A 53,815-nucleotide genomic window follows, 5' to 3' on the forward strand; every position below is an offset into this window, starting at 1 on the left:
CGATCACAAGAAACGCGAGCAAACGCCTAACGAGAACAAGATCAGCGACACGTAGGGAACGGCACTGGTCGTGCGTAAGCACGAACTGTGACGAGCCCGGAGTGTTCGCTGCAGCGCTTGGTTAGGCGTTTCGTTCATGAGGGAGCGGTGTCAAGGAACTGGGCTGAAAACAATCCGTAGCCGAAAAGGATGGAGCGCACGTTTCGGTTCGATGATTGCGAATTCAGCGTTGTGCTGGGATGATAGGGCTTCAACTTGTGGCTCAAACGTTCGATGGGCTTCGTCGTTGAGCTTGATCATGAGTCCCGTATAGCCATGCCGACGTGCTGAACTGATGAGCGCCGCTAAGTTCTGAGAATGCGAGGTGCCAATCTGAAGGTCTGGGTCCCAATACCCGTCAACTACGACCGACGCATTGAGTCGAGCTCCGAAGGCAGCGAACGTGCTGATTGGCGGTGGATTGTTGTAGCGTCCTCGGAGGGCGCTTTCATAATTGATATCCAGTATTCCGCCTGTATGTCTGAATTCGATTGGCATAGACTAAGAAGCATACGCTACAAGGTGCGCGGAATCGCCTAACGAGTAAAAGCTCAGCGACGCTTTGGGAGTGGCGCGAGGGCTGCGCAAGCAGAACTCGTGACGCGCCCGAAGTGTTCGCTGCAGCGCTTGGTTAGGCCATTGTGAGTTATGGAGCATTTCGTTCTTTCCAGTGCGAATGTACGCTCTCGAGGAAGAGGCGCACAATCTCACAGTTGCTTCGGTTGGCTTGGTCAGGAAGGGAGGGAGGATCGAAACGTTCGTCACCAACAAAAGACATCGCCGCGATGTCGCCACGCTCAGAGGAGAGGAGAACCCGAATTTCGTGTAGAACGAGTTCGGCAGACCAGCCCATCGGAATATCTGCAAAAGAGCGAATCACCCAGAGCTCCGATAGGTCCGCAAGGGCTTGGGTGAGCCCGGCGCGTCCGTAGATGTGCTCGTAAAGTCGATGATCGGGACGTTCTTCGTTCACAGAAAGCGCGTGGAATGGCCTAACGTATCAAGCTCAGCGACACGGAGAGGAATGGCGCGTCGGGTGCGAAAGCAGCCGATGTGCCGAGCCCGGAGTGTTCGCTGCAGCGCTTGGTTAGGCGGGAGGGTGAGCATGGAAAGCAGTTATTCGACACGCATTGATAACGCAAAAACTGTGAAAAAGGAGATTATAGCCGAAAGAATGAAGCCTGTGCGTGCGAGTCTAGGATTAAGTCGATTGAGCATGAATGAGCAAAGAATCATGACGGGAATGCCTGCAGCGAATAGCTTAAATAGCATGAAAAACGTTGAATCTCGAAGTGAAAAATGGCGAAAGGATTGACCTGCGATACACAGGAAAATGAACGAAATCCAATAGCCGCAGATAATGTAAAATATGGCTTTAAGCACAAAGAAAGAGCAGTGCAGAAACGCCTAACGAGTATTAGACGGCAACATGCCGTCTTTAATTACGGCATGTTGCCGTCTATTTCTGCTGGTCGTCATGGTAGTGCCTGTTTAAAGACTGCAGGATTCGGAACTGAACCTTGTTAGAGTTTCAACTTCGCCAACTCCCCGTGCTGGCCTCTTAACGCTCCGCGCATCACCCCTTTGAGTTCTTTCATCCAGGCGCGCAGTTGGTGTAGGCCCCGTCGCGGTCTTTGGTGGTGGTGACGGCTCCGCCGCTGGCGGCGTTGCGTTTGGCTTCGTCGCTGGTGAGGCCTTTGACTTGGGCCAGCAAGGTGGCGAGGCGGGCGGGGGCGTAGTTGCGGAGGGTCATCTTCGCGGTGTAGGGCGCGAGGCCGGAATTCGTATAGCTGGTGGTGGCCAGGGTAACGAAACGGTCCACGTCTTCGGGCACGTCGCCGGTGAGGCCGAGGCTGGTGCGGTCGGCCTGGTCGGGGAAGGAGGCGCGGGCGATGAGACGGTAGGCGGCGTAATCGGCGCGGACGGTTTTCTCGGTGACGACGAGGGTATCCTGATCGTCTTCCTTCTGGCCCATGCCCAATTGGCGGCCCTGCACTTTGCCGCCGAGCGCGGTAACGTAGCCGCTGCCGAGGGTGAGTGCCGCATCGTCGTAGCCGTGGCCCACGGCGACGGCCTTCAGCGTGGCGTCATTGAGCAGGGTATCGAGGAAGGTGGCGGCCTCATTGGCGTAGTTGGTGATTTTCTTGTCCTGCTCCGCGTTGTGGCGTTTTTCGGGCTGGGAGCCGCTGTTGGCGGATGTGGGGTCGATGGGATCAGACATAAGTTGGGAATATTGGCTGCGTGAATGGATGTTTTAGCCGGAAGAAAGACCACCGGGGCCGTTCGGCTGATTCGCGGAGGATGGGCAAATCCGTGGAACGAAGCAATCTTTTTGGTCTCGCAGCAAGAAAAAAGCAGGTCGGCAGATGTTTGGAGCGCTCCGTCAGGTGTTTTGAAGCACTCCGTCAGGTGTTTGAAGCGCTCCGTCAGGTGTTTGAAGCACTCCGTCAGGTGTTTGAAGTGCTCCGGCAGGTGTTTGAAGCGCTCCGGCGGCCATTGCAACTCCGCCCGCAGCCCGGCAGCGGATCAGTCGCGGAAGTTTTTAAAGGCGAGCGACACCTCGAAGTCCTTGCTCCGCAAAAACGCAATCACGCCCTGCAAATCGTCGCGGCTTTTGCCCGTTACCCGGATCTGCCGCTCTTGCAATGTGCTCTGGACCTTGGGCTGATTCGCCTTGATCGCCTTGGAAATTTCCTTGGCCTTCTCGCCGTCGAGCCCCTGTTTCACCACCAAGTCCTGCTTCGCGTGCCCGAGCGGAGAAATGACCGGGTCCTGGCGGTCGATGTTGCGCAGATCGACGTTTCGTTTGGCCAGTTTGCCGACCACGATGTCGTGCAACCCTTTCAGCCGCGACCCGTCCTCCGCCGAAAGCTCGATGACGTTTTCCTTGGTGAAATCGATCTTCGCCGAACTGCCCTTGAAGTCGAAGCGCGTGGCCAGTTCCTTGCGCGCCTGGTCGAGGGCGTTGAGAATTTCCTGTTTATCGACCTCGGAGACCACGTCAAAAGTAGGCATGTCGCCAGTGTGGAAAATTTCCCTGCCGAGAGCAAGCTGCTAGCGCCGCTCCACGCTCACCATGCAAACGTCGTCCTCGAAGCCGACCTCCGCATTCGTGATCACGTCGTCCAGCACGGCATCCATCAGGCTGGCAGTCTCCAATCCGACCTTGGAACTGACCGTTTCCAGCAATCTTTGCGGGCCGTATTCCTCTCCGTCGCCGCAGGAAACCTCAAACACGCCATCGGTGAAAAGCAGGATCGCGTCGCCCGACTCCAAGTGGAATCGACACGTCGGATAACGCGCGCTTTCCAGCAGCCCCAAGATGGGACCGTGACTCGGATCGTAGCTGGTCAAGAGCGCTGCCCGTCCGTTTGCCCGGTCGATATGAATGGGACTCGGATGGCCCGCGCTACAGAACTCCACGGCTCCCGTTTCCGAGTCCACCGTGAGGTAAAATCCCGTGCAGAGCATGGGGTCCTCCACCCGCTGGAGGAGTCTTTTCAGACCCGTATTGAGCCCGCCCAAAAACTCGCTCGGGCTGTGCGACACCTGCCGCAAATCCTCGCAAAGCGTGCGCACGATCGCCGTCACCAGCGCCGCGCTCGGGCCGTGGCCCATCACATCGCAAATCAGCACGCCCGCCTTGGTCGGGGAAACGGTGAAGATCGTAAAGAAATCGCCGCCGACCGCCTGCTCGGGAATGTAGCGGTGATCGAAGTGCAGCAGGCTGGTTTCCGCCGTCGCCTGCGGGGGAAATTTCGGATATTGCCGGGGCAGCAAGGCGAGTTGGATTTCTCTCGCGAGAGCCAGATTGGAGGCCATCTGCATCTCCTTTTTCATCAGCTCCGCCGTGGTGATTTTCAGGTGATTGCGCTCGGCTTCCAGCGCCTGCTCCATTTCCTGAAGCTTGGTAATGTCGTGGGAAATGCCAAACGTCCCGACGATGCGTCCGTTGCGGGAGCGAAGCGGCATTTTCGTGGTCAACACCCAGGCGACGCGACCGTCGGCGAAGGTTTCGCGCTCGGTTTTTTGAATGGCCGGGAGCTGTTTGCTGATGAGCATTTGCTCGTCGTCGAAGGCTGGCTGGGCGTGTTCCCAGGTGAAAAAATGGAAGTCGGTCTTGCCGATGATGTCCTTCGGATCTTTCAACTGGAAACTCTCCGCCATGGAGCGATTGACGCGGATGAACCGGCTTTTGCGGTCCTTGAAATAGATGTGCTCGGGGATGTTTTCCAGCAGGTTGTCGAAGAGATCGACGTGCTGGCGGGCCTCATTGCGCCGGCCATGATGCACGATGGCGCAGCGGATGGATTTCTCCAGCAATTCGGTGGTCAGCGCGTCCTCGGTCAGATAATCCTGTGCGCCCTGCTCGACGGCGGTGAACCCAAACTGCGCCACGCTTTTTTCCAGCGTAATGATCGGCACTTCGGGTGTCTGCGTGTGCAATTCGTCGAAGGCGCTCAGTCCGACGCGATCCTCCAAGTCCAAGCTGAGGAGCACGACGTCGATTTGCTTGTTGGCCGCCGCGTCGATCACCTCGTCGAGCGTGGCGAAACGGGTGGTGTGAAAGGCGACATCGCGGCTGGAGAACGCCAGCAACTCGCGCACGCGCCGGGCAAATGTAGGAAACGGATGAGCAATGCCGACGGAAATCGAGACAGGGGTATCTTTTTTAGACGACATTCTGGAAAGAGATTGGCCCTCGGTATGAACCAGTGGGGGAACTAACATAGTCCATTTAGGTCAACAAACGAGGCTGGGTTGAAAGAAAAAAATCACAAAAAAAGGCGCGTCCCTTGCAGAACGCGCCCTGTTTTTGAGTTGAGTCTGACTTAGACGCCTGCGGTCTCGGCCACGACTGCGCCGGCGGCTTCGTTGCGATCTTTCATCGCAGCTTTGCGGCTGAGTTTGATGCGGCCCTTGTCATCGATGCCGATGCATTTCACCCAAATGACGTCGCCCATGTTGACCACGTCGGTGACGAGGTTCACGCGGAAGTCGGCCAGCTCGGAAACGTGGCAGAGGCCGTCTTTACCAGGGAGAACTTCGACGAAAGCGCCGAATTCCTTGATCGAAACGACGCGGCCCTGGTAGGTCTCGCCGATCTCGATTTCCTTGGTCATGCCGTTGATGATCTGCTTGGCGCGAGCCAGGCTGTCGCCGTTGTTCGAGTAAATGTGGACGGTGCCGTCGTCATCGATGTTAATCTCAGCGCCGGTCTCAGCGACGATGCCCTTAATGGTTTTGCCACCAGGCCCGATGAGGAGGCCGATCTTGTCGGGAGCGATCTTGATCGTCTCGATGCGAGGAGCGTATTTGCTGAGTTCCTTGCGAGGACCGGCAATGGCGGAAGCCATCACATCGAGGATCTGGCCGCGGCCAGCTTTCGCCTCGTGGATCGCCTGGAAGAGGATGCTGTGAGGCAGGCCGGGGAGCTTCAAGTCGAGTTGGAATCCAGTCACACCTTCGCTGGTGCCACAGAGTTTGAAATCCATGTCGCCGAAGTGATCCTCGGAGCCGATGATATCCATCAAAGTCGAATAGCGGCTCATGGTTTCGCCTTCAAACTCGGTGACGAGTCCGACGGAAATACCCGCCACGGGACGAATCAACGGAACGCCAGCGTCGAGCAACGCCATCACGCCGGAGCAGACGGACGCCATCGAAGTGGAGCCATTGGATTCCATGACTTCGCTGCTTACGCGGAGGGCGTAAGGGAAGACATCGACCGCTGGAATGACCGGGCGAATGGAGCGCTCGGCAAGTGCGCCGTGTCCGATTTCGCGGCGGCTAGTGGAGCCAGTGCGGCCAGTTTCGCCGACCGAAAACGGCGGGAAGTTGTAATGCAGGATGAAACGCTTGGTCGTCTCGCCGCCAGTGTAGCCGTCGAGGTTTTGCGCCTCGTCGGTTGGGGCCAAAGTCGCGAGCGCGAGGGCCTGGGTTTCACCGCGCTGGAAGAGAGCGGAACCGTGCGAACGCGGGAGCAAACCAACTTCGGCACTAAGCGTGCGGATGGAAACGAGGTCGCGTCCGTCGCAGCGAGTTTTGCGCTCGAGGATGGATTTGCGGAATGCCTTCTTTTGAAGGTAATCGAAGGCCTGGCCGATCTCGAATTTGCCCGCTTCGGGATATTTCTCGAGGATGGCGGCGGTGACTTCGGTTTTCAAAGCGCCAACGGCCACGCCACGAGCGACTTTGCTCGGAGTGTAAAGGGCGGCTTCGATGCGATCACCAGCGACGCTATAGGCGATTTCGAGCAGATCGTCTTTCACTTCGAGCAGCTTGACCGCACGTTTCGGCTTGCCAGCAATGCGGGCGAGTTCGATTTGAGCCTGGCAGAGCTTGGCGGCTTCGATATGGGCGAATTCGAGGGCCTTGATGAAGTCGTCTTCCGGCATTTCGCTGGCCGCGCCTTCAATCATGATGACGTCATTGAGCGTGCCGACATAAACGAGGTCGAGGTCGCTCTCGAGCATCTCGCCATTGGTTGGGTTGACGACAAATTCGCCACCGACGCGACCGACGCGCACGGCACCAATCGGGCCGGCGAACGGAATATCGGACACCATCAGGGCCGCCGAAGCGCCGTTGATGCTGAGCATATCGGGATCCACTTCACCGTCCGCGCTGAGGAGGATGGTGATGATCTGGGTGTCGTAGAAATAATTTTTCGGGAACAACGGACGCAACGGGCGATCCGTCATGCGGGCGGTGAGGATTTCCTTCTCGGAAGGACGGCCCTCGCGCTTAAAGTAACCACCGGGGAATTTGCCGACGGCAGCCGCTTTTTCACGGTAATCGACGGTCAGCGGGAAGAAGTCCTGGCCTTCTTTAATGGAAGTGGCGGAAACGGCGGAAACCATGACGATGGTTTCGCCGCTGCGGACGATGACGGCACCGTCGGCGAGCTTGGCAATTTTGCCAGTTTCGATGGTGATGGGATTGGCTCCAACGAGAGCCGTTACTTGATGGGGTGCTTGTGACATGAGTGTCTTTCTATTTGGAAATGGCCCACCCGCCTGCTGTGTCTGGCCGACTCTGACTCACAGGTTTTAATCTCGAAAAAAAGGCCAGATGCGCTGGCGGTTTCGGGACTAAAACCTAGGACTCAGATCGGAAATCCAGACGGCGAGGGTGCCGGGGTTGTTGTTTGTTTTACGTTATTGCGAAACCGGGCCGAACTTCAGTTAAAACCAAAGAGCGGCCCGGGAATCGGCAATAAAAATGGTCCGTTACTTACGGAGGTTGAGCTTCTCGATGAGGTTCTTGTAACGCTCAGCCGAGGTGCGCTTCAGATAATCGAGCAAGCTGCGGCGCTGGGCGACGAGTTTGAGCAGACCGTAGCGGGAATGGTGATCCTTGGTGTGCGTTTTGAGGTGCTCAGTCAGGTAAGTGATGCGGGAGGTGATGAGCGCGACTTGAACGTCGGCGCTGCCAGTGTCGCCTTCGTGCAATTGGAAAGGCTTGAGGTCGGTGGGTGTAGCGGTGTTTGCCATAATTTCGAGAGCCTTCGATTATGAATGATTTAAGATGGAATGCAAATGGAAGTTCGGAAAATGAATCGAATGGAAGTCGAACCTATTTTTGCGCAGCAGAAACTGCCGGAGCCGGGTGCTCGAAAACGATTTTTCGGCGGCCGAAAATATCGCCGACATCGAAAAAGCTGACGTAGGCCAGAAAACCCATGATCACGTAGGCGCAGGCGGTCTGCAGGCCGACGAGCACTTTCGTATTCACCGGGCGACGACGCGCGGCCTCGACCAGCGCCAAAGTGATGTGACCCCCATCCAAAACCGGTATCGGCAGCATGTTCATAATCGCCAAGTTGACGTTCAAAACGACGCTAAACCAGAGCGCCATCTGCCAGCCGTATTCGTTTTGAAAGAGCCGGTAATAAACATTCATGATGCCCACCGGACCCGACAAATGCTGGAGGCCCACGTCCGATCCTTTGGTGAAAAGCGCGTTCACCGTGTTGACCAAAGTCATCCCCGCTGCCTTCAACTGCGTGATCGGACCATCATGCACCATCTGGACTCGGCCCATGCCGTCCCAAGTGATTCCCGCGAGCGAATCCTGAGCCCAGCCGACGCCAATCATGGGGTTTTTGATCGTTTTTGGGCGATCCGGGAGCGCTGGTTTGACTTTGACCTGACTCACCGCGCCATTGCGCTTTAACTCGAGTGTGAGCACCTGATCCTTCGCTGCCTGGACGGCATTGAGCACGGCATAAGAACTGAAAACCGGCTTGCCATCGACCGCCATCACGCGATCTCCGGGCTGCACTCCGGCGACTTGGCCGGGGCTGTTGGTCATCACGGTTTCGACCTGCGGACCTTCGACTTGGATTGGGATCGGGAGCCTTTTCCCATCGCGCTCTACATCGAAAGTCACCGACGCCAGCGGGTTCGCGCTCAGCCATTGGTCGAGTCCTTCCGGACTGTAAACTTTCTGGCCGTTGATGCCGACGATGTAATCTTTTACCTGCAAACCAGCCTTCGCGGCGGCAGAGTTAGCGGCGATTTTGGCGATGCGCGGCGTCTCGGCGGGACCGACGCCGACGGTGCGGAACCCGGCGCGCTGCCAGATTTCGTGGTCCTGTTTTTCAAATTTCGAGGTCTTCTTGGTCTGAGTTCCATTGCGCTCAACGACGAAATCAATCGTGCTGCCCTGGCTCTTGATCACGTTCCAACTGATGCTTTCGCTCATGCCGCCGAAGCGTTTGACGCGTTCGCCATCGACTGTGAGCACTTTGTCACCCGGCAGCAGTCCGGCTTTTTCCGCAGAAGAATCCGGCGCGACAAATCCAATCGTCGTGCCGACTTCGCCCTCGTTTTGCGGACGGCCAATCGTGTAAACGATGAGTGCAAAAACACAGGCCAGCAGCACGCTGAAAAGCGGCCCGGCAAAGGCGACGATGATCTTGTCGAGCGCGGAAATCGGCGGCAATTGCTCGCGCGGCGTTTCCACTTTTCCCTCCATCACTTCCATTGGAGCCATCTGCGGCAGGGCGACAAATCCGCCTGCGGGAATCGTGCCCAGGCTGTATTCGACGCCGCCGATGGTGCGTTTCCAAAGGGGTTTGCCAAACCAGATGCCAAACTTTTCCACCACGAGTCCGCGCCAGCGAGCCGCCAGAAAGTGGCCGAGCTCATGGACGATGATCATGAGGTTAAAAATGAGGACGACTTCAAGCAGGATGAAGACGAATTTCAGGATTTCAGGGATGGACATTTAGAGAGTTTGGGCAGCGGCGCGGGCTTCGGCGTCGGCGTTTAGGATAGTGGGAAGGTCGGGGTTTGCAACGGGTCGGTGCGCCTGCATGACGCTGGCGACGATCCGCCAGATGTCGGGGAATGAGACAGCGCCGGAGAGGAAACGTTCGACTGCGACTTCGTTGGCGGCGTTGAAGACGGCAGGCAGCGTTCCCCCGGTTTCCCCGGCGGCGCGGGCGAGATCGAGCGCGGGAAAATCGGCCGTGCGCGGCGCTTCAAACGTGAGCTGGCCGAGAGCGGCAAAGTCGAGCGGACGCAGGTTATTCGCGAGTCGGTCGGGGTAAGTCACGGCGTATTGGATCGGGAATCCCATGTCGCTGTGGCTCATCTGCGCGAGAACGGAGCCGTCCACAAATTCGACCATCGAATGGATGATGCTTTGCGGATGAACGACGACATCGACCTTCGACATCGGGGTGTCGAAAAGCCAGCGGGCCTCGATCATTTCGAGGCCTTTATTAAAGAGCGTGGCGGAGTCGATGGTGATCTTGCGGCCCATGTCCCAGGTCGGATGTTTGAGAGCTTGCTCGATGGTAACTCGAGCTAGATCGCACTGCGGCGTCTGGCGAAATGGACCGCCGGATGCGGTGAGAATGAGTCGCCGAACTGTCGCAGGATCGCGGTTTTCGAGACATTGAAAAATGGCATTGTGCTCGCTATCGACTGGCAGCACGCGAACGCCTTTTTCGCGCGCCTTCCGCATGACGATTTCACCGGCCATGACGAGGATTTCCTTGCTGGCGACGGCAATGTCCTTGCCCGCTTCGATGGCGGCCAGAGCGGGCGCGAGGCCGCCGGTGCCGACGATGGCGATGAGGACCATGTCGGCCTCAGGCAGCGTGGCGAGTGCGATCAAACCCGACTCACCGAAAAATGTCTGCGTTCCATTCGGCAGCGAGAGTTCGCCGCGTTTCGTTTCATCCACCAGACAAACCGCAGTCGGATGGAACTCGGCTGCGTTTTCGGAGAGTCGAGTTCCATTCACATGGGCCGACATTCCGACAATCCGCATCCGATCCGGAATCTGGCGCGCAATCCGCATCGCGCTCTGCCCAATCGAGCCGGTCGCGCCCAAAACGACGACGCGCTTCATAGCGGCAGGATGACCAGCCGGAGGTAGAAATAAAGCAGCGGCGCGGTGAAAAGCAGGCTGTCGATCAGGTCCAGCGAACCACCGATTCCCGGGAGAAAACTGCCGGAATCCTTCACGTTGGCGCTGCGTTTGATGAGCGATTCGCCGAGGTCACCGATGATCGCCGCGAAACCGAGCGAGAGCCCGAGCACGATGCAGTGCTCCAAGTTTAGCAACGACAATTTCTGCGGCAGCAGCTTCCACAAGCCGACACTGGCAATCAGCGAAAAGCCCAGCGCACCGAAGAAACCCTCCCACGTTTTCGCCGGGCTAATGTGCGGCACGAGCTTGTGTTTTCCGATCAGGCTGCCCGTGATGTAGGCGCCCATGTCGCTAAATTTCGTCACGACCAGCAGGTAGAGCAGGTAGAATTGACCTCCAATCGAATGGTCGGCATTGCGCGGGACGATATAGACGACCTTGATGATGAAACTGAAGAGCCAGACGACGTAGAGCAGCCCGAAAATCGTGTAAGCCATCGTCTCAATCGGCGACGGGTCGCGCGTTTTCTGAAACATCTGCCGCGCAAACACGCCGAGCATGAAGCACATCAGGATCGCCAGCTCGAAATCGTAGGCACTCGGCGGGCCGTTTCTTTGGCTCCAATAGTAACCTCCCGTGAGCATGGCCAGGCCGCAGATCATGCCGAAGATCTTGAAATTGGGCCGCTGCGACGCGTCGAGCATCGTAAAAAATTCCCAGAGTGCGATCAGACCCAGCCCGGAAATGATCAGATAAATCCCCGGCTCCCAGCCCATCAGGATCGTCCCGAGGATCACCACCCAGAGAGTGAGCGTGCTGGCCAGCCGGCGGAAAAAAATGGATTTCTTGGAGCTGGTCATGGATCGGAAAACGCGGGGGACGGGATTTCATAGGCAAGCCCGGCGCATCTTGCAAATGAATAGTCCCCACGCCCGCGTCGGTTGACACATCCCGGACTCGCCATTCTATTTCGCCTCATGCCCGAAGAACTCGTTCTCTACGTCAAAAAAACCTGCCCCTGGTGCATCGCGGCGGAGAGCTGGCTCGATCAAAAAGGCTACGCCTATCGCGAGATCGATGTGAATCAGAGCCAGGCGAGTTACAGTGAAATGCAGAAAATTTCCGGTCAGCGCTTCGTTCCCACATTGGTCGTCGGCGACAAACACCTTGCCGATTTCGACACCGCCCAGCTTGAGCAATTTCTAAAAACGGAAGACATCCGGCCCGCGAAGTAATAGCCATGATGCCCCTCTCTTCAGCCCTGGCGTTGCTCGTCGGCGTCGGCGTGCTCGGCCTGGCCTTCCGCACGGTGGCGCATCCCATCGCGCAAAAACTGGCGGTGCTCTGTCTTTTCGGCGTCTCCTTTCTCATCGGCTGGCTGCCCGGCGGCAGCGTCTGGATGGGATTTGTCTGCCTCAGCATCTGGCTCCTGCTTCCGTGGCTGGAAATTCTCACCCGCGTGCGCCGTCTGCGCCTGCCGATGGACAAGACGTTGGAAAGCAAACGTCCGCCCTCGCGCGAGTTGTTTCCCGATCTCGATGAGCTGACCGAGGAGATCGAGTCGAATCATTTCGCGCATGTCGAGGACACGGGCTGGGACTGGGAAAACCAGGCGCAGTTTTTCCGGCTCTTCTATCGCGAGAAGGAAAAAATGCAGGCCGCGATCTGCTCGATCGACCAGGATCAGGTGGCGTTTTTCTATCTGTCGCTCTCGACGCGCACGACCGACGGCAAGCTCTGGACGACTTGGAATTATCCATTCTCCACGGCGCTGAAACCGTCGCCAAACTTGCAGCTCAACCGCGTCGCGCCGATGTCGGATTTCGTCACGATGATCAGCCAGCACGAGTCGTTTCTGGCAAAGAACCACGTCAACGCCGAGAGCACGATGGAACTCAACGCCGAGACGATGCTCGAAGGCATGCAGACCGATTTGCGGCAGCAGATCGACCACAACTTGCGCGCCGGCGTGCTCCTGCCATCGGAGGAAGGCAAGGTCCGCTACTCCTGGCGCGGGCTGTTTTTCATCTGGTGCCAGTTCATCTGGGACTTCGTGCGGCTGTAAAAAACTTGCCGTTGGCGCGGGAAAACGTCATACCACTTCGAGTCATATCTAACTCGCATGGACACGCCTCCCCCACCCCCGCTCGCCACCGGCAGCGATGATAAAATCTGGATCATCCTCTGCCATCTTTCGCTCATCATCGGAGTCGGATTTATCCTGCCGCTGATCGTTTATTTCGTAAAGAAACAGGACTCGCCACTCACCGCCGAACACGCCCGGGAAGCGCTGAATTTCCACATTAGCGTCTATCTTTACGCCTTCGTCTCATTCCTGCTCTGCTTCATCTTCATCGGAGTTCCGTTGTTATTCATCCTCGGCATCGGCTCTGTGATCTGCAGCATCGTCGCCTGCATTAAAGCCTCCGACGGCCAGTTCTATCGCTACCCGCTAACTCTTAGATTCGTCTAACATTCCGATGTTTGTCAAACGCTAGGACTTCCGGCTGCGGCGGATCATTTTTTTTCGGCGCTGCCTTTTTCACAGGCAGCGGATTTTCTAAAAACCGATACGATTTAGGTTGTAATCCTAACTTGCGATAGGAACGCAGCGCCGCGCGATTTTCCTTCTCCACGTAGAGCCGGATGCCTGCCACGTTTCCCTGCCGCTCGGCCATTTCCTGAATGTAGCCGTGGATTTTGCTGAAGACGCCCTGCCGACGCATCGCGGGATCGACATAGACGCTCTGCAACCACCACCACTGACGGTTTAGCCAGTCGCTCCATTCAAAAGTGATCATGGCCATGCCCACGATTTTTTTCCCGTTGTCGGCGACGATGTAGAAGCCGTGTTTCGGTTCTCCTAACAATGTGCGCACCCCCACGCCGACGAGCCGGCGATTGAGCGTGCGCTGCTCGGTTTCACGCGCCAAAGCCACATTGAAGCTCGCGATTTTCGACGCGTCTTCCGGAGTGGCGGGGCGAATGACCAGATTCACAGTTTAGAGAAGCTCGGCGACGAGCGCTTTTTCTTCCTTCAATTCGTTGATGGTCAGATCAATTTTGCCTTGGCTGAACTCACTGACCGGCACTCCTTGGACGATTTCCCAAGTCGAGCCGTTCGAGCGAATCGGGAAGGAAGTCATCAAACCCGACTCCACGCCATAGCTGCCATCGGAGCAGATCGCGACCGAAAACCAGTCGCCCGCAGGAGTCGGAGTCGTGAGCGAACGCACGGTATCGACGACCGCATTCGCCGCCGAAGCCGCCGACGACGAGCCCCGCGCGGCGATGATGGCGGCCCCGCGTTTCTGCACGGTGGAAATGAAGTCGCCCTCCAGCCAGGCGCGATCCGAAATGACTTCCGTGGCTGGTTTGCCGCCGATTTTGGCGTTGGTAAAATCGGGATATTGCGTGGCCGAATGGTTGCCCCAGATCGCAACGTTAGTCACCTCCGTAACATCGACGCCCGCCTTCTGCGCAAGCTGCGATTTGGCGCGGTTTTCATCGAGCCGGGTCATGGCAAACCAGCGATCCTTTGGGATGGACGGAGCGTTGTTCATCGCGATCAGGCAATTCGTATTGCACGGATTTCCCACGACGAGAATGCGCACGTCGGACGCCGCATTGGCCGCGATGGCTTTTCCCTGACCGGTGAAAATCCCGCCGTTGATCGAGAGCAAATCCTTGCGCTCCATCCCCGCTTTGCGCGGAACGCTGCCGACGAGCAACGCCCAATTCACCCCGGCAAAACCCTCCGCGAGATCGGCTGTGGCGGTGATTTTTTTCAAGAGCGGAAACGCGCAATCGTCGAGTTCCATCACGACGCCGCTGAGGGGTCCGAGGCCGGGGGCGATTTCGATCAAACTCAACTCCACCGGCTGGTCGAGGCCGAACATGGAGCCCGATGCGATGCGAAAAAGAAGGGAGTAGCCGATCTGGCCGGCTGCGCCAGTGACGGCGACTTTGATGGGAGTTTTCATAGGATGGATGGGAAAGTAAAAGGGTCTAACGGGCTGAGCGCGGAGTGTCAATTCCAGGCTGCTCGGGAGGTGTCTCGCGCAAGGAGGAAGATTTCGACTCCGTGGATATGCGGTAGCGTTTGATGACGCGATACATTTCGTAAAGGTCGCCGAGTTCTTTCAAAGTTCGCTCAATTTTGGTCATTTTTTAGGTGCTCGATGTCCGCTTGGTCCAGGGCGGAGTTGCGGAAGGATTTCATCCAGATCAAATCCTTTTTGGAAGCAATGCTAACAACGCCATCAGCGGACTCTGCGGCGACGGCGTTTTTCAGTATGCTTCGATAACGTTCATCGTCACCGATCATCACGTCAACGATCATAAATTCCTCGCCTTCAAACTTGGTAAAGCGATGCAGTCGGATCCCAGAATCACTGAAGTTCCAAGGCAAGGATTTATCGGTGTAACCTGCCGCGTTTAGTATTTCTTTGATGCCTGCGTAGCTCTCGGAAGTTATGAGAATATCGATGTCTTTAGTGAAACGAATAAAGTCGTGAAAAGCCATCGCCACACCGCCAACCAAGGCATACTTAAATGGCGCGTCCTTTAGTTGCCTGAGAATCTTGGAAAACTCAAAAAAGACGTTCATAACAACCTAACTCCGCTGTGTTTCCTGGAGCATGTTAGACAGCACTTTGGTTTGCGGTCCCAGCACCGGATCGGACTTCCATTTTTCCACGGGGATCTCAATTCGATTGCTCCAATTCGAGGCAGAGATCGCGCCGGGGACGTTGAAGCGGGTGGTAAATCCAAACAGATCGGTGACCATGCAGATCGCCTGCCACGAGTTGGAGCGAAAGAGCGCTTCTAACATCGCGTTGTGGATCTCCGGGGAATATTCCGGCCAGCCGTGATCGGTGCCGAGGTTGCAATAACGCATCATGCGATGCATTTCCTGGCGGCTGTTTTCTGCGTCCGCATTATTCTCGCGAATGTTAGCACTCCAGCTTTCCCAGAGGGAGCGAATCGGCTCGTGGTCGTGCGTCGCGTAAGTGGCGACAGAGACGCGCTCGTAGTGTTCGCCCCGGGTAAATTCGCCATGCCAGTCGTGCTCCCATTGGGGAATTTTGAAGCCGGCGATGTTGAGCGATTGCAGGTTGGGACGAACGTAGTCGGGCACCGAGCCGAGATCCTCGCCAATCAAACGGAACTCGCCGGTTTCTTCTAACAACACGCGCAGCAACGCATCGCCCTCCTCACGGTTGGCGCGCTTGTTGTCATCGTTGTTGTCATCTCGCGGTTTGAAACCGGGAAGTCTTCCCCCGGTGCGACCCGCGGCCTCTTCATTCGACAGCGACAGAAACTCCGAATTTTCCACAGGGCGCCAGGGGAAAGCATAGATGCGATAACAACCTAACACGTGATCGATCCGGAACAGATCTAACAATTCTCTAACCATGCGCACGCGCTGCCGCCACCAGCGGAAATTATTCCCGCGCATCACGTCCCAGTTATAGAGCGGGATGCCCCAGTTCTGGCCCCACTTGGCGGTAAATGGATCGTCCTTGAAAAACGGCTCCGGCGGCGCGCCGCCCGACCAGTCGAGGTGAAACGACTCGCGGTCGGCCCAGACGTCGGCGCTGTAATAGCTAACACCGAAAGGCACATCGCCCATCAATGTGATGTCTTTCGACTCGCAGTAGGCGTGCAGCACTTTCCATTGGGAAAACGCGATCCATTGCACGTATTGGTAATAGCGGAGGCGCAGAAAAAAATCCTTCTGAGTGCGAGCTGTCAGGGTCTGCACCCAATCTTTGGCGGCGACGAGCGTGGTATGTTCCTGCGGCCAGGTGTTCCAGCGTTCGCTGCTGTTGCGATCCGCCAGCACGCGGAAAAAAGCGTAGTCCCCGAGCCAGGTGCGCTGTAGCTCGCAGAAGTTGGAAAACTCCAGCGCGCGCGGCGACTGCACTTTCTCCTCATGACTAACAAAGCGCGTGAACGCCTTGTTCAGCAGCGCGTGCTTCAACTTTTTGACTTCGGTGTAATTCACCGCGCCTTCCTTGAGTTCCTCCAGATCGAAATCCTTCAGCACCAGACTGTAAGCTGACTTGGTTAGATCGGGAATCGTCTGCGGACTCACCTCCAGCGTGGTGATGTCCAGCGCGACGGAACTGATCGCATTGTAGGGACTATTGTCGCCGCCCGTCTCGTTGATCGGTAAAATCTGCACGATGCGAAAGCCCGTTTCCGCGGCCCAGTCAACGAGGTCGCGCAGTGACGCCACGTCGCCGACGCCGAGATCGTTGGCGCTGCGCAGGGCAAAGACCGGTGCTAGTACTCCGGCGATTTTGTTTTCAGGATTGAGATGCATAAAGGTTAGAAGCCGACTTCCCAGGGTTCGAGAAGTTCCTCCGGAATTTCGCCGAGGAAACGCGAGGGACGCTGCCACATTTCGCCGTAACCCGCATTGAGCCTCATGCCGGGGTAGGTTAGATAAAGTTCATCTTTCGCGCGAGTGACCGCTACGTAGAAAAGGCGGCGTTCCTCCTCGATGTTTTCGAGGTTGTCGAGCGCGCGGCTGCTGGGAAACATGCCGTCGGTCATCCAGATGACGAAGACGGCCTGGTATTCGAGCCCTTTCGCCTGGTGAATAGACGACAGCGTGACCATTTCATCGTCGTCGGTTTCCTTTTTTCCGGTGTCGGAATCGGCCGTGCTAAGCAGGGCCAGTTGCGAGAGAAATTCCTCCGGGTCCTCGTATTGGCGGGAGAAATTCATCAGCGTGTTGATGTCCTCCCGACGCGCCTCGTAGTTGGGAAACTTCGACTGCAGGTACTCGTCGTAAACTGCCTCAAGAACGGTGTGGAGCATGTTGGCAGGCGTGCCGATTTTCCGCGCGGGTGCCATTTCCTCGATAGTGAAAACGAGTTGCTCGAAGGATTTTTTCGCCTTTGTCGGAACACTGCATTTTCCTAACATTGCACTGAAACTCGACTCTGGCTCCGCGCTGCTAACAATCGTCCACATTGCGTCGGCGCTGCGTCCGCCAATGCCGGGCAAAAGCTTGACCATGCGTTTGAAGGAGATTTCGTCACTCGGATTGACGACGAATTTTAGGAACGCACTCACGTCCTTGATGTGCGCCTGCTCGAAGAAACGCAGTCCGCTCGTGATCTGAAACGGGATGCCGCGTCGGGTGAATTCGAGTTGCACTTCCATGGAATGATAGTGCGCGCGGTAGAGGACGGCGATCTCGTTGAGGTCGATGCCTTCCTCGCGCAATTCCAGAATCCGCTGAGCGACAAACGACGCCTGCTGGTGGTTGTCCTCCAGTGGAACGATCGCCGGCTTCACGCCATGCGACTCGCGGGCCGATGTTAGTTCCTTACGGAACTGCCGCGTGTTAGGAGCGATCACGGCGTTGGCGACTTCCAGCACTTCGGGCACAGACCGGTAGTTGATCGCGATCTTGTAAACCTCCGCGCCGGGATAGCGCGTGGGAAATTCCAGAATATTGCGGAAGTCGGCTCCGCGCCAGGAGTAGATCGATTGCGCATCGTCGCCAACGACCATGACGCTTTTGTGGCGGGCTGCTAACAAATCAATGAAGTCGGCCTGGAGATGGTTCGTGTCCTGATATTCATCGACTAACAAATAGAGAAACCGCTTCTGATATTCCTCGGCCAGATCAGGATTTTCGCGGAGGACTTGCAGCGATTTCACGAGGAGATCATCGAAGTCCATCGAGTTGGCGGACTTCTTTCGCGCCTCATATTTTGATGCGACTCCGATCATTTGTGGGACGAGCTCGAGGAAATGCGGATGCCGCTCGGCGACCACGTCTTCGATGGGAGTTCCGGTGTTCAGCGAATAGGAAAGAATGTCTCCCAGCACCGCCGCTTTTGGGAAACGCGACTCTTTCGTGTCGATCCCGGAGCTGGCGATAGTGGCATCTAACAATTCCTCCTGATCGTCGCGATCCATGATCGAGAAGCCCGCGCGAAACCCGAGCAAATGCGCCGAGCGCCGCAGCAGCCGGTTGCCGATGGAATGAAACGTGCCGCCCCAGAGCTGCGAGATGTCGCCGGGGACGAGTTGCGAAACGCGCGTGACCATTTCCCGCGCGGCTTTGTTGGTAAAAGTCAGCAATAGAATGGAACTCGCCTCGACTCCATTATCGAGCAAGTAGGCCACGCGATAGGTCAGCGTGCGCGTCTTGCCCGAGCCGGCGCCAGCGATCACCAGCGCGGGGCCGGGCGCGGCGGTGACGGCGGCGTATTGCTGCGGATTCAGCTCCTTCTCGTAATCAATCCCCGACGCACTGCGAAATGCGGGACGTTGGAGAGTGTATTGCCGGGCCATTGCCTGTTTTCGCCGAGTTCGCCGAAAAGGGAAATCAGAAAACACTCTGATCCCTGCGGCGCGGCGGATTTGCAGTCACCGGGCCGGGGAGTATCTTGGCCACCGGCATGAAAAAACTCCCCGCCCTCCTTTTTCTCCTCGCGCTCACCATTTACGCACCGGCCGAGATGTCTGTCTTTCGCGAGCCCGGCGCGGCTTATCTGGCCGATCTTTTTACCAAACCCCTCAAGCTGAAGGTCCTTAAAACCGCCCCGATTTACTACGACGCCCCGATGACTCGCAGTCTCGGCGTGCTGCAACCGGGCCAGCTCGTCGAAGTGCAAGCCGTGCTGGAAGACAACCTCCGCGTCGTCGGCAAGGCGCGCCAGGGGCAAGTCGCTGGCTGGCTGCCCGCGTCGTATCTGGAACCGCTCGACCCGGATTTCCTCGTCAAAGTGAAGCAGGCCGCCGTGCGCAAGACGCAGATCGACGCGCTCATCGAGAAAAACGAGGTCGCCATGGGCATGACCGCCGACGAAGTCACCCGCAGCCTCGGCAAGCCGCCGAAAACCCGTCAGCGACAGGACGCCTCGGGCAGCAGCGAAGTCTGGGAATACATCCGCTACGAGCGCGTGCCGCAGCAGACCACCGGCTACGACTCCGCGGGGCGTTACGTGACCGCCACGATTTACGTGAAAGTCCCGAACGGTAAACTCATCGTCAGCTTCGAGAACGGACTCGTCAGCGCCGTCGAGCAAAGCGAAGGCACGCTCCAGCCCGGCAACAAAATCACCATCGTCGCCCCGCCGATCATCATTCGCTAGAGTCGCCTCTAACTCCGCTCACCCGACTCATACAGCCGGCTGTGTCGGACAAACGTGTAAAACGCCGTCGCCGCCGCGATCCAGAATCCGGGGAAGCCATCCAGAAAACCCCGGCGCAAGACATACGCCCGGAAAAATCGCCACCAAGGCCGCGTCACCGCCGCCGCCAGCGACCAGCGTTTCCCCCGAGCCCGGGCCTCCGCCGCGTGCTCGTCGCTGAAGCGATTCATCTTCCGCAGGTAATCCGCCATGTCGGCGAACGAATAATGATGCAAGTCGCCCGCCAGCCGCGCCACGGGGCCGGCCACCTCGATCTTGTCGTGACCGCCGCGTCCGGAAACCGTCGCCGCCACCCGCCGCACGAGGCGCAACTGACGATCCGGATACCAGTCGCCGTGCGTGATCCAGCGTCCGAGAAACCACGTTTTGCGGGCACAACTCGCGCCGACAGTCGTCTCTAACTCGGCTCTGGAAAAAAACTCCCCGATCGACTGCCCCAACTCCGGCGACAGTTCCTCGTCGCAGTCCAGACAGAGCGCCCACGGCTGCGCGGCTTGGGCCAATCCGAACCGACGCTGCTGCGCCATCCCCAGCCAGTCTTGGGAAATGACGCGCGCCCCGGCTGCGACCGCGATCTCCCGCGTGCGGTCGGTCGAGCCCGAGTCCACCACGAGGATTTCCGAGGCGAGGTCCGCCGCGCTGGCCAGCAGACGCGGAAGATTTCTCTCCTCGTTCCGGGCCAGAATAATGAGAGAGAGCGGCAGCGGCATGAGTCGGGTAGCATGGTTATCAGCCCCGCGCCTGACAAGTCGCTTCCGAAATGCGCGCATTCTGCCTAGGTTACGCGCATATCATGCGCACCCTCATTTGCCTCCTGCTCCTCCTCGTCCCCGGCCTCCTGCGCGCTGAGGAAAACCCTCCCGTCCTCGTCGCCACGCTCTCCACGATATTAACCGAAGTCGCCCAGCGCGTCGGCGGCGAACACGTCCGCGTCACCGGCCTCGTCCAGCCCGGCATCGACCCGCACGAATACGAGCCGAAGCCCGCCGACCTCGCCGTCCTCGCCGACGCCCAGCTCATCCTCGCCTCCGGCAAACACCTCGAGGGCTACCTCACCAAGCTCCACCACAGCTCCGGCTCCAGCGGCGTCCTCGTCTCCGTGGGCGACCGGTTTCCCTCCTTGAAAATGCGGCCCGACGACGGGGAAAAACACGGCGAGACGGACCCGAATGGCCTCATCGAAGACCCGCATTGGTGGAACAGCGTGGGCAACGTCCGGCTCGCCACCGACGTCGTTTGCGAGGAACTCATCAAAGTCGATCCCGCCCACGCCGCCGACTACCGCAAAAACGCCGAGACCTACTCCGCCAGCCTCGCCGACCTCCAGAAATGGGCCAAGATTAAGATCTCCGAGCTGCCCCGCGACCAGCGCCGGCTCGTGACCTCGCACGATGCGTTTCAGTATTTCGCGCAGGAATTTGGCTTCACCATTTACGCCATCGAGGGCCTCAGCACCGAGGACGAGCCCTCGAACCGCAAAGTCATCGCCACCATCGACCGCATCCGTCAGGAAGGGGTGAAGGCGGTCTTCGGCGAGTTTGGGAGCAACCCAAAAGTGCTCCAGGCCATCACCCGCGAGAGCGGAGCCAAAGTCGGCGGCGAGTTGTATCCCGACGGCCTCGCCCCCGGCGCCGCCTCCACCTACGAGGGCCTCATCAAACACAACATCACGACGATCGTCGATGGCTTGAAGTAGGCTCGCTCGCCATCGCCACATCCACAGCAGGAAACCCATGGCTCCGTGGGAGCCGAATATCTATAGGACCACCCCGGAAAAAGTTCGGGAGCGCCGTAGGTGCGACATCGGATGGCCTGCACCATGCAATGCCAGTCCCATGGACCTGATTCCATTGAAACTCGATTAGCCTAGATAGGCCGACCCTGACGGATCTATGTCGGCTTCAGCGGGCTGCCTACGAGACGTTCTTCTTGCCGAAAAACTTCTTGATGAAACTGAACAGCGCCACCGCACCCACGATCACAAACTTTTTCGCCGCCAGCAACGCCACCAGGATCACCTTAAACAGCCCCGCCTTCGCAGCGATCCCGCCCAGCACCAGCGCCCCGATGCCGTAGGCCGCCACCTTGTCCGTCGAAGGCGCGAAATCCGCGTAACGATGGCCCTGGCTGAAGTTTACCATGCTCAAAATCTGCGGCGTCTGCCGCTCGATCTCGGGCAATTGATCCATCGAAGCGACGCAGTTCAACGACAGCACCCCGCGCCGACCCAGCACGCGAATGTCGTAATTCAGCGTCTCCATTTCGCTGTCGCCAAACTTCAATTTCTTCGCCCAATACAGCTTCTTCGCCGCCGCATCGTAGCGCGGTGGAGCTGCCCAGCCCACGAGTGAGATCGCCGGATAACCCTCCTTCACGCGCTCCTTACTGGCCTCTTCGGTGCCCTTTTGCATGTCCTTCAAGAGGTCGTCATAATTGATCTTCGCTGCGTCGTCGTCCTTCACATAACCGTCCTCGACGTAGCTAATGAGCACCGCCCACGAGTCGCGCGACATGAGATCGACCTCGGCTGGCACGAGCATCCCGAGCGTCTTGTCGCCGGGCGGATTGCCCCACAATTTCTCCAGCACCTTGGCCGCGTCGTCGGCATTCAGGTAGCGAAACGTGGCGGGCACCTTCAATTGCGCCATGCCGCCGCTGAGGGAGACGTCGCCCTGCTGGAAATGCAGGCTGTCGATCAGCGCCGTGGCCGCTTTTTCGCGTTCGCCCGGAGGCTCCGGAGTCGGCTGGGCCGGCAGCGGCACGATGGAAAAAAGGGCGAGCAGGCCGAGGAGCAGGAGTGATTTCATCAGGAGGCAGAGATCGAGCCGACGCACGCAGATTGATCTCCCCGCGCGCCAGAACCAGAGCGGTGATAGGGAGTTCCGAGACTATCTCCAAGCTAAAATAGGCGATTCCCTGCCGTTTTGACGTCCCCCTCCCCCCTGTCTGCGGTTGCTTGCCGTCTCCTTTTGGATGACTGGGACCTCCTCGCCGCTCACTCGGGCCTCCTCCCGGCATCTTGGGGCCTGCTTCCAGCATCTTGGGGCATCCTCCTGGCACCTTGGGGGTATCCTCCTGGGACGTTGGGACATCCTCTTGGCATCTTGCACCATCCTCTTGGCATCTTGGAGTATCCTCCTGGCATTCAGACGGCCTTAATGTGCCACGAGGATACGTTAATTAGGCGCGAGGAGGCCGCAGGGGCGTTCGCCGATACGGATGCAACTCAACTGTGGGCGTCCAGTTCGCCGAGGATCGACTCCAACTCGGCCCGCAGCACGTCCACCAGCAGCGGGTCCATGTATTCGTAGTCATCGGGGATGTCGAGGTTGTGCATGCGGGGCCATTTCTCCAAATCGGGGAAGCGTGCGCGGAGGCGGGACTCGTATTTGCGCTCCATCACGCAGACGAGATCGGCCCATTGCAGGTCGGCTTGGGAGACGCGGCGCGGGCTGCTCTCACTCGTGCCTCCAGAGCGGACTGAAACTCGCTTGTCGCCACGAAAAATGGCCTCAGCCGTGGGGCTGCGGCGGCGATTGCGCCCGCAGACGAATAAGAGGTTCACTAGGGAAAAGTTGCACCACGAAGGCGCGAAGACACGAAGGAAATGAGGCGCTGCCTGCGTGAACGCCGGGAAATGAACCATCACGGCACTCAAGGGAGAAGAAAAATGCAGTGGATGATTCGAGCGGAATGGCTCCGTGGGAGCCCGATATTTATAGAAAAGCCGACCCGTAGAGAGATGAGCGCCGTAGGTGCGGCACGGGTATTTTCCAACGCTGGGTCTGGCCGATGCCGGTCCTACGGACCTTATGCCTCCCCAAAATCTGACGAGTGCTATAGATATGCCGACCCTCTGGGTCTGGGCTGGCAGGTATTTCTTTTCTCCTCTGGCGTCTTGGCGGTTAATCCCATTCCCCGCAGTCTGAGTTAGCCGGTGATGAGGCGGTAGCCAATGCCGGGTTCGGTTTTGATGAGTCGGATGGAACTCGGCTCGGGCTCCAATTTGTTGCGGAGGTGGTTGATGTAAACGCGCAGGTATTGGGCCTGGCCGCCGGCTTTGTCGCCCCAGACTTGGGTGAGGAGTTGTTTCTGGGTGACGATTTTCCCGGCGTGTTGCGCAAGGGTGCGGAGGACGGCGTATTCGGTGGCGGTGAGGCTGATTTCCGCTCCATCCAGATGAACGAGGTGCGCGGCGTAGTCGATCTGGAGCGGGCCGAGGGTGAAGGTGGACGACTTTTCGGGGTTGGCGGCGCGGCGCTGGATGACTCGTAGGCGGGCGAGCAGCTCGGCGGTGTTGAAGGGTTTGGTAACGTAGTCGTCGGCGCCGAGGTCGAGGGCGCGCACTTTGTCGTCGAAGGCGTCCTGCACGGAGAGGATGAGGACGGGGACGGGGGTCCATTCGCGCAGGCGCTGGAGGACGTCGAAGCCGGTGATGTCGGGCAGGCCGAGGTCGAGGAGGACGACGTCGGGCCGGTGATGGACGACGGCGCGAAGTCCGTCGGTGCCGGTCTCGGCGTCGAAGACTTGATACGAGTCGGACTCCAATGCGAGCCGAAGGAGGCGGCGCATCTGGATTTCGTCGTCGATAACGACTGCGATGGGGCCGGGCTTCATGAGAAGACAGGATGAACCACAAAGAACGCAGAGAACACAGAGAATTTCAAGATGAGGCACCGTCTTGCTGGCTGGAAATCCATCTTCCTTTTGTGCTCTTTGCGTTCTTTGCGGTTACTCAATCCTGCAAATGGCTCTGAATTTCCACGGGGAGGGCGATGCGGAAGCGGGTGCCGGTGGTGGGGGCGCTTTGCACGGTGATTTTGCCGCCGTGCGCTTCGACAAGGCCGCGCACGATGGACATGCCGAGTCCGAGGCCGCCGGAGGGGACGCCTGCGCCGCGATAGAATTTCCGGAAAACGTGGTCGGGGTCGGCCATGTCGAGTCCGGGTCCGTCGTCCTCCACGCGCAGGATGAGTTCGTTGCCGCTGGCGGTGGGGCGAACGACGGCGCTGAGGATGATGCGCGTATGCGCCGGGGTGTAGAGGGCGGCGTTGGTGAGGAGGTTGGCGAGGCATTGCTCGATGAGCGGGAAATCGAGGCGCACCATCGGGGTGTCGGGGGCGAGTTCGATCTGAACCTTGTGCTGGGCGAGCCGGGTTTCGAGATGCTCCAGGGCGGAGTCGAGCAACTCGCGGAGTTCGCCCCATTCCTTGTGCGGCTGGAGCAGGCCGCTCTCGATGCGGGTCATGTCGAGGAGGTTGTTCACGACTCGGGTGAGGCGTTGCGCTCCGAGTCCGATCTCGCTCAGAGCGGCGTCGCGGCTGATGGGAGAAATGCCGGGTTGCATGGCCATCTCGGCGGCGCTGGAGATGGCGGCGAGCGGGGTTTTTAATTCGTGCGAGACGCTGTCGAGGAGGGTTTTGCGCAGCCGCTCGGACTCGGCCAGTATCTTCGATTGATGGGCCAGCGTGGCGAGGTTTTCCTGTTCGATGGAGACGGCGATCTGGGTGGAAAAGGTGAGGAGCATTTCCATTTCGTCGAGCTCGAGCGACTGGGCCTGGAGGGGGCGCAACGCCATGACGCCGATGGTGTGGCCGGCGGTTTGCAGGGGCACAAAGGTCTGCTCGGCCTGGCCCAGGGTGTTGGTGAAACGTCCGGCGGGTTTGCCGTTCTGATACGCCCACGACGCGACGGCTTCCTCGTTTTCGCTCAGGCCGAACGGGTTCGGGTAGGTGGTGAAAGTGTTGTCGTCGTTCGGCAGCAGGAAACTGGTCTGTACGGAAAACAAGGCGTCGATCTGTTTCGCAGCGGCCGCGAGGGCGACATCGATGCTGGTGGCGCTGGCGAGGGATTTGAGGAGCTGGTTGACGGCGGTCGTTTTATTTTCCCGGCGACGCTCGGCGGCCTCGCGTTCGCGCAACCGGCTGGTGACGCTGCCCATGATGACGGCGACGACGATGAACATGGCGAGCATGAGCCCGTCCTCGAGCTGGCTGACGGAAAAGGTGAAGATCGGCGGGATGAAAAAGATGTCCCAGCAGAGTGCGCTCAGACACGCCGCAGCGACGACCGGCCCACGGCGAAAGCGCAGCGCGAGCAGGACGACGGCGAGCAGGTAAATGAGCGAGACGGTGTCGTAACCCGCGACGCCGACGATGAACCAGCCGATGACGGTAAGCACGCCGATGGTGCCGAACGTCCAGGCGTATTCGGCCCACGGAATGGGCTGCGGCTCGACTTTGATAGGAATGGAACCCGCCTTGTTTTCATTGCGAACGATGTAGATGTCGATGTCGCCGCTGGTGCGAATGAGCTGGTCCACGAGCGACCCGCCGCGCAGGAAATCGAGCACGGAATGGCGCGCCGGCTTGCCGACAACGATCTGGGTGACCTTGTGCTGACGCGCCGTGCGCAGGAGCGTCTCGGGGATGTTTTCGCCGGTGGTGAGGATGACTTCCGCGCCGAGTTCGCGGGCCAGCGCGAGGTTTTTCTGAACGGAGTTCTTGGCCGTCTCGCCGAGCGCCTGCGTGGGATCGACATAGACCGCGATCCATGATGCATTCGACGCGGCGGCCACCCGGCGGGTCCAGCGAATGAGGGTCGCGGAGGACGGACTCGGGCCGACGGCGACGAGGAGCCGCTCGCCCGCGCGGGCGGGTCCGCCGATCTGCGTGGCATGCTGGAGGCCGCGGAGTTTGCGATCGACGGTTTCCGCCGTGTAGCGGAGGGCCATTTCGCGAAGCGCGACGAGGTTGCCTTCCTTGAAAAAATTCTGCGTGGCAGCAGCAGCGCGGTCGCCGAGATAGACTTTGCCGTCGGCGAGCCGCTTGAGGAGTTGCTCCGGTGTGAGATCGACTAACTCGATTTCATCCGCCTGATCGAGAATGGAGTCGGGCACCGTTTCGTGCACGGGCGCGCCGGTGATTTGCCGTACGAGATCGACGCGGCTCTCGATGTGCTGGACGTTGAGCGTGCTATAAACATTGATGCCAGCGTCGAGGAGTTCGAGCACGTCCTGGCAGCGCTTCGGGTGGCGCGAACCGGGAACGTTGGTGTGCGCAAGCTCGTCCACGAGGACGATGTTAGGATGCGCCGCGAGGATGCCGTCGAGGTCCATTTCCTCCATCTGGACGTCGCGATAGGAAAGGCGCTGGCGCGGTTGCAGTGGGAGGTTTTCTAGCAGCGCCAGCGTTTCGACGCGACCGTGATGCTCGACCACACCGACGAGGACTTTCACTCCCGCCGCCTGCCGCGCGTGACCCGCCTGGAGCATGGCGTAGGTTTTTCCGACGCCGGGACACATCCCGAGATAGATTTTCAGCTTGCCCCGGCGCGAGCGTTCCTCACCGGCACGAATGCTGGCGAGGAGTTCATCGGGATCGGGGCGCTCAGGATCACTCACAGCTCCTGATAGCTTTCCAGAAGCCGGAACAAACACAATTGAAAGCTTTTTCTCAGAAAGTGGCTCAACGCTTTTGGAGTTAGATAATGATCACTACAGAGTCCGCAACTTTTCTTTGTAGTTGTTCTGCTAGCGGAAGTTTCCAAGTCAGCGAAAGCCGGGAGCGTAAAGAGCGTCCGGTCACAAAGTAACGAATGTTCATGGCCTTGGAGATTCTAACCAAGGCTTGAAGAACATCGCCATTTTCTACAATCACTGTCGCCCCCAATTTTCGCGCATGAGCCAAATCGGCCTCGGGAACCGGATGACGGGTGGCAGCCGTCCGGTAATGCAGAGTGAGCTGCTGCCGCACATGCACCACCACAAAAGTGCAGTGGAAATGCTCCGCAAGGCCCGCGCTCCGCTCTAGTAGATTCCGTGAGTTGGGACTCCGACTGGAGATTGCAAGCATCAGGTTGCCAGAGCCTTCCGCCGACGGCTGCACAATGCTAGTGACCTGACTCATAAATTCTTTTTTTGAGCAACCGCGCGCATTTCTTGGTCATGCGAACCAGCGGCGCACCATAGATCCACCAGTAGAGAGGAAGCGTGAGTGCGCAGCCTGCCGTTATTAGAACAGCGAGGACTCCTTGCAAGATTTGCACAGACTATGACGGCGAAGTTCAAACAACTTTAAAATATTAGTTTCTCGGGGGCGTCTCACATTTGGTCAACGGCGAGGTTAAGCTCTAAAACATTCACCCGTGGATCTCCGAAAATGCCAAACTGCGGCCGCTCGATCCGAGCCTCGACTAACATCGTGAGCTTCTCCATTTGATTGGCATCGTAATGGCGCGCGGCAGCGACGCGGGCGATTTGATAACGGGCCGCCTCGGGCGAAATGTGCGGGTCGAGTCCGCTGCCGGACGCGTAGAGCAGATCGGGGGGAATGTTAGTTCCATTGCCCAAAGCCTCGCGCCGGGCGGCGACGGCATCGGCGAGCGATTTGCTGAGGATGCCCTGATTGCTGGCACCCGAGGAGACAGTGGCGTAATCGCCCGCCGACGGACGCGGCCAGAAGTATTTCGCGTCGGTCGTTTTCTGCGCGAGCAGACTGGAGCCGACGAGTTTTCCGTTGAGCACGATCAGACTCCCATCGGCGTTTTTGGTGAAGATCGACTCGGAGAGAAGGGTCATCGCCACGGGATAAACGATGCCGGTAAGGATGGATAGAACCAGGAAGACGCGCAGGGCGGTGAGGATGTTTTTCATAGGAGTTAGACGAGGTGAGTGGCGACGAGAATGAGATCGATCAGCTTGATTCCAGCAAAGGGTGCTAACAATCCGCCGAGGCCGTAGATGAAGAGGTTGCGCTGGAGAATGGAGGCCGCGCCGAGCGCTTTGTAAGCGACGCCGCGCAGAGCCAGCGGGATGAGCGCGACGATAATGAGCGCGTTGAAAATCACCGCGCTGAGGATGGCGCTCTCCGACGAGTGGAGTTGCATAATATTCAGCGCCGCGAGCGGGCCGGGTTTGCCTGCGACGGCGTAGAGGCCGACGAACATCGCGGGCAGAATGGCGAAGTATTTTGCGACGTCATTCGCTATGCTGAATGTGGTGAGTGCGCCACGAGTCATGAGGAGTTGCTTCCCAATCTCGACGATCTCGATGAGCTTCGTCGGATTACTATCGAGGTCCACCATGTTGCCAGCCTCGCGGGCGGCTTGCGTGCCGGTGTTCATCGCGACGCCGACATCGGCCTGGGCGAGCGCCGGTGCATCGTTAGTACCATCACCAGCCATTGCGACTAACTTGCCGGCGGCTTGTTCCTCTCGAATGCGGGCGAGCTTCTGCTCCGGCGTGGCCTGGGCCATGAAATCATCGACGCCCGCCTCGGCTGCAATCGCGGCGGCGGTGAGCGGATTGTCGCCCGTGACCATGACCGTGCGGATGCCCATTTTGCGCAATTGCTGGAAGCGTTCCTGGATGCCGCCCTTGACCATGTCCTTGAGTTTCACCACGCCCAAAATGCGGTTTCCCTCGCTGACGACGAGCGGAGTTCCACCCGACTTGGCGACGTCATCGACCGCGGTGGCGACTGCGGACGGATAGACGCCGCCGTTGTTCTCGACGTGTTTCCTAACCTCGGCGGAAGCACCTTTGCGCAGCGCGCGGACGATTTTTCCATGGCCGTCGTGCAGATCGACGCCGCTCATGCGTGTCTCGGCGGTGAAGGGAATAAACTGACCGATGATTTCCGTGGCGTGGATGGCGCGCAGGTTAAATTTCTCTTTCGCTAGTACCACGATGGAGCGTCCCTCGGGAGTCTCGTCAGCAAGCGAGGAATATTGCGCTGCCTCGGCGAGCTGCTGCTCGGTAACACCGGGAGCCGGATACAAATCGGAGGCCATGCGATTGCCTAACGTGATGGTGCCCGTTTTATCTAACAAAAGAACGTCCACATCGCCTGCCGCCTCGACGGCGCGACCGCTCATGGAAAGAACATTGCGACGCATCAAGCGGTCGATGCCACTGATTCCAATGGCACTCAAAAGTCCGCCAATGGTTGTGGGAATGAGGCAGACTAACAATGAGACCAGGACGGGGATGCTAACATTCACCATGTTGGTCTGGCCTGCGGCTTTTTCGCTGTAGTGCGCGAAGCTGGGCAGCGTGAAGACGGCGAAAAGAAAGACGACCGTGAGGCTGACCAGCAAAATGCCGAGTGCGATTTCATTGGGAGTCTTTTGACGTTCCGCGCCTTCTACCAGCGAGATCATGCGGTCCAGAAACGACTCGCCGGGTTCCGAGGTGATCCGAATGAGAATGCGGTCGCTGAGGACTTTGGTTCCACCCGTGACAGCGCTGCGGTCGCCGCCGCTTTCGCGAATCACCGGGGCAGATTCGCCGGTAATGGCCGATTCATCCACGCTGGCGATGCCCTCGATGACGTCTCCATCGGAGGGAATGATGTCGCCCATTTCACAGACGACGGTGTCGCCTTTGCGCAGCTCGGCGGACGGCACCTGGATCTCTTTTCCAGAGGTAATTTTGCGAGCAATCGTCTTCGTCCGCATCTTGCGTAACGTGTCGGCCTGGGCCTTGCCGCGACCTTCCGCCATGGCCTCAGCGAAGTTGGCAAAGAGGACGGTGAACCAGAGCCAGACCGCTATCTGGATGTTAAACGAGGTCGGCGTTTTGGTTAGGAGTGCGGTGGTTAGGATGGCGCCGATGAAGACGACAAACATGACGGGATTTTTCCACTGCACACGCGGGTCGAGCTTCTTGAAGCTCTCGACGATGGCTGGAATGATGAGTTTTTGGTCGAACATGAGAGTTGGATTGGAATGTTAGAAGGTTCTGCCGCTGGCCATCAGGAAATGCTCGATGACCGGCCCGAGGCATAGCACGGGAAAGAAGGTGAGCGCGCCGACGATGACGATGACGCCGATAAGCAAAATGACGAACGTGCCGCCCGTGGTCGGGAAGGTGCCCGCAGAGAATGGCGCGGTCTTTTTTTGTGCCAGCGATCCGGCGATGGCGAGCGCGGGAATGATGACGATGAAGCGCCCGACAAACATACAGATGGCGAGCGCGTAGTTATACCACGGCGTGTTCACTGTGAGTCCGCCGAACGCACTTCCATTGTTATTGGCGGCGGAGGCGAAGGCGTAGAGAACCTCGGTTAAACCATGCGCACCCTGGTTGCCCAGACTGGAGGTGCCGTAGTCGTGGACCAATGAAATCGCGGAGCCGACTAACACAAAGGCGCACGGCGCGATGATGGCGAAAATGGCGAGCCGCACCTCGCGGGCCTCGATTTTTTTCCCGAGATATTCCGGCGTTCGTCCGACCATTAGACCCGCGATGAAGACGGTCACGATGACGTGCATCAGGATGGTGTAAACGCCCGTGCCGATGCCGCCGAAGACGCATTCGCCGAGGAGAATGTTAGTCACCGCCACCAGTCCCGCCAGCGGAGAAAGACTGTCGTGCATGGCGTTGACCGAGCCATTGGAGGCGTCGGTGGTGGCCGTGGCCCAGAGGACGCTGTTCATGATGCCGAAGCGTGTTTCCTTGCCTTCCATCATGGGATGCGGCGCAGCGACTTCCGCCCACCAGGCAATGCCGAGACCGACGAGAAACAGAGCCATCATGGCCAGATAAATCGAGCGGCCCTGCTTTGGATTGCCGACGAATTTCCCGTAGGTGAAACAGCACGCGGCGGGCAGTGCGAGAATGGCCAGCATCTCGAGGAAGTTAGAAAACGGCGTCGGATTTTCGAAGGGATGCGCACTGTTAACACCGAAGAAGCCGCCGCCGTTGGTTCCTAGCTGTTTGATCGCAATCTGCGACGCGGCGGGTCCGAGCGGAATCACCTGGGTCGTGCCGCTGAGGGTGGTCGCCTCGGCGTAAGGTTTGAAGGTTTGCACCACACCCTCGCCGACTAACACGACGGTGAAAAGGATCGCGAGCGGCAGTAAAATGTAGAGCGTCGAGCGCACCAGATCGGCCCAGAAGTTGCCGAGGTTGCCGGTGTTTTTGCGAGCCAGACCACGGGCCATCGCGACCATCACACCGAGCCCGACGGCAGCGGAGAGAAAATTCTGCACGCCGAGCCCACCCATCTGCGTGAGATAACTCAAAGTCGCCTCACCAGAGTAAGCCTGCCAGTTGGTGTTGGTCACGAAGCTCACCGCCGTGTTCAGCGCGAGGGCAAAGGGGACGTTCGGCATCTTCGCCGGATTAAGCGGCAGACCGGCTTGGAAAAGTTGCAGCAGGAGAACGACGGCGATTCCTAACAAATTGAAAAGCATCAGGGCCCAGGTGTATTGCTTCCAATTCATCTCCTCATCGAGCGTGATGCCGGAGAGTTTGTAGATGAGCCGCTCGACCGGGCCGAGAATGGAGGTTAGGAAATTTCGCTCACCCGCCAGAACCTTCGCCATGAAACTTCCCAGAACGGGAGCGAGGCTGATCAGCGCGATCAGGTAGAGGAAACATTGGACGAGTTCGATGGACTTCATGCCACCAGAATGCGCCCTAACTCGAGTTCTAACTAATAAAGAGAAACGCCGCGCTCGTAAAAAAAACGTAAACGCGTACTAGCACTCTACATGTCGAGGCTTTGCCCGATGCCTTTGCTGGCTTTCAAGCCGCGGAGTTTGCCGTGGATGAAGGCGTCGAGGTCGCCATCCATGACGGCTTGCACGTTGCTGGTTTCGACGCCGGTGCGGTGATCCTTCACCATCTGATACGGCTGAAAGACGTAGCTGCGGATTTGATTTCCCCAGGCGACGTCGCCTTTTTCGCCGTATTGGCGGTCGATGTCGGCGCGCTTTTTGTCGGCTTCGATTTGGAGGAGCTTGGCCTTCAGCATTTTCATCGCAGTCATCCGGTTTTTGAGCTGGCTGCGCTCGGCCTGACAGGCGACGACGATGCCGCTGGGGATGTGTGTGATGCGCACCGCCGTCTCGACTTTGTTAACATTCTGCCCGCCTTTGCCGCCGGAGCGGAAAGTATCTAGCTTGATGTCGCGGTCGTCGATTTCGATCGGCACGTCGTCGGGAATTTCCGGCACAGCATCGAGGCTGGCGAAACTGGTGTGGCGGCGCTTGTTGGAATCAAATGGAGAAATCCTAACCAAGCGATGTACGCCGCGCTCAGTCTGGAGATAACCGTAGGCGTTCGGGCCTTCTATTTTCAAGGTGACCGACTTGATGCCAGCTTCATCGCCCTCCTGGATATCGACGATGGATTGGGTGAATCCGCTGCGTTCGCACCAGCGCTGATACATGCGCATGAGCATGTCGGCCCAGTCGCAGGATTCGGTGCCGCCGGCTCCAGAGTGAATGGTGACGAAGGCGTTGGATCCATCAAATTCGCCGGACAAAAGCTGGAGCAACTCAAACTCCTCCAGCGCAGTGACAATGCTATCGTGCTCGGTCTGGACTTCCTGATACGCGGCGGAATCCTGCTCCTCGTCGGCGAGTTCCTTAAGCAGGGTTAGATCTCCCAGACGCGACTCCAGCTTCTGCAGCGGCAGCAATTTGGCGCGCAGCTTGGAGACTTCCTCCACTTGAGTTTGAGCCTGATCTTTGTTGTTCCAAAAATCGGAGGAGGACATGCGGTCCTCCAGCTCGGCGAGACGGGTTTCTAGTCGGGGAACGTCAAAGGTACCTCCGCAACTCGCCCACACGGATGAGGAGTTCGTCAGTGCGGAGGTTGAGGTCGTCGGCAGTCATGTTAGGAAATGTTAGATACGAGTTAGGGCGTGGTCTTCACCGCCGAGGTTGGCGTGGCGCTAGTGTTGGTGGAATCGAAACGAAAGATCGTCTCGCCCGGTTTCATCAGTTCCAGTTTGTCGCGGGCGATGAGGCCGAGATACTCGGGGTCGTTACGCAGGCGGGCGACTTCGCGAAGGTTTTTCTGATTGAGGATTTGCGCGGCTTCCACGTCGGCCTTGATCTTGGCGAGGGCGGTTTTTTGTTCCGCCCGCGCCTTCAAGGCCGGGTAGAAGCAGGCCAGCATTCCGATAATGAAAAGCACCACGAGCAATCCGATGATGACCCGGTTGAGGACTTGGAGATAACTCCGGTCCTTGCGACGCTTAAATTCAGGAAATCCGATGGCCTCGCTCAATGGTGAAAAAACTCCTCAGCGCATCTTACCGCCATAAATGGCGTTGTCACCTAGTTCTTCCTCGATGCGGAGGAGCTGGTTGTACTTGGCCACGCGGTCGGTGCGGCAGAGCGAGCCGGTCTTGATCTGGCCCGCATTCGTCGCGACGGCGATGTCGGCGATAGTGGTGTCCTCGGTCTCGCCGGAGCGATGGCTGATGACGGCGGTGTAGCGGTTTTCCTTGGCGAGCTCGATGGCGTCGAGCGTCTCGGTGAGGGTGCCGATTTGGTTGACCTTCACGAGGATGGAGTTGGCCACGCCCTGGTCGATGCCCTTTTGGAGGAACTCGACATTCGTGACAAACAAATCGTCGCCGACGAGCTGCGTCGTGGAGCCCATTGCGTCGGTGAGCGTCTTCCAGCCAGCCCAATCGTTTTCGGCGCAGCCGTCTTCGATGGAGATGATCGGATATTTTGCCTGCAACTCTTTGTAATAAGAAACTAACTCCGCCGCAGTCCGCTTCGAGCCGTCGGATTTCTTGAAAATGTAGAGTCCGCTTTCCTTGTCGAAAAATTCACTGGAAGCCGCATCGAGGCCGAAGAAAATCTCCTCGCCCAGCTTGTAGCCAGCCTTTTCGATGGCCTGGGAAATGGTCGCCAGCGCGTCGTCGGCGTCGTTGAATTTCGGAGCGAAACCGCCTTCATCACCGATGGCCGTGGCGAGTCCGCGATCTTTCAGGATGCTCTTGAGCGCGTGGAAAATCTCCGTGCCATAGCGCAATGCCTCGCGAAACGTCGGCGCGCCCTTCGGAATGATCATGAATTCCTGGAAATCAATCGGCGCATCGGAGTGCGCACCGCCATTGATGATGTTCATCATCGGCACGGGCAACACCTTGGCGTTTGGCCCGCCGAGATATTTGAAAAGCGGGATGCCCTGCTGCGAGGCAGCGGCGTGGGCAGTGGCGAGGGAAACGGCGAGCAGCGCATTGGCACCGAGAGCCGATTTATTCTTCGTGCCGTCGAGGGCGATCATTGTTTTATCGACGGTGACTTGATCGAAGGCGTCGATGCCGACGAGTTCCTCGGCGATCTGCTTTTCGATTGCCGCGACAGCCTTGGTCACGCCTTTGCCGCCGTAGCGGGCTTTCACGCCATCGCGGAGTTCCCAGGCTTCGTGTTCGCCAGTGCTGGCACCGCTCGGAACGGCAGCGCGTCCGACAGCTCCGCCGGAAAGTTCGACGTCGGCTTCGACGGTGGGGTTGCCACGGGAATCAAGGATTTCACGGGCGCGGATATCAGCAATGGCAGAGATGGACATGTTTTTTGGTGTTTTTTGGTTTTTTGAAAAAATGAGGAGTCAGGTTGTAATCGCAGGACCGATGAGGTCAATCTTGTTCGTTATTTCACCGAGAGCGGGCCGGTGTAGGGGGTGATTTTTTCGATGCGGACTTGTTTGGTGCCGCGTTCGGTGGGCAGGGAAACCGTTTCGCCGACGCCGTGGCCGATCAGACCCTGAGCGATGGAGGTGAGGTAGGAGATAACATTGGAAGTCGGCTCGCTGTCCCACGCACCGAGGATGGTGAAGGTCTCGCGCTCGGAGGTGGCGGTGTCGGTGATTTCCACGACTGTGCCGATGGAGACGCGGCTCGTGTCGGGATTTTCAAAGCTCGTGCCGCGGGAGAGGCCGAGCATGTGCTCGATCTCGGCTTTGCGGCGCTGGAGGACGGTTTGCTGGTCCTTGGCGGCCTTGTATTCGAAGTTCTCGCGCAAATCGCCGTGCTCGCGGGCGGCACTGATTTCCTTCACGTTCTCGGGGATTTTCTTGGTCAGCAGGTCCTCGTATTCCTCTTTGCGCTTCTCGAGGCTGGTCCAGGAAACGATGAGTTGCTCCTCCTTTTCGGTCACGTCGCCGGAGAGCATCGTTTGCAACTCGGGATGCGCCTTGATGACGCGGGCGAGCAACGAGCGCTTCGTCAGTTCCTCGAAGACATTGGTCATCATCAGTTTGCGCATGACGTCGCGGGCGTCGTGCGAATTCGCGCCCTCGACCATGTCGGAAACGAGCTCGCGATCTTCCATCAGGAGATCCTGCAAACGGGTGGCTTTGATTTCGCTCTGCTGATTGCGTTCGATCGCGGAAATGATCGCGGTGAAGAGCCCGGTCTTCGTGTAATCGGGATATTTCTTGCGCTCCTTGGCCAGCCAGATCAGGCCGTCGGAGGAAATGGAATGCTCGCGAATGCCCTTGTCCAGAGCGCGCTCTAACTCGCCTGTGTTTCCCTGTTCTTCGAGGAGGCGGGCGACTTCGCCGGCAATGCGGGTGTTGGCGCGTTGCAGGAGGCGGGTGACTTTTTCGATCCAGCGATCGGGGAACGCCTTCGGAAACGCGGCGAGCACTTTGCGCTGGCGGGCGGCGCCGATGTTGGGCAGCACTTCATTCAAGCGGCCCTCCTCGTCGGCGAGCATTTTTTCGAGGGTTAGATTGCTCTGGGAGACGGCGAGCGAAAGATAGGTGGCGGTGATCTCGTCGCGGGCAATGAGGAGTTCCATCGCGTCGGCGGTGTTCAATTTCTGATTTTGCGCGGCGATGGTGCCGAGGGCGGTGACAACCGGTTTGAGTTTGTCGAGTTCCGGGCCGAAGAGAGCGAGATTCTTGACGATCTGATCGGCGGCGGCGAGTTGATCGCGGGTCTGGCGAGCAGTTTGGAAGGTGGCAATCAATTCATCCGTCCGAGACAACGCGTTCTCCCGGAGCAGGATCGGCTCAGTCCGCTTGGCGGGAATGGCGATGAGTCCGCCAGTCTTCGCGGTCTTTTTTGCGGCGTCCCACCATTTTTTGAAACCGGCCTCGGTCATGAGATCTGGCACGATCAATTTCGTGAGCTGATCGACCGTTAATTTATTGTCGTGATCGGCCAGAATCATCCGCAGAAGCTCCGCGGGCTCGCTGCTGGCGAGGACTTTGAGCTGGTCGGCTCCGGTCGCTTTTTTAACGAGGAAATGATCCGGCGGCACTGCGGCCAGAGTTTCCGCAGCGTATTGAAACTGCATCGGGTGCGCTTTTTTCGACTGGAAATTGATAATGACCTGACCCACGAGGTCGTTCCAGGATTCGATCTGGCCGAAGCCCCAGCTTTTGTGGAGGACCCACGTTCCGGGAGTGAGATTTTCCATTTTCTCGCCATGTTGGGAGTTGAGTTGACCGGCATCGACGAGTTTCTGAATTTCTGGCAGCATAAATAGTTAGGGACAGGAAGGTTAGGGACACCACACGGCGAGGCAAAGGAAAAACGTCAGATGTGATGCGAGTTGCATTCGACTCAGTTTTTCCCGGGGAGGGATTGCGCGCCCTCCCTCCATGCAGCATCCTGCCGCGATGCCTCATCCAACTGCCGACGCCATTCCCCCGGTCCGCCTCCGGGTGTCGGCTAGTTTTCGCGAGTTGCTGGCGCATTCCCAAGGGCGGCAGATGACCATCCATGAGCTGGAGAAATTTCTTCGCGCCGAGGGCTTTCTGGTCTTTCTCCTGATGCTGGGACTTCCATTTATATTGCCGGTGCCCCTGCCCGTCTCGACTCCATTTGGACTGGCGATTATTTTGATCAGCAGTGCCATCGCACTCGGGCGCGAGCCGTGGCTGCCGGCGTTCATCCGCCAGCGCCACATCCAGGATCGGTTCCTCGCAAAAATCCTCAAAGGCGTGATCCGCGTGATGGTTTTCCTGGAGAAATTTACCCGGCCCCGGCTGAATTTCATGTCGCATCGGCTGGTTCTCGCCGCCGTCGCCTGGGGCATCGCTTACGGCGGGCTCATGCTCTGCCTGCCGCTGCCGGTGCCGGGGACGAATTGCCTGCCGGCGCTCTCGATCATCTTTTTTTCCGCCGGGTTGATCGAGAAGGACGGCGTCTTTGTTTTGCTCGGCCTGCTCTTTTCGATTTTGGCGACGGCTTATCTCGCTTTCACTTTCCTGATGGGCCGAAACGCGTTGCAATGGATATGGAACGCAGTTTTCTAAGGATTTCCACAAAACTTCTGTTGCGCAGAAACGTAAATCATCGGTATACCTAACTTTATGAAATTATTCATCTGCTCCCTCCTCCTCGTGGCTAGTTTCGGCATGGCCCGCGCCGACATTCAAGATCCTCCCGGCAAAAAGTATGATGGCCGCCGCAAGTTTGACCGTGGTGTGGCTAATATTCTCTACGGCACCGCGGAACTTCCGCACACTATATGCGTCGTAAACAATGAGGAAGGCAACTCGGCTGCCTTCAGTGTCGGCATTCTCTCTGGTCTGCGCCGCTCTGCCCAACGCATGGGAGTGGGAGTGTTTGAAGTGCTCACGCATCCTTTCCCGCTGAATCGCGGCACCTATAAGCCCTACTTGAAGAGCCCGACGCGTAACCATAATGGCACTTTCGGGGAATTCCCGCCTGAGCTGGGCTTCGAATCCTCCTACGGCTACGCCCGTCATTAAACCCTCCATTATCTCTCTGCAAAAAGACTTTCTCGATAATCGGGGAAGTCTTTTTGCTTTTCTAAAGAACTCCCGTGCCACGTCCCACTGTCGATAACAACCCCGCCATCCTCACCATTGGCGATGTCGGGTTTGGTGGAAAAGGCGTCGCGCGTCACGAGGGCAAGGTCGTGTTCATTCCCTTCGTCCTCCCGGGCGAAGTCGTTCTCGCAAAAACCACTCGCGAACACAAAAGCTTTTCCGAGGCGAGTCTGGTTCGCATCTTGCAGCCATCGGAGCATCGCACCGAGCCGCCGTGTCCCTATTTCGGCACCTGCGGCGGCTGCTCCTACCAGCACGCCACGTATCCGCACCAACTCGAAATCAAGCAGCAGCAAGTCCGCGACACGCTGCGCCGCATCGGCAAACTCGACGCCGCCGTCGAGCCCACCGTCCCCTCGCCCACGCCGTTCGCCTACCGCAACCGCATCACCGTCCACGTGCAGGAAGGCGACATCGGTTTTTTTGCCTACGACGAACACAAAATTGTCTCCATCGAGCGCTGCCCCATCGCCAGCGAAGCCGTAAATGCCGAACTCACCGAGCTGCGCAAAAAACGTCCGCGCGACGGACATTACACGCTCCGCGAGCGCTCCGACGAACGCACTTTTCGCCAGACCAACGACACCGTGGCCGAGCTTCTCGCCAACGCCGTCGGCGACCACCTTCCCGCCCATGGACCGCTCCTGATCGACGCCTATTGCGGCTCCGGTTTCTTCCTGAAACGCTTCGTCGATCGTTTCGATCAAGCCATCGGCCTCGAATGGAGCCAATACGCCGTCGCCGCCGCCCAGAAAACCTGCGCCCCGCACGAGTCGTACCAGCTCGGCGACGTCGGCCTGCTCCTCGACGACACCCTCACCTGGGCCCCCGCCGGCACCACGCTCCTGCTCGATCCGCCCGCCGAGGGACTCGCCCCGCAAGTCACCCGCTCCATTCTCGCGCACCCGCCGCAGACGATTCTCTATATTAGCTGCAATCCCTCCACGCTCGCACGCGATTTGGGGAAACTGGCCGCCGCTTACACCGTCCGCCGCGTGCAGCCGTTCGACATGTTTCCGCAGACCGCCGAGATCGAAGTTCTCGCCATTCTCGAACTCCAGAATCCGATCTAACTCGAATGAAAACCCGACGCTTTGGCCGCACTGAGATTCAGATTCCCGTCCTCTCCTGTGGCGGGATGCGTTACCAGGAAAGCTGGAACGACCTCACGCCCGAGGACATTCCCACCGCCGGCCAGAACAACCTCGAAGCCACCATCCAGCGCGCACTCGAGTTAGGCATCAATCACATCGAGACCGCCCGGGGCTACGGCTCGAGCGAGATGCAACTCGGCTTCCTTTTGCCGCGGCTCGACCGGGAAAAACTCATCATCCAGACCAAGCTCGCACCGCAGGAAACGCGCGAGAAATTCATCGAAGCCTTCGAGCTTTCGCTGAAAAACCTGCAACTCGATTACGTCGATCTTTTCTCCATTCACGGCATTAACAACGCCGAGGTTCTCGCGCAAACTCTCGCCCCCGGCGGCGCTCTCGAGTGCGCCCAGCAATTTCAACGCGAAGGCCGCGTCCGGCACATCGGATTCTCCACTCACGGCACTTGCGCGGAGATCACCAAGGCACTCAAAACCGACGCGTTTTCCTACGTGAACCTGCACTGGTATTTCGTGAACGACCTCAACTGGCCCGCTATTCTCGAAGCCGAAAAACGCGACATCGGCGTCTTCATTATTTCGCCCAACGACAAAGGCGGGAAACTCTACGATCCACCGAAAAAGCTCGTCGATCTTTGCGCCCCGCTCACGCCAATGGCCTTTAACGACCTCTATTGCCTGTCCCGCCCTCAAGTTCACACCCTCAGCATCGGCGCGAGCAAACCGAGCGACTTCGACGCCCATATCGAGGCGCTCAAACATTACGATTCCAGAGCGGAAACCATCGCTCCGATAGAAATGCGACTCCGCTCAGAAATGAACCGCGTCCTCGGTGCCGACTGGACCGCCAACTGGTGGAAAAACATTCCCGAATACCACGAGTTGCCCGGCGAAATCAATGTCCTGGAAATCCTCCGCCTCTGGTCGCTGGCGAAGTCGCTCGACCTCGTGAGCTTCGGCAAAATGCGCTACAATTTGCTCGGAAACGCCGGCCACTGGTTCCCTGGAACGAACGCGAAAACCTTCGACGCGCACGCCCTCGCCCCGCTCCTCGCTGGCTCCGCCTTTGCAGATCGCATCCCGCAGATTCTGACCGAGGCTAACGACATTTTGCTCGGTGAGGAAGTCCAGCGCCTGAGCAAAAGCGACTAGTATTGGGGCAAAAAAAACTTGCCCGCTTTTGGCCCAGCAACGAGTCTCGCTGCATCGTTTGCAATCCGCAGATGCACCAACCACCAACCAGAAGGAAACTAAATATGAAATCCAGCACATGTGTTAGCAGTCAGGGAGTTTTGGGAAAAGGACAGCCGATTAGCGAAGGCATCATTAACGTCGGGCAACCGATCAGCGAGGGTGTTTTCGCCAAGGGACAGCCAATTAGCGAAGACATCGTTCCCCGGGGTGAGCCGATCATCCCCTTCAACGCCTGATCCGTAATAGCAGTCATTTGAAAAGCCCCAAGTGGTTTCCATCACTTGGGGCTTTTCGCTTTTTTTGAGATGCCTGTCTCCGTCCAAATACTGTTAGAAAAAAACCCGCGCGAAGTTCACCTCCATTTTCTGGGGATCTGCGGCATTGCGATGGGCCAGATGGCGATCGAACTCCAGCGGCTGGGATATCGCGTCACAGGTTCGGACGACCAAAGCGATCCGCCAATGTCGCTGATGTTAGCAGCGGCTGGAATCGACGTGGATTCCAGCGGTGAAAACAGGCGGAACTGCGACATGTTAGTCATCGGTCGCGGGCATTCTTTGGTGGACACGGGAGTTTCATTCGTATCACTGCCAGAGTTGGTTTCTGCGTTCACTCAACAAGCCGCGCAACGCGTCGCTGTCGCCGGAACCAAGGGAAAAACCACCACGACTTCGATGCTCACCTGGATGGCCCATTTCGCCGGCTTGCAACCCGACTATCTGATCGGCGGAGTGCCCGGAAATTTTCCATCCGGATTGCATTTGAATCGAAGTCCACTGGCGATTTTGGAGGGTGACGAATACGCCAGCTCGCCGACGGATCTAACACCGAAATTCGTCCACTACCGTCCGACCGCCGCAGTGCTCACTAACATTCATCCCGACCACCTGGAGCTGTATCCCGAGTTTGATAGTTATGAGGAACTTTTTGTGAGCATGTTAGCTAATCTCCCCAACAATGGGTTTGCCGTGGTTAGTGGTGATGCGAGTTCCAATTGTATCAAGGCCATTGCGGCGTCTTCCGCTCCTGTGACCACGGTTGGCTGGGAGGAAACTTCCACGTCCCGGCTCACCGATTATGCCGCTGATAATGATGGAACTCGATTCACTTTTTTAGGGCACGCGTTCCATCTTTCTCTCCTCGGCAAAGCCAACGTCCTCGACGCCGCGCTGGCCATCGCTGCCGCGCATCACTTGGGCATCGAACCAAAAATTTCCGCAAAGGCGCTGCGGGATTTTCTCCCGGTGCAGGAACGGCTCCAGCACGTTGGCACTCCCGGCGGCGTCCGGCTGTTTGTCGATAGCAATGTGCATCCCGCGTCGCTGCAAACGGCGGTCGAGGCGTTGCGCGAACGTCATCCGACGGGACGACTTCTTTGCCTTATCCAGCCGCAAACTCCCGGGCCGGGTGACGGCTATGTGCAGCGCACGCTCCCGCAGGCGCTGGAGCAGGCGAGTCACGTGTTAGTCGCGCCACCGGCGAACCAGCTGGAAGACTGCGATCCGCCGTTTTCCTGCGAACAACTCATTGCCGATCTAACCTCGCTCAACATCACGTCCGCTTATCGCGCCACGCGCAAGACGCTGGTCGCCTGGGTCGTGGAAAACATCCACGCCGGGGACACGATTTTGATTGCCGTGCACGCGCCCTCGCGAGCATTGCTCGTCCGCGAAATTACCGCTGCAATAGAACCATGATCGTCCTCATTACAAACACCACGCTCGCCAGCAACGGCGGCACGCAAACTGTCGTCGCGGAGATCGCGCGCCTGCTCCGTCAGCGAGGGCATCAGGTGATGCTGTATTCGTCGAAACTCGGTCATGTCGCCGACCTGCTGATCGAGGATAAATTTGCCGTGGTTAGCAACCTCCGCGACCTCCCATTCAAGCCCGACATCATTCACGGCCAGCATCATCTCGAGACCATGAGCGCGCTGATGGCCCTGCCGGAAACGCCCTGCGTTTACTACATTCACGGCGTCACCCCGTGGCAGGAACGCGTGCCGATTCACCCGCGCATCCTGGGTTACATCAACCTCTCGGAGATCAGCACATTTCGCTGCTCGGTGCAGAAATGCATCCCGCTGGAGCGATTTTACTCGCTGGGAAATCACATCAATTTCGGTCTTTTTCCCACACCGAAAACGCCACCGACCCGACTAGGGACCGCCGCGTATTGTCCACGCATCGCCGCCACTCCGGCCACACTGGAAAACGTTGAACGCCTCTGCCGTGAGCACGGGATCGAGCTGCATCACGAGACCGAGTGGAGTCGGGGAAGCATCGCCGATCCGCTGGCGGTTTACCAAGGATACGACCTCATTTTTGGCACGGGCCGCACCGCCTTGGAGGCGCTCGCCGTCGGCTGTGTGGTGAGCTCGACCGATCAGGAAAAACTCGGGCCGCTGATCACTCCGGCAAACATCGCTGAACGGCGCACGGTGAATTTCACGATGGCGCTTTGGGAGGAACAGACGCCCTACACGACACTCTCCGCGCAACTGGCCGCTTACGATCCCGCCGCCCAGCAGGAGGTGTATCACTACATCCGGCGCGAGGCGGATTTCGAAAAAGCGGCCGATGATCTGGTGCAAATCTACGAGAAAATCATCGCCGAATGGAAGACGATGGAGCGCCCCAGTTTCGTGGACGACATGACCGCTGCGAGCGATTATCTGCGCGCACTCACGCCGCTCTTTGCCGACCACGAGCGGGTCGAGAAAATGCGCCAGGCCCACGAGCGCATCCAGCGGCGCAACGAAGTTTTGGAGGCGCGCGTCGCCGACCTGAAACAGAAACATCAGACCGCGCTCGAAGTCCCGCCGAAGCCGATCCAGAAAATCATCGAACTCCTCCGCCGGTTCGCTGCGACGCATCCGATCCGGCGCGTTTTCATTGGAAAACTGCTCCGCCGCATCGAGGAATTGCTCCAGACGCCGCCCTAACTTCGGGCTTTAGCTTTCGAGCGAGAGTCGTATCATTCGCGCCCGTTCCATGTATCTCCAGTCCCTCGAAATCCAAGGCTTCAAGTCCTTCGCCAACCGCACCCTGATCGAGTTTCATCGTGGTGTGACGGCCATTGTCGGGCCGAATGGCTGCGGGAAATCGAACGTCCTCGACTCCATTCGCTGGGTGCTCGGCGAGCAGTCCGCCAAGGCTTTGCGCGGCGGCGAAATGGCCGACGTGATCTTCTCCGGCACCGATTCGCGGGCGGCGGTCGGCATGGCCGAGGTCTCGATGACGTTTGCCGAATGCGAGGCCGAGCTCGGGCTCGACTACCACGAGGTGCGGATCACGCGCCGGGTGTTTCGCGACGGACGCTCCGAATATCTCCTCAATAAAACGCCCTGCCGACTGCGCGACATCCATCTCCTTTTCATGGATACGGGCATCGGCCGCTCCGCCTATTCCATCATGGAACAGGGCAAGATCGACCAAATCCTCAGCTCCCGGCCCGAGGAACGCCGCGCCATTTTCGAGGAAGCGGCGGGCATCACGAAATACAAGTCGCAGAAGAAAGAAGCCCTGCGAAAACTGGAATTCACCGAGGCCAATCTCCTTCGCCTGACCGACGTGATGCGCGAAGTGAAGCGCCAGATCGGCAGCCTCCAGCGTCAGGCGGGCAAAGCGCGGCGCTACCAGTCTTTGCTCGGCGAGCTGCGCATTCTCGACACGCATCTTTCGCGGAAACGCCACGACGATCTTCAGAAGGAAATCCTCGAAATAGATTCCGCCCTAACTCAAATCACCGACAACCAGCAATCCACCGAGTCGCATGTGACTCAATTGGAAAACGGCCTGACCGCGAAAAAAATGGAGCTGGCCGAGATGGAAACGCGCATCGCCGACGCCCGGCAGCGTGTCCAGGATCTGAAAAACGACATCGCCAACGGTGAAAGTCGGATTGGTTTCAACCGCGAGCGGATCGTCGAGTTCGGCACGCTGGCCGAGCGGTATCAGACCGATCTCGCGGCGGGTGAGGAGAAATTGCTCACCCAAGAATCGCAGATTGCCGACACCGATCAGCAGCTCGAAGAAGCCTCTTCCCTCCTCACAACCGAGGAAGCTGCGCTCGCTTCGCACTCGGATGCGGTGACGAAACTCCGCGACAAACGCGTGGCCGCCGAGACCGCGCTGCGCCAGTCGGACACGACGCTTTCCCAATCCGAGGGACGCTCGAACGCACTTCGCACTGAGCTGGCGAATCTCACCGGGCAGCATCAGGGCACCGAGGCGCGCACGGCTGCGCTCACTCAGGAACTGACCACCGCCACGACTCGCCGCGACGAATTGGCGGGTCAGATCGCCACGGCGCGCGAGACGTTGCAGTCGGCTCAAACTCGACTCAGCGAGGCCCGCGAGCAGCAGCGTCAGCTTGAGGAACGTCTGAAAACCGCCCAGTCCGATCTCAGTCAGATGGAAAAAGAGCTCACTGCTGCCCAGCGAGCCGTCGCGGAAAATGATTCGCGCCTCAGCGTTTTGCGTCAGCTCAACGAGGAAGGCGCGGGACTTGGCGCAGGCACGCAGGCCGTCCTGAAAGGCCCGAACAAGGCCGCGATTTTGGGCTCGCTCGCCTCGCAGATTGAGACGGAACCCGAGTTCATCACCGCCATCGAGACGGCGCTCGGGGCGCAGTTGCAGACGATTCTGTTGAAGGAAAGCATGGTCGTTCCGCAGATTTTCGAGACGCTCGTGCAGAAGAAGCAAGGCCGCGCCGCCCTCGCTCCAGTCGAGTTGCAGTCCAATGGCGGCCACGAGCAGCACTTTTTGCCCGAGGGCGCATTGGCCTGGGCGCTCGACAAGGTGAAAGTGGACGCCCCGGCCCAGCCGCTCGTGCGCCAGCTTCTCGGAAAAACCCTCCTCGTCGCCGATCTCGACGCTGCACTCAAACTCCGCGCGTCGCATCCCGACCACACGTTTGCCGCGCTCGACGGGACGATTCTTTCCGCCGACGGCGTGATTCAGGGCGGGCAAACGTCCGACGCCGCGAACTCCGTTTTGGCCCGGAAAAATCAGATCACCGCGCTGCAAAAGACTCTCGAAGCGGCCCGCGAGACGCTGGCTGCGGCCGAAAAAAGACGGTCGAGTTCCAATGAAATGCTGGAAACATTGCGGACCGATTTGCAGTCGCGCCGCGACCTCGTGCAGGAAGCGCACCTGGCCGGTTCGTCGGCGCAAAGCCAGCTCGCCAATCTCGAACGCGACCTGCGCGACTCCGAAAACAAGGTTCGCACCCTCGAATGGGAGCGCGACAGCCTCGCCAAACGCGCCGCGACGGCGACCGCATCCATCGAGCAGACGACGCTGCAACTCGCGGAACTGGCGGCCCTGATTTCGAGTCATCAGGACAAGCGATCCGAGTTGCAATCGACTCTCGACCAGGCGCGCGATGAGGAAAATCGGCTCTCGGAAACCCTCAGCGAGGCCCGCATTCGCGTCGCCACGGAGCGTCAGCGGGCGGAGAATCTGCGGCGTCAGCGTCAGCCGATGGCGGCGCGTTTGACCGAGTTGCGCGAGCTGATTGCCCAGCGCAAGAACGACATTCAAGCCTATCGCGAACGGACGATTACCCTGGAAAAAGAGATCGAGGGCATCACGAGCCGCGTGGCGACGAGCCGGGACGGACTCGGTTCGGCGGAAAAGGTGGCGGGAGAGTTGCAGGAGGAACGAAAGGAACTCATCCGGGTCACGGGCGAGTCTGAGACGAGTCTGCGCGAGGCTCGGAAACGGTTGTTTCAGTTTCAGGAAGAGCGCGGGCAGAAAGAAATCCGCAAAACGCAGATCGGACTGAAACTCGAATCCATTTTCGAGCACATCCAGCGTCGGTATCAGATGGATTTGGCCAGTTTTACGCCCGACACGTATGGATTCAACGTCGCGGTGCGGGATTTGAAGGCGAGAGCCGCCTCTAAATCTGCCGTTTCCGACCATTCCAACCCTTCGGCGGAACCCGGAACGCATGTTTCCGACCTCGCCAACCCTTTGGCGGACTCCGGAACGTATGTATCCGACCTCGCCAACCCTTCGGCGGACCCCGGAACGTATGTATCCGACCCCGCCAACCCTTCGGCGAACCCCGGAACGCGTGTATCCGACCTTCCCAACCCTTTGGCGGACGCCGGAACATCTGCATTCGAAGGCCCCAATCCTTCGGCAGAGGCGAGCACAAGTGTCTCCAAGGCATCGGAAAATGGCGAAGATTGGGCCTTCGTCGAGCGCGCCGTGGCCGAGCTGACCGAACGCGTGGATGCGATCGGGCCGGTGAATCTGGAGGCAATCCAGGAGTTCGACGAACTGGAGGAACGCGGGAAGTTTTTGGACGAGCAGAACAACGATCTGGTGCGCTCGAAGGCCGAGTTGCTGGATGCCATCGCGAAGATCAATCACACGACGAAGCAGCTCTTTGCGGACACGTTTGAGCAGATTCGGGTGAATTTTCAGGAGATGTTTACGGAGCTTTTTGGGGGCGGAAAGGCGAATTTATTGCTCACCGACGACTCCGATCCGCTGGAAAGTGGCATCGAGATCGTGGCCAAGCCGCCGGGGAAACAGTTGAGTTCCATTACGCTCTTGAGCGGTGGCGAGAAGACGATGACGGCCGTGGCGCTGCTGTTCTCCATCTATATGGTGAAGCCGAGCCCGTTTTGCGTGCTGGATGAAATGGATGCGCCGTTGGATGAGTCGAATATCAATCGGTTTATCAAGATTCTGGACCGGTTTGTGGCGCAGAGTCAGTTTGTGGTGATTACTCACAACAAGCGGACCATCGCCAAAGCGGACGTGCTCTACGGCGTGACGATGGAGGAGCAGGGCGTGAGCAAATTGGTCGGGGTGAAACTGACGCGGCGCGAGGATTCGGTGGGGGGTCATGAGTTGGAAGGAGCGAATCCGCCGAGTATTGCGGAGAGTTTCGGGAAAAGCGGGAATCTGCATAGCGAGTCGCCGGGGTCCTAAGGGGCTGAGTGGGACGTGGTCTGGGGAGTTGAGGTGGAGCGGAAAGTCTTCCGGGAGCGCACGCGTCTCGCGTGTTCCCTTTTGCGTCTCGCGAAAGGGCTTTGACGTTCGTGGTCCTCTCACGGGGAAAGCTTTGAGGCGAGACACCTCAAAGAACACGCGAGACGCGTGCGCTCCCGGGGAATTACGCAGCCCCGCGCGGGGTGAAGACTCGCAATGCGCCGGGCAAGGTTTCCAGGGTCAAGGGCGTTTCTCCGAAGGCAACGCCATCGACGTGCGCGGGGACGGGGACGAGGGCGTTGATGGTGACGCGCCCGGCGGTGAAGGTCTCGATCTTCGACGAGTGACGACGTTTCCCCCGAAAGATGGAGTGGAAATGACGCAGCAATTCCCATTTCGTGAAGCGGCGAAAGAGCGAGATGGTGAATAATCCATCGGTGAGATTTGCCCCCGGCGAGACGGTGAAGCCGGCGCCGTAGAAGGGGCCGTTGGCCGCGACGACGAAGAGCGCGCGGTGGTGCAACGTGTGCGAGCGGCGTTCGCGGGTGGTGTATTTTCGGCGGGAGCCGGGAGCCAGCGCCTCGTCGATGGAGCGGTCGAAGGTGAGGTGAAATCTCGGGGCGCGGTAGTGGAATGCGGTGCGGAGAAATTGCAGCCAGCGGGTCCAGTGTCCGCCTTTGATCTCCTCGCCGAGAGGAAAAAGGGCGGCGTCGAGTCCGGCGCCAGCGGCCTCGAAGAAGACGCGGGAGTTGTTGGCGAGGCCGACGTCGATGCGAGTCGCATGGTTATCTAAAATGACGGCGCAGGCGGCGGCGAGGGCCGACGGAATCCGCAGGCTGCGGGCGATATTATTGAAAGTCCCACTCGGGATGATGCCTAGAATGACGTCGCTGTGGACGAGCTGGCGGGCGACTTCGCTAACGGTGCCATCGCCCCCGGAGACGAGAACGATGTCGAAGTGATCTGCGACAGCCCGGCGGGCGAAAGTGGCGGCGTCGTTTTCGCCATGGATCTCGGCGAGTTCCATTGTGAAGGGCGCGGTGGCGAGTGCGGCTCGAATGGCGTCGCTGTTCCCGGTGTCGGTATCGCCGGAATCTGGATTCGTGAGGAGGAGGGCACGCATGGCCGGGAATCTAGCGGCAGATTTATTTGTTAGAAAGCCGAGTCTGAGCGCTTGCTAGCTGTTTACAAAATGGGTAAGGATCATTGCATGAAAACACCGCTGAGATTTTCGAGGTTGGGAGCGTGCCTTTTCGCGGGGCTGATGACGTTGCACGCGACGGGCTGGAGTCAGGGGGCTCCCTCGCAACAAGACAAGGCCCAGACGCTGCTCCAGGAGGTGAAGAACCGGGAATTGGATCGTCAGCGCGCCGAGAAAATGAAGGAAGTGGAGCGGCTCAATGAGGATCTGGAGAAGGACAAACGCGAGGCGGAGGACCTCAAGCAAAGCGTGGTGACGATGGACAAGGCGGTGACGGATTCGCAAAACCGGCTGACGCAATTGATGAATCAGAAGAAGCAATTTGCCAAGATGATGGAGGTCGCGGGGCTGCAAATCGACGCGGAGACGTTGAAAGTGGAGGGCCTGAAGATGTTGAGCGACGCGCAGTCGAAGCAGGTCGTGGCGCTCGCCAAGCGGGTGGAGGAAAAGGAAGTCCGCGGCGCAATCGAGAAGGCGAAGATGATGCCAACGAAAAACACGGGCGAGGGCTCCAGTGCCGACTTCGACCGCAAGCTGGACCGGGCCGAACGTGCGACATCCACTGCTCGCGTCGATGCGCGTGAGGCGATGACCGCCGCCACGGCCAAGTTGCAGGCCGCCAGCGCCGCCGATGAAAAAGCCCGCGCCCGCGCTGCCGAACTGGGCATCCCGATTCGCGGCGAACCCGCCCCGACCCAGGAAAACGTGGAGCCTTTGCAGGAGGTCGATCCGATGAAAGAAGCCGATCCCGCTGCAGCAGCGGATCCCACGAAAGCCGCGCCGTCGCCCGGCGACACGGAGAATTATCCACGCGCCGTCCCGCTGCACCCGGAGAAGCTGCCGAAGACGCCGTAGGTTTTCCCAGCAATTTAGGTTTACAACTCGCGGGCCGGGTCTGGTAGGAATGGCGGAATGCCTGCTTCCCAGAAACCACTCGTCATCAGCGTTTGCGGCACGTTCCTCAAGCCGGAGATGCTCAGCGTGTATCGTCAGGTCACGGGTCTGACGCGCTGGCGGACGGAAGTGTGGTGCGAGGAGCGGATCCACGCGGAGCAGTTTCCCTTCGAGCCGCTGACGGTGATGAAAAAAAACAAGTTTCGGCCACGGGGAAATTTCCTGCGCCGGTTCTGGTTGAAGCACGTGCTGAAGAAGTGGAATCCAGTGCAAGTCCTGCCGCCGCCCGGCTGGCACAGCCACAATCTCGCTCCCTTGCTGGCGAAGGCGGGGCCGCAACTGCTGCACGTCTATTATGGACACAAGGCGGCAAAATTTCTCCCGATGATCCAGGCTTGGGGCGGGCCGCTGATCGTGTCGTTTCACGGCGTCGATGCCACGGATGCGGCCTACAAGGACGAATACGCGCACGCGCTGCCGGGTGTTTTTGCCACGGCGACGCTGGTGCTGGCGAGGAGCCAATCGTTGCTCGACCGCGTCCGCGAAATGGGGTGTCCGCCCGAAAAACTGCGGCTCAATCGGACTCCCATTCCATTGGAGGGAATCGTCCGCCGTGTGCGCACCGCGCCCGAAGATGGGAGTTGGATCGCACTGCAAGCCTGCCGGTTGATCGCGAAGAAAGGGCTGCTGACCGCCATCGAGGCGTTTGCGGTTTTCCAGAAGAAATATCCGCTCGCGCAGTTCTGGATCGCTGGCGAAGGGCCGCAACGAAAAGCACTGGAGGAGAAAATCCTTTCATTGGAGTTGCAGTCGAATGTGAAACTCCTGGGCTGGATTTCTTCCACCGAACTGTATCGCCGCATCGACAACGCACACCTTTTTCTCCATCCGAGCGAAATGACGGCCAGCGGAGATCGCGAGGGCGTTCCGAATGCGATGCTGGAGGCGATGGCCGCTGGTTTGCCGGTCGTTGCCACCAACCACGGAGGCATTCCCGAGGCCGTGACGCATGGGGAGGATGGATGGCTGGTCGCTGAGAAATCGCCGCAGGAACTCGCCGCCGCCTTGCTGGAAATCACAGGCGACTTCCATCGTTATCAGGCGTTCTCCCAAGCTGCGTTGACAAACATCGAGCGCACTTACGGCCTGCCGCAAAGTCTCGCCGCGTTGGAAAATTGCTACGACGAGGCGCTCGCCTCAGCGACTGGAAAAAAGACTTTGTGAAAAATTTCACAAACCTCGCAATTTAGACTTGTCAAAGCTACCAAGACGCGTTTTTATGTCGCCCTGCCAAGCGACTGTCGGCTCCCCTCCCCGGTTCGTTCTAACCGTCCTTTGGCTTTTTTGAACCCATGCTAGCTACTGCTTTCCCTCATTTATGTCACTGGAGCCGATCATTTGTCGGCTGGATGGTCGTTTGTGTGATTTTAAGTTTGGGAGGCATCGCCCAGGCTCAGGAGGCAGTCGAGTCACATAACAATCTCGAGCACGCCGTCGTCGCCGGTGAACCCGGAACTCCCGTCGAGCACGAGGAGGAAGGCGTCCCGCTGGCCGCACCGCATCTCGCGCAGGTCGGCCCATTTGTCATCACGAGTTCCATGGTTCTCTGCTGGGCGGTAGCTCTGGGCTTGATCATCACCGCCCAACTCGCGACTCGCAAAATCAAGGATGTTCCCTCGGGTTTACAGAATTTCTGGGAATGGCTCGTTGAAAGTCTCTACACGTTCCTCGAAGGCGTCATCGGGCATCATCTGGTCAAGAAAACGTTCTGGTTTTTCGCGACGATCTTCATCTTCATCCTCTTCACCAACTGGTTCGGCCTCATTCCCGGAGTCGGCACGGTCGGCTGGGGCACAAGCAATGGAACCTTGAGCCTGTCGCACATGAGCGAGCCGCTCCTGCGCGGGGTCAATGCCGACCTGAACATGACGTTCGCGATGTCGATCATCTTCTTCCTCTGCTGGATTGTCTGGGCCATTCAGGAGAACGGTCCCGGCGGATTTATCATGCACATTTTCGGTCCCAAGGGAAACACCACGGGCCTGCTGAAGGTGCTCATGGTCGTGGTTTTTATGATCGTCGGCGTGCTGGAAGTCGTCTCGATTTTGTTCCGACCGATTTCGCTGAGCTTCCGTCTGTTTGGCAACATTTACGCCGGTGAAAACATGCTGGAGGCCATGTCGAATCTGATCCAGCACCCGATTTGGCTGCGGAATATCACCTCGCCGCTGATTCCGATTCCCTTCTACTTCATGGAATTGCTCGTCGGCATCGTGCAGGCGCTGGTGTTCATGCTTTTGACCGCCGTTTTCACCCTCCTGATCTGTCAGCACGAAGAGAAAGCCGACGGACACCACTAACCAATTTAAAACAATTTCGCCGGGCGGATCGTGCAAAGTCAGCGACGGACGGCGGATCAAACAACAACACAACATATGACACCAATACTCGCAGAAATGAGCGGTAGCATTCACATCGGTCTGGCAGCGCTCGGCGCCGCTCTCGGCGTGGGTCTTATCGGTATGAAGGCCGCAGAGGCAGTCGGTCGCAACCCCGGAGCTGCCACGCAGATCCTGGTGCAGGCGATCTTGAGCACGGCGTTCGCGGAAGGCATTGTCTTCTTCGCGATCTACCTCGCCAAAGGTCAGTAATTCACAGGCGCGGAGTTCCTTAAAAAACAGCTCCGCGCCTGTCCTTTTCCCAACACTTTTCAAATATGACTTCCCATTTCTTTCTGGCCCAAGCCAATGGCGGCATGCTCGATTCCGCCAAGGACACCGCCCATGCCTTCGGCTTCGAGTGGCATCTGTTTCTCTCGCAATGCATTAGCTTCGCGATCGTTGCGATTCTACTTCAGAAGTTTGCCTACAAACCGATCCTCAACATTCTCGAGGAACGCCGCCAGCGCATCGCCGAAGGCCTCGCCAATGCCGACAAGATCAAGGCGCAACTCGCCGAGTCGGAAGTGCGTTATCAGCAGATTCTTTCCAAGGCCAACAGCGAGGCCCAGCGCGTGATCGACGAAGCCCTCGCGATCGCCGGTTCCGCTGGTGAAAAAGAGCGCCAGAAGGCTATCTCCGAAGCCGAGCAAATCATTGCCAAGGCTCGCGAAGCCACCTCTCTCGAACACAGCCAGATGCTGAGCCAGCTCAAGCGCGAACTCGGCCGCCTCGTCATCGACACCACTTCGAAGGTCACCGGCAAAGTTCTCACCGCAGAAGACCAGCAGCGCCTGACCGAGGAAAGCACTCGCAGCGTCAGCGTTATCTAACTCCCATGAAGCTGTCCAAAGATTCCCGCAAAACCTCCAAGCAGCTTTTTCAGGCCAGCTTCGTCGATGGACGGCTGGATTCCCAGCGGCTGCTGCAGGCGACGGCTTTGGTCATCGAACGTAAACCCCGCAATTACACGGGCATCCTCAAGGAAATCCAGCGCCAAGTCCGGCTCGAAACGGCCAAAAGCCACGTCGTGATCGACAGCGCGCTGAATCTTTCCACCCAGGAACTGGACCGGGTGTTGGGCGATCTCCGGGCCAAATACGGCAACGATCTGACCAGCGAACTCCACATTAAACCCGAACTCATCGGCGGTCTGCGCATTCAGATTGGCAGTGATGTTTACGACGGCAGCGTGAGCGGACGCCTCGCCCATCTCGAAAAAACCCTCGCCGCCTGATTTCTATTTAACTCCCACCTTTTTTACTCATGAGCACCATCCTGCAAGAACTCGAATCCCAAATCTCCGGCCTCTCCACCACGGCCATGAAATCCAACGTCGGCGTCGTCCGCGAAGCTGGTGACGGCGTCGCCAAAATCGAAGGCCTGAGCGACGTCATGCTCAATGAGCTAATCGAATTTCCCGGCGGCCTCTACGGCCTGGCGCTCAACTTGGAAGAAACCGAAGTCGGCTGCGTTTTGCTCGGCGATTTCACCGAGGTCAAGGAAGGCACCGAAGTCAAAACGACCGGTCGCCTGCTCTCTGTTCCTGTCGGCAAAGGCCTGCTCGGCCGCGTCGTCAACACCCTCGGTCAGCCGATTGACGGCAAGGGACCCATCGTTTCCGACACGACGTATCCCGTCGAAAAAATTGCTCCCGGCATCATCAAGCGCAAATCCGTCAGTCAGCCTGTGCAGACCGGCATCATGGCCATCGACGCGATGATTCCGATTGGCCGCGGCCAGCGCGAATTGATCATCGGCGACCGCGCCACCGGCAAGACGACGGTCGCTATTGACACCATTCTCAACCAAGCCCAGATCAACAAGGCCAACATCGGCAACCCCGATTTCC

General features: G+C 58.6%; 48 protein-coding genes. 20 read left to right on the top strand and 28 right to left on the bottom strand.

Going from position 1 to position 53,815, the window contains the following annotated elements; all coding sequences use genetic code 11:
- Positions 1-685: 685 nt before the first annotated feature.
- The 9 genes from ABIT76_10090 to ABIT76_10130 all read right to left on the bottom strand — a co-directional run bounded on the left by ABIT76_10090 (position 686) and on the right by ABIT76_10130 (position 11,288).
- The gene (locus ABIT76_10090; protein ID MEO7933495.1) at positions 686-1,012 is read right to left on the bottom strand and encodes a hypothetical protein; all 327 of its coding nucleotides are present in this window, start codon (positions 1,010-1,012) and stop codon (positions 686-688) included.
- Between the two features lie 621 nt (positions 1,013-1,633).
- A complete protein-coding gene (locus tag ABIT76_10095; GenBank protein MEO7933496.1) occupies positions 1,634-2,260 on the bottom strand; it encodes a hypothetical protein in 627 nt (208 codons plus the stop codon).
- Positions 2,261-2,565: 305 nt separating this feature from the next.
- Positions 2,566-3,054: a YajQ family cyclic di-GMP-binding protein gene (locus ABIT76_10100; protein MEO7933497.1), complete on the bottom strand. Its 489-nt coding sequence runs from the start codon at positions 3,052-3,054 to the stop codon at positions 2,566-2,568.
- Between the two features lie 39 nt (positions 3,055-3,093).
- A complete protein-coding gene (locus ABIT76_10105) occupies positions 3,094-4,722 on the bottom strand; it encodes a SpoIIE family protein phosphatase (protein ID MEO7933498.1) in 1,629 nt (542 codons plus the stop codon).
- 149 nt (positions 4,723-4,871) lie between these two features.
- On the bottom strand, positions 4,872-7,025 hold the full coding sequence (locus ABIT76_10110) for a polyribonucleotide nucleotidyltransferase (GenBank protein MEO7933499.1): 2,154 nt from the start codon (positions 7,023-7,025) through the stop codon (positions 4,872-4,874).
- A gap of 246 nt (positions 7,026-7,271) precedes the next feature.
- Positions 7,272-7,535, bottom strand: a complete 264-nt coding sequence (gene rpsO, locus ABIT76_10115) for a 30S ribosomal protein S15 (protein ID MEO7933500.1) — start codon at positions 7,533-7,535, stop codon at positions 7,272-7,274.
- Between the two features lie 82 nt (positions 7,536-7,617).
- Positions 7,618-9,273, bottom strand: a complete 1,656-nt coding sequence (gene rseP / locus ABIT76_10120; GenBank protein MEO7933501.1) for an RIP metalloprotease RseP — start codon at positions 9,271-9,273, stop codon at positions 7,618-7,620.
- Positions 9,274-10,407: a 1-deoxy-D-xylulose-5-phosphate reductoisomerase gene (locus ABIT76_10125; protein ID MEO7933502.1), complete on the bottom strand. Its 1,134-nt coding sequence runs from the start codon at positions 10,405-10,407 to the stop codon at positions 9,274-9,276. It lies immediately after the preceding gene.
- Positions 10,404-11,288, bottom strand: coding sequence for a phosphatidate cytidylyltransferase (locus ABIT76_10130; protein MEO7933503.1), 885 nt, complete (start codon positions 11,286-11,288; stop codon positions 10,404-10,406). The genes ABIT76_10125 and ABIT76_10130 overlap by 4 nt, the downstream gene beginning before the upstream one ends.
- A gap of 117 nt (positions 11,289-11,405) precedes the next feature.
- Between ABIT76_10130 and ABIT76_10135 the strand changes: the two genes are divergently transcribed.
- From ABIT76_10135 to ABIT76_10145, 3 genes are read left to right on the top strand one after another with little or no spacing between them, the layout of a single operon-like run.
- Positions 11,406-11,663, top strand: a complete 258-nt coding sequence (locus ABIT76_10135; protein ID MEO7933504.1) for a glutaredoxin family protein — start codon at positions 11,406-11,408, stop codon at positions 11,661-11,663.
- Positions 11,664-11,668: 5 nt separating this feature from the next.
- Positions 11,669-12,493 carry a hypothetical protein gene (locus ABIT76_10140; protein ID MEO7933505.1) on the top strand — a complete coding sequence of 275 codons (825 nt, stop codon included), beginning with the start codon at positions 11,669-11,671 and terminating at the stop codon, positions 12,491-12,493.
- Positions 12,494-12,550: 57 nt separating this feature from the next.
- Positions 12,551-12,901 carry a DUF4870 domain-containing protein gene (locus tag ABIT76_10145; GenBank protein MEO7933506.1) on the top strand — a complete coding sequence of 117 codons (351 nt, stop codon included), beginning with the start codon at positions 12,551-12,553 and terminating at the stop codon, positions 12,899-12,901.
- On the opposite strand, the gene ABIT76_10150 is transcribed toward ABIT76_10145, so the two are convergent.
- The 5 genes from ABIT76_10150 to ABIT76_10170 form a co-directional block, all read right to left on the bottom strand.
- On the bottom strand, positions 12,888-13,427 hold the full coding sequence (locus ABIT76_10150) for a GNAT family N-acetyltransferase (GenBank protein ID MEO7933507.1): 540 nt from the start codon (positions 13,425-13,427) through the stop codon (positions 12,888-12,890). The genes ABIT76_10145 and ABIT76_10150 overlap by 14 nt on opposite strands.
- A gap of 3 nt (positions 13,428-13,430) precedes the next feature.
- On the bottom strand, positions 13,431-14,411 hold the full coding sequence (locus ABIT76_10155) for a malate dehydrogenase (protein MEO7933508.1): 981 nt from the start codon (positions 14,409-14,411) through the stop codon (positions 13,431-13,433).
- A 170-nt stretch (positions 14,412-14,581) separates the two neighbouring features.
- The gene (locus ABIT76_10160; protein MEO7933509.1) at positions 14,582-15,037 is read right to left on the bottom strand and encodes a hypothetical protein; all 456 of its coding nucleotides are present in this window, start codon (positions 15,035-15,037) and stop codon (positions 14,582-14,584) included.
- 6 nt (positions 15,038-15,043) lie between these two features.
- Positions 15,044-16,759, bottom strand: coding sequence for a 4-alpha-glucanotransferase (locus ABIT76_10165; GenBank protein ID MEO7933510.1), 1,716 nt, complete (start codon positions 16,757-16,759; stop codon positions 15,044-15,046).
- A gap of 5 nt (positions 16,760-16,764) precedes the next feature.
- Positions 16,765-18,750, bottom strand: a complete 1,986-nt coding sequence (locus tag ABIT76_10170) for an ATP-dependent helicase (protein MEO7933511.1) — start codon at positions 18,748-18,750, stop codon at positions 16,765-16,767.
- Between the two features lie 107 nt (positions 18,751-18,857).
- Between ABIT76_10170 and ABIT76_10175 the strand changes: the two genes are divergently transcribed.
- Positions 18,858-19,553, top strand: a complete 696-nt coding sequence (locus ABIT76_10175) for a hypothetical protein (protein MEO7933512.1) — start codon at positions 18,858-18,860, stop codon at positions 19,551-19,553.
- A gap of 8 nt (positions 19,554-19,561) precedes the next feature.
- Here the strand turns inward: ABIT76_10175 and ABIT76_10180 are convergent, their stop codons facing one another.
- Positions 19,562-20,323: a glycosyltransferase family 2 protein gene (locus ABIT76_10180; protein MEO7933513.1), complete on the bottom strand. Its 762-nt coding sequence runs from the start codon at positions 20,321-20,323 to the stop codon at positions 19,562-19,564.
- Between the two features lie 83 nt (positions 20,324-20,406).
- On the opposite strand from ABIT76_10180, the gene ABIT76_10185 reads away from it, so the two are divergent.
- Positions 20,407-21,309 (top strand): metal ABC transporter substrate-binding protein, encoded by a 903-nt coding sequence (locus tag ABIT76_10185; GenBank protein MEO7933514.1) that lies wholly within the window; start codon positions 20,407-20,409, stop codon positions 21,307-21,309.
- Positions 21,310-21,526: 217 nt separating this feature from the next.
- Here the strand turns inward: ABIT76_10185 and ABIT76_10190 are convergent, their stop codons facing one another.
- From ABIT76_10190 to ABIT76_10245, 12 genes are all read right to left on the bottom strand, one after another.
- On the bottom strand, positions 21,527-22,420 hold the full coding sequence (locus ABIT76_10190) for a DUF2167 domain-containing protein (GenBank protein MEO7933515.1): 894 nt from the start codon (positions 22,418-22,420) through the stop codon (positions 21,527-21,529).
- Positions 22,421-22,839: 419 nt separating this feature from the next.
- Positions 22,840-23,178, bottom strand: coding sequence for a phosphotyrosine protein phosphatase (locus ABIT76_10195; protein MEO7933516.1), 339 nt, complete (start codon positions 23,176-23,178; stop codon positions 22,840-22,842).
- 365 nt (positions 23,179-23,543) lie between these two features.
- The gene (locus ABIT76_10200) at positions 23,544-24,230 is read right to left on the bottom strand and encodes a response regulator transcription factor (GenBank protein MEO7933517.1); all 687 of its coding nucleotides are present in this window, start codon (positions 24,228-24,230) and stop codon (positions 23,544-23,546) included.
- 118 nt (positions 24,231-24,348) lie between these two features.
- Positions 24,349-27,015 (bottom strand): sensor histidine kinase KdpD, encoded by a 2,667-nt coding sequence (locus ABIT76_10205; protein MEO7933518.1) that lies wholly within the window; start codon positions 27,013-27,015, stop codon positions 24,349-24,351.
- A gap of 79 nt (positions 27,016-27,094) precedes the next feature.
- The gene (locus ABIT76_10210; GenBank protein ID MEO7933519.1) at positions 27,095-27,520 is read right to left on the bottom strand and encodes a hypothetical protein; all 426 of its coding nucleotides are present in this window, start codon (positions 27,518-27,520) and stop codon (positions 27,095-27,097) included.
- Between the two features lie 194 nt (positions 27,521-27,714).
- Positions 27,715-28,266, bottom strand: a complete 552-nt coding sequence (gene kdpC, locus ABIT76_10215) for a potassium-transporting ATPase subunit KdpC (GenBank protein ID MEO7933520.1) — start codon at positions 28,264-28,266, stop codon at positions 27,715-27,717.
- 5 nt (positions 28,267-28,271) lie between these two features.
- A complete protein-coding gene (kdpB, locus tag ABIT76_10220; protein ID MEO7933521.1) occupies positions 28,272-30,326 on the bottom strand; it encodes a potassium-transporting ATPase subunit KdpB in 2,055 nt (684 codons plus the stop codon).
- 18 nt (positions 30,327-30,344) lie between these two features.
- On the bottom strand, positions 30,345-32,021 hold the full coding sequence (kdpA, locus tag ABIT76_10225) for a potassium-transporting ATPase subunit KdpA (GenBank protein ID MEO7933522.1): 1,677 nt from the start codon (positions 32,019-32,021) through the stop codon (positions 30,345-30,347).
- Between the two features lie 86 nt (positions 32,022-32,107).
- A protein-coding gene (gene prfB, locus ABIT76_10230; GenBank protein MEO7933523.1) for a peptide chain release factor 2 occupies positions 32,108-33,239 on the bottom strand; the annotation gives its coding sequence in 2 pieces (ribosomal slippage) (positions 32,108-33,166 and positions 33,168-33,239; 1,131 coding nt in all).
- 22 nt (positions 33,240-33,261) lie between these two features.
- Complete coding sequence (locus ABIT76_10235) at positions 33,262-33,636, bottom strand: septum formation initiator family protein (protein MEO7933524.1); 375 nt, start codon at positions 33,634-33,636, stop codon at positions 33,262-33,264.
- 15 nt (positions 33,637-33,651) lie between these two features.
- A complete protein-coding gene (eno, locus tag ABIT76_10240) occupies positions 33,652-34,935 on the bottom strand; it encodes a phosphopyruvate hydratase (GenBank protein MEO7933525.1) in 1,284 nt (427 codons plus the stop codon).
- An 80-nt stretch (positions 34,936-35,015) separates the two neighbouring features.
- On the bottom strand, positions 35,016-36,854 hold the full coding sequence (locus ABIT76_10245; protein ID MEO7933526.1) for a GreA/GreB family elongation factor: 1,839 nt from the start codon (positions 36,852-36,854) through the stop codon (positions 35,016-35,018).
- A 139-nt stretch (positions 36,855-36,993) separates the two neighbouring features.
- On the opposite strand from ABIT76_10245, the gene ABIT76_10250 reads away from it, so the two are divergent.
- The 8 genes from ABIT76_10250 (at position 36,994) to smc (ending at position 47,430) form a co-directional block, all read left to right on the top strand.
- Positions 36,994-37,632: an exopolysaccharide biosynthesis protein gene (locus ABIT76_10250; GenBank protein MEO7933527.1), complete on the top strand. Its 639-nt coding sequence runs from the start codon at positions 36,994-36,996 to the stop codon at positions 37,630-37,632.
- A gap of 57 nt (positions 37,633-37,689) precedes the next feature.
- Positions 37,690-38,091 (top strand): exosortase system-associated protein, TIGR04073 family, encoded by a 402-nt coding sequence (locus tag ABIT76_10255; protein MEO7933528.1) that lies wholly within the window; start codon positions 37,690-37,692, stop codon positions 38,089-38,091.
- Between the two features lie 74 nt (positions 38,092-38,165).
- Positions 38,166-39,245 carry a class I SAM-dependent RNA methyltransferase gene (locus ABIT76_10260; GenBank protein MEO7933529.1) on the top strand — a complete coding sequence of 360 codons (1,080 nt, stop codon included), beginning with the start codon at positions 38,166-38,168 and terminating at the stop codon, positions 39,243-39,245.
- A gap of 5 nt (positions 39,246-39,250) precedes the next feature.
- Positions 39,251-40,435, top strand: coding sequence for an aldo/keto reductase (locus ABIT76_10265; protein ID MEO7933530.1), 1,185 nt, complete (start codon positions 39,251-39,253; stop codon positions 40,433-40,435).
- A gap of 104 nt (positions 40,436-40,539) precedes the next feature.
- A complete protein-coding gene (locus tag ABIT76_10270; protein MEO7933531.1) occupies positions 40,540-40,713 on the top strand; it encodes a hypothetical protein in 174 nt (57 codons plus the stop codon).
- 69 nt (positions 40,714-40,782) lie between these two features.
- Positions 40,783-42,174 (top strand): Mur ligase family protein, encoded by a 1,392-nt coding sequence (locus ABIT76_10275; protein ID MEO7933532.1) that lies wholly within the window; start codon positions 40,783-40,785, stop codon positions 42,172-42,174.
- Positions 42,171-43,421, top strand: a complete 1,251-nt coding sequence (locus ABIT76_10280; GenBank protein ID MEO7933533.1) for a glycosyltransferase family 4 protein — start codon at positions 42,171-42,173, stop codon at positions 43,419-43,421. Before ABIT76_10275 ends, ABIT76_10280 begins: the two co-directional genes overlap by 4 nt.
- Positions 43,422-43,470: 49 nt before the next feature.
- Entirely contained in the window at positions 43,471-47,430 is a 3,960-nt protein-coding gene (gene smc / locus ABIT76_10285) for a chromosome segregation protein SMC (GenBank protein ID MEO7933534.1), read from the top strand.
- A gap of 184 nt (positions 47,431-47,614) precedes the next feature.
- Here smc and ABIT76_10290 read toward each other — a convergent pair whose 3' ends face one another.
- Entirely contained in the window at positions 47,615-48,553 is a 939-nt protein-coding gene (locus ABIT76_10290) for a diacylglycerol kinase family protein (GenBank protein ID MEO7933535.1), read from the bottom strand.
- An 87-nt stretch (positions 48,554-48,640) separates the two neighbouring features.
- On the opposite strand from ABIT76_10290, the gene ABIT76_10295 reads away from it, so the two are divergent.
- The 7 genes from ABIT76_10295 to ABIT76_10325 form a co-directional block, all read left to right on the top strand.
- A complete protein-coding gene (locus ABIT76_10295) occupies positions 48,641-49,486 on the top strand; it encodes a hypothetical protein (protein MEO7933536.1) in 846 nt (281 codons plus the stop codon).
- Positions 49,487-49,543: 57 nt separating this feature from the next.
- Complete coding sequence (locus ABIT76_10300) at positions 49,544-50,749, top strand: glycosyltransferase (GenBank protein ID MEO7933537.1); 1,206 nt, start codon at positions 49,544-49,546, stop codon at positions 50,747-50,749.
- Between the two features lie 128 nt (positions 50,750-50,877).
- Positions 50,878-51,885: a F0F1 ATP synthase subunit A gene (gene atpB / locus ABIT76_10305; protein ID MEO7933538.1), complete on the top strand. Its 1,008-nt coding sequence runs from the start codon at positions 50,878-50,880 to the stop codon at positions 51,883-51,885.
- Positions 51,886-51,981: 96 nt separating this feature from the next.
- Positions 51,982-52,176, top strand: coding sequence for an ATPase (locus tag ABIT76_10310; protein MEO7933539.1), 195 nt, complete (start codon positions 51,982-51,984; stop codon positions 52,174-52,176).
- 65 nt (positions 52,177-52,241) lie between these two features.
- Positions 52,242-52,796 carry a F0F1 ATP synthase subunit B gene (gene atpF, locus ABIT76_10315; protein ID MEO7933540.1) on the top strand — a complete coding sequence of 185 codons (555 nt, stop codon included), beginning with the start codon at positions 52,242-52,244 and terminating at the stop codon, positions 52,794-52,796.
- Positions 52,797-52,801: 5 nt separating this feature from the next.
- Positions 52,802-53,200, top strand: coding sequence for a F0F1 ATP synthase subunit delta (locus tag ABIT76_10320; protein MEO7933541.1), 399 nt, complete (start codon positions 52,802-52,804; stop codon positions 53,198-53,200).
- Positions 53,201-53,229: 29 nt separating this feature from the next.
- A partial coding sequence (locus ABIT76_10325) for a F0F1 ATP synthase subunit alpha (GenBank protein MEO7933542.1) occupies positions 53,230-53,815 on the top strand: 586 nt, incomplete at its 3' end.

It is taken from the genome of Chthoniobacterales bacterium (genome assembly GCA_039930045.1).
Taxonomy (GTDB): Bacteria; Verrucomicrobiota; Verrucomicrobiia; order Chthoniobacterales; family DASVRZ01; genus DASVRZ01.

Excerpts from the sequence above, each read along its gene's own strand:
- rseP (MEO7933501.1), bottom strand. The coding sequence starts at position 9,273 with ATGTCCATCCCTGAAATCCTGAAATTCGTCTTCATCCTGCTTGAAGTC.
- ABIT76_10110 (MEO7933499.1), bottom strand. The coding sequence starts at position 7,025 with ATGTCACAAGCACCCCATCAAGTAACGGCTCTCGTTGGAGCCAATCCC.
- ABIT76_10100 (MEO7933497.1), bottom strand. The coding sequence starts at position 3,054 with ATGCCTACTTTTGACGTGGTCTCCGAGGTCGATAAACAGGAAATTCTC.
- ABIT76_10200 (MEO7933517.1), bottom strand. The coding sequence starts at position 24,230 with ATGAAGCCCGGCCCCATCGCAGTCGTTATCGACGACGAAATCCAGATG.
- ABIT76_10155 (MEO7933508.1), bottom strand. The coding sequence starts at position 14,411 with ATGAAAACTCCCATCAAAGTCGCCGTCACTGGCGCAGCCGGCCAGATC.
- eno (MEO7933525.1), bottom strand. The coding sequence starts at position 34,935 with ATGTCCATCTCTGCCATTGCTGATATCCGCGCCCGTGAAATCCTTGAT.
- ABIT76_10255 (MEO7933528.1), top strand. The coding sequence starts at position 37,690 with ATGAAATTATTCATCTGCTCCCTCCTCCTCGTGGCTAGTTTCGGCATG.
- ABIT76_10180 (MEO7933513.1), bottom strand. The coding sequence starts at position 20,323 with ATGCCGCTGCCGCTCTCTCTCATTATTCTGGCCCGGAACGAGGAGAGA.
- ABIT76_10275 (MEO7933532.1), top strand. The coding sequence starts at position 40,783 with ATGCCTGTCTCCGTCCAAATACTGTTAGAAAAAAACCCGCGCGAAGTT.
- ABIT76_10125 (MEO7933502.1), bottom strand. The coding sequence starts at position 10,407 with ATGAAGCGCGTCGTCGTTTTGGGCGCGACCGGCTCGATTGGGCAGAGC.
- ABIT76_10300 (MEO7933537.1), top strand. The coding sequence starts at position 49,544 with ATGCCTGCTTCCCAGAAACCACTCGTCATCAGCGTTTGCGGCACGTTC.
- ABIT76_10250 (MEO7933527.1), top strand. The coding sequence starts at position 36,994 with ATGCCTCATCCAACTGCCGACGCCATTCCCCCGGTCCGCCTCCGGGTG.
- ABIT76_10175 (MEO7933512.1), top strand. The coding sequence starts at position 18,858 with ATGAAAAAACTCCCCGCCCTCCTTTTTCTCCTCGCGCTCACCATTTAC.
- ABIT76_10310 (MEO7933539.1), top strand. The coding sequence starts at position 51,982 with ATGAGCGGTAGCATTCACATCGGTCTGGCAGCGCTCGGCGCCGCTCTC.
- kdpC (MEO7933520.1), bottom strand. The coding sequence starts at position 28,266 with ATGAAAAACATCCTCACCGCCCTGCGCGTCTTCCTGGTTCTATCCATC.
- ABIT76_10140 (MEO7933505.1), top strand. The coding sequence starts at position 11,669 with ATGATGCCCCTCTCTTCAGCCCTGGCGTTGCTCGTCGGCGTCGGCGTG.
- rpsO (MEO7933500.1), bottom strand. The coding sequence starts at position 7,535 with ATGGCAAACACCGCTACACCCACCGACCTCAAGCCTTTCCAATTGCAC.
- atpF (MEO7933540.1), top strand. The coding sequence starts at position 52,242 with ATGACTTCCCATTTCTTTCTGGCCCAAGCCAATGGCGGCATGCTCGAT.
- ABIT76_10270 (MEO7933531.1), top strand. The coding sequence starts at position 40,540 with ATGAAATCCAGCACATGTGTTAGCAGTCAGGGAGTTTTGGGAAAAGGA.
- ABIT76_10130 (MEO7933503.1), bottom strand. The coding sequence starts at position 11,288 with ATGACCAGCTCCAAGAAATCCATTTTTTTCCGCCGGCTGGCCAGCACG.
- ABIT76_10280 (MEO7933533.1), top strand. The coding sequence starts at position 42,171 with ATGATCGTCCTCATTACAAACACCACGCTCGCCAGCAACGGCGGCACG.
- ABIT76_10165 (MEO7933510.1), bottom strand. The coding sequence starts at position 16,759 with ATGCATCTCAATCCTGAAAACAAAATCGCCGGAGTACTAGCACCGGTC.
- ABIT76_10265 (MEO7933530.1), top strand. The coding sequence starts at position 39,251 with ATGAAAACCCGACGCTTTGGCCGCACTGAGATTCAGATTCCCGTCCTC.
- ABIT76_10290 (MEO7933535.1), bottom strand. The coding sequence starts at position 48,553 with ATGCGTGCCCTCCTCCTCACGAATCCAGATTCCGGCGATACCGACACC.
- ABIT76_10320 (MEO7933541.1), top strand. The coding sequence starts at position 52,802 with ATGAAGCTGTCCAAAGATTCCCGCAAAACCTCCAAGCAGCTTTTTCAG.
- ABIT76_10210 (MEO7933519.1), bottom strand. The coding sequence starts at position 27,520 with ATGAGTCAGGTCACTAGCATTGTGCAGCCGTCGGCGGAAGGCTCTGGC.
- ABIT76_10095 (MEO7933496.1), bottom strand. The coding sequence starts at position 2,260 with ATGTCTGATCCCATCGACCCCACATCCGCCAACAGCGGCTCCCAGCCC.
- ABIT76_10160 (MEO7933509.1), bottom strand. The coding sequence starts at position 15,037 with ATGAACGTCTTTTTTGAGTTTTCCAAGATTCTCAGGCAACTAAAGGAC.
- ABIT76_10245 (MEO7933526.1), bottom strand. The coding sequence starts at position 36,854 with ATGCTGCCAGAAATTCAGAAACTCGTCGATGCCGGTCAACTCAACTCC.
- kdpB (MEO7933521.1), bottom strand. The coding sequence starts at position 30,326 with ATGTTCGACCAAAAACTCATCATTCCAGCCATCGTCGAGAGCTTCAAG.
- atpB (MEO7933538.1), top strand. The coding sequence starts at position 50,878 with ATGCTAGCTACTGCTTTCCCTCATTTATGTCACTGGAGCCGATCATTT.
- ABIT76_10135 (MEO7933504.1), top strand. The coding sequence starts at position 11,406 with ATGCCCGAAGAACTCGTTCTCTACGTCAAAAAAACCTGCCCCTGGTGC.
- kdpA (MEO7933522.1), bottom strand. The coding sequence starts at position 32,021 with ATGAAGTCCATCGAACTCGTCCAATGTTTCCTCTACCTGATCGCGCTG.
- ABIT76_10190 (MEO7933515.1), bottom strand. The coding sequence starts at position 22,420 with ATGAAATCACTCCTGCTCCTCGGCCTGCTCGCCCTTTTTTCCATCGTG.
- ABIT76_10145 (MEO7933506.1), top strand. The coding sequence starts at position 12,551 with ATGGACACGCCTCCCCCACCCCCGCTCGCCACCGGCAGCGATGATAAA.
- ABIT76_10170 (MEO7933511.1), bottom strand. The coding sequence starts at position 18,750 with ATGGCCCGGCAATACACTCTCCAACGTCCCGCATTTCGCAGTGCGTCG.
- smc (MEO7933534.1), top strand. The coding sequence starts at position 43,471 with ATGTATCTCCAGTCCCTCGAAATCCAAGGCTTCAAGTCCTTCGCCAAC.
- ABIT76_10185 (MEO7933514.1), top strand. The coding sequence starts at position 20,407 with ATGCGCACCCTCATTTGCCTCCTGCTCCTCCTCGTCCCCGGCCTCCTG.
- ABIT76_10295 (MEO7933536.1), top strand. The coding sequence starts at position 48,641 with ATGAAAACACCGCTGAGATTTTCGAGGTTGGGAGCGTGCCTTTTCGCG.
- ABIT76_10105 (MEO7933498.1), bottom strand. The coding sequence starts at position 4,722 with ATGTCGTCTAAAAAAGATACCCCTGTCTCGATTTCCGTCGGCATTGCT.